This is a genomic window from Stenotrophomonas sp. DDT-1 (genome assembly GCF_001580555.1).
Classification (GTDB): Bacteria; Pseudomonadota; Gammaproteobacteria; order Xanthomonadales; family Xanthomonadaceae; genus Stenotrophomonas; species Stenotrophomonas sepilia.
In genome coordinates, this window is sequence record NZ_LEKR01000012.1 from 1 (window position 1) to 55,888 (window position 55,888).

A 55,888-nucleotide genomic window follows, 5' to 3' on the forward strand; every position below is an offset into this window, starting at 1 on the left:
GCCGGCGGTGCCGAGCAGCTCGATGCCACTGCTGCAGCGGTGTTCGACACGCTGTTCGCCACCAGCGTGCGCAACGACGCGCCGCAGACCACGCCACGCCCGTTCGATGCCGGCCGCGATGGCCTGGTGCTGGGCGAGGGCGCCTGCACACTGATCCTGGAAGACCTGGAACACGCGCAGGCGCGCGGCGCCACCATCCTTGCAGAGGTGGTCGGCTACGGCACCAACAGCGATGGCCAGCACGTCACCCAGCCCAGTGCCGACACCATGGCCCAGGCCATGCGCCTGGCATTGGAGGACGCCGGCCTGGACGCGGCGCAGATCGACTACGTCAACGCCCATGGCACCGCCACCGACCACGGCGACATCGCCGAGACCCAGGCTACCGCACAGGTGTTCGGCAGCCGCGTGCCGATCAGCTCGCTGAAGAGCTACGTCGGCCACATGCTGGGTGCCTGTGGCGCGTTCGAGGCCTGGGTGAGCATCCAGATGATGCGTGCCGGCTGGTTCGCGCCCACCCTGAACCTGGCCGAGGTCGACCCGCGCTGTGGCCAGCTCGACTTCATCACCGGGCAGGGCCGCGAACTGCAGGCCGAGTACGTGATGAGCAACAACTTCGCCTTCGGCGGCATCAACACCTCGCTGGTGTTCCGCCGCTGGAGCGAGTGATCCACTGCGCCAACACACCGTTCCCGTTACCCCCGCACCCTCGACAAGGAGATGTTCCGATGCGCCGCACTCTCATGATCGCCACGGCTACCGCGCTGCTGGCCCTGACTTCCACCGCTTCCGCCCGCGACACGCGTGTCGAACAGTCCCTGCAGGAACTGGTCAATTCGCAGGCCGCCAAGGACGCCGGCATCGACGGCAGCGTGCGCTTCTACCTGGCCGGCCAGCCGGTCAGCGTGCAGCAGCGCCTGGGCGAAGACGTGACCAACAAGAAGACCAACGCCGCCAACAAGAGCGATGCCGAGGCCTGCCGCTGGGTTGCGCTGTCGGCACTGCGCGCGCTGCAGGACGGTGCCAAGTCGCGCGGCGCCAACGCCGTGGTCGACATCGTCAGCTATTACAAGAAGAACGAGTTCAAGAGCAGCACCAACTACGAGTGCTACGCCGGTGCCATCCTCGCGGGTGTCGCGCTGAAGGGCACCTACGCCAAGGTCAAGTAAGCGCCGGTGTGGCGGCGGCGCAGCCTGAACGTCGCCGCCACATTGCTGAACCCCGCAGGCGAAACGCCGCCGATCGCGCCGCCATCGCCGGCTGACGGCTTTCCCCGGTGTCGGCTTTCCGACACAATCATGGCTCTTCCCGGGTTATCGTCCCGCGGACATGCACGCCTACGTCTATAAAAGCCAACTCAAGCCGGACACCTACGTCTACGTTCCCCGACGCGATGATTTCAGCGCGCTGCCCGCGCCGCTGCTCACCTCGCTGGGGACGCTCGCCTTCGTGCTGGAGGTGGCCCTGGATGCCCAGCGCCGCCTGGCGCAGGCTGACCCGGAAAAGGTCCGCAGCGAAATGAGCGAGCGCGGGTTCTACCTGCAGGTGCCGCCGTCGGTGGCCAGCCTGATGCCGCGCCACTATGACTGACGCCTCCCGTCCGCGCATTCTGTCAATTGCCTTCGCCGCGGGCGCGGTGCTGGCGCTGGGCGCCGCCGTGGGCGGCGTTCCGGGTGCGGTCCTTGCCGCATTGGCGCAGCCCGCGTTCGCGTTGGCGATATCGTGGTGGCGCCGCAGCCGCGCGCTGCTGCCGCTGAAGGTGGTCGCACGCCAGGACCTGCCGGCGCTGCTGGCCTTGTGGGCAGCCGCGCCGCTGTTGCTGGCGCTGCTGCTGGCCTGGCCGCTCGCAGCGCTGCGTGACAGCGGCAGCCTGGCGGCAGTGCTTGGCCTGAGCGTACTGGTCAGTGCCGGCCTGCTGGCGGCCTGGCGCACCTGGCCATTGTGGAACGATGTCGAACGCCTGGATGGCAGCCTGGCCCAGCACTGGCAGGCGCTGGCGGGGCGCGACCTGACTGCCTGGCGTGGCCTCGGCGTGGCCGCGCTGGTCATTGCGCTGGCCGCGCTGGTGGTGCTGCCGGCCTGGCCGGGCCTGTTGCCGGAAAGCGCGCGCTGGCCCGCCGCACTGGCGGTCGTACTGCTGTCGCCGGTGCTGCACCTGCTGCTGCAGCGGGTCGCGCCCGCGCCGCTGGTGTCGCTGCGCTCCAGCCCGTTGGCGGCGTCCAGCGCTGCACCCGAACCGATGTTCGCAGCGGCGGCCGAAACCGTGCCGCTGGAGGCGATGGCGCCGCAGGAACTGACACCGGCGCTGTATGAAGCCGCCCGCCAGGGCCGCATCGACCGGGGCCTGCAGCTGCTGCAGGCCGGTGCCGATCCGTATGCGCTGCCGGACCCGAACTGGCGTGACCAGCGCAGCCTGGCGGTGCTGGCCGCGGTGCTGCCGGACCTGCGCCTGCTGCGCGAACTGATTGCCCGCGGCGTCGATGTGAATGCGCCGCACCGGGGCATGACCCCGCTGCTGGCGGCGACCCGCGACAGTTGGCATGGCCGCCCCGAAGCGGTGATGACCCTGCTCGCCAACGGCGCCGACTCGCGTGCCACCGACAGTGATGGCAACACCCCGCTGCACCATGCCGCACGCAGTTCCGACCCGGGGGTGGCCGCGCTGCTGCGCGATGCCGCTGCTGAAGTCGATGCGCTGAACCGTGATGGCTGGTCGCCGCTGGCGGTGGCCTGCCAGGTGGGCAACTGGCGTCTGGCCCGCTTCCTGCTCGAACGCGGTGCACGCTGCGAACCGGCCGATGGCACCCCGGTGCTGCTGGCCGCCGCCGCCACCGAGGATGATGATCCGGCGGGCGTGCAGCTGCTGCTCAAGCACAAGGCACGGGCCGACGCCCGCGATCGCCAGCGCCGCAGTGCGTTGCATGAGGCGGCCCTGGCCGGCCATGTCGAGATCATCGGCGTGCTGCTCGGCGCGGGCGCCAATCTGGAGGCGCGCGATGCACTGGGGCGTACGCCGTGGCTGGAAGCGGCCCGTGCCGGTCGCGCCGCCGTGATCGAGCACCTGCTGCCGCACAAGCCGGACCTGGTCGCGGTGGACGGCGAAGGCCGCAATGCGGTGCAGCTGGCGGCGATGGCCGAGGATGTCTCGCCGCTGCTGATCAAGCGCCTGGTCGAACTGGGCATCGCGGCCGATGCCACCGATCCGCTCGGCCGCCGTGCGGTGGACTACGCCGCCGAAGCCGGCCGCTGGGCGATCGTAGCCCTGCTGGACCCGTCCTATCCGTTGCCGGCCGCGGTCAGTGATGGCCTGGCCGATCGTGGCGAAGCGGCCAGTGCCAGCGGTCTGCTGCCGGACCGTCCGCCGCTGACCCTGCTGCGCGAGGCCCTGGGCTTCGGCAATACCGACGGCATGGCGGCGCTGGCCAGGCTGTGCCAGCCGGAGGAACTGGGCGGGCTGCTGCTCGATCCGGAGTTGGCGCTGGAACCGCGTGCGGTGGACTGGCTGCTGGGCCACGGCGCCGATCCCTATGTGCGTGATGCCTGCTCCGATACGCCGATGTTCGCGCTGTTGTCGCGCGGCATCGATGCGGTGCCGGCGTTGCAGGTGATGCTGCAGCGTGGCCTGTCGCCGGCCGGCCGCGGTGGCCTGGCGCGCTTCCTTGCTGCCTGCGCACAGCACGACCAGGCCGCGCGTGGCCTGGAACAGCTGGCACTGGAACTGCTTGAGCGTGGCGCCGATCCGTTCGCCGCCTCGCCGGCGGGCGATCCGCCGCTGTCGCTGGCGGTGCGGCTGGGGTGGCTGCGGCTGCAGCAGGCCCTGCTCAAGGCCGGCGTTGATCGCGAGGCACGCGACAGCCACGGCATGACCGCACTGCACCTGGCCACCGCATTGGCCCGCGAAGGCGCGCTTAAGCTGCTGGTGCAGCATGGTGCCTCGCCGGAAGCACGTGCCGCCGACGGCCAGACACCGCTGGGCGTGGCGCTGTCGATCGGTCGCCGCGATCTGGCCGACTGGCTCGATTGGCGGGTGTGGCCGTTGCCGCGCCGCACCCTGCGCGAGGCCGATCTACCGGCCGCCGCAATGGCCGGTGACGTCGATGCAGTGCGCCGCCTGATCGATCTGGGCTTCGCCGTCGACGCGGTCGACGCACAGGGCTGCACCGCGCTGCTGCGTGCTGCCGGTGGCGGCCACCTGGCGGTAACCGACCTGCTGCTGGCGCGCGGCGCCGATCCGCAGCACGCGGCGGCCAGTGGCGCGACGCCGCTGTCGGCGGCGGTCAGCATGCGCCAGGTGGACATCGTTTCGGCCCTGCTCGACGCTGGCGCCAAGCTGGAACACCGCCTGCCGGGTGGCGTGACGGTGCTGATGCTGGCCTCCGCGCTGGGCCTTCCGGACATCGTCGCGCGCCTGCTCACGGCGGGTGCCGACGTGCATGCCGGTGACGCGCAGCAGCTGGGTCCGCTGCACTGTGCCGCGCTTTACGGTTTCAGTGCCCGCGACCGCTCGCGCCTGCTGGCGCTGCTCGACACCCTGCTGCTGGCCGGTGCCGAACCGGACCAGGCCGCCGCTGGTTCTGTCACGCCGCTGCTGCTGCTGCTGGGCGCGCGCGCCGAGCCGGGTACCGCCTGCGACGAGCAGGTGGTGATGGCCGCAGTGGAGCGCCTGCTGGACGAGGACGTAAGCCTGGACGTACGCGACCCGCGCGGCTTCGGCCCGCTGCATCTGGCCGCGCTGCATGGCCTGCCGCTGCTGGTGCAGCGCCTGCTGCGCGCCGGCGCCGATCCTGAAGCGCGCGACAGCCTCAACCGCAGTCCGCGCGAGATCGCGGTGATGCGCGGCTTCATCGACGTGGCCGGCGAATTCGAGCCGCGTGTGCCGGGCGTTTCCTCGATGGCGCGGTTCCTGCGCGACAACGGCTGATTCCTGGAAAAGGGTCGTGCCGGCCGCTGGCCGGCAACCGCAATCTGTGGTGGGTGCAGACCGTTGGTCGGCACGCCTACTTGCCGTCGCTTTCCGCGTCGGCCTCGAACAGATGCATCAGGTCGTTGCGTGCATCACGCGAGGTCTGGATCACCGCGGCCTCGTCGTCGTACACCAGGTACTGGTCGCGCAGCAGCTGCTCATCATGCTCACGGAAGCGCTGCACATGGCGCTCGGCCACGTCCGGTGCCACGCCCAATGCGGTCAGCACGCGCCCGCTCATCTCCAGGCTGGTGCCGAACACTTCGCGGAACGGCTCGGCCGACATGTCCATCAGTCGCCAGGCATGCTGGCGGTTGCGTGCACGCGCCAGCACCTTCGCGTCCGGGTACAGCCGGCGCACCATGCGCACCGCGCGCAGGTTGGTCTCCGGGTCGTCCACGGTGATGACGAACACATCGATGTGTTCGCCACCCGCTGCACGCAGCATCTCCGGGCGGGTCGGGTCGCCGTAGTACAGCTGGTTGCCGAAGCGGCGCAGGTCGGCCACCGTGTCCGGGTTCGCCTCCAGCGCCACGAACGGCACCTTCTGTGCGGTCAGCAGGCGCGCGATCACCTGGCCGAAGCGGCCCATGCCGGCGATCAGCACCTTGGGCCGGTTGTCCGGTGCCACCTTGTCGGCCTCGGCGCTCCCGCGCGGTGGAGCCTTCTCCTGGCCGAGCAGCTTGAGCAGCGCGATCATCAGCAGTGGCGTGATCGCCATCGACAGGCCGACGATCGCCACCAGCCGATCGTGATTGGCGTTGCCGAGCAGGTGCGCGCGCTGCGCTTCGTTGAACACCACGAAGGCGAACTCGCCCCCCAGCCACAGCACGCTGCCCAGCAGCAGCGACTGCCGTGAACTGAGCTTTGCAATACGGCCAATCACATACAGCAGGCTGAACTTGACCACCAGCAGGATCGCCACGCCGGCGGCGATCAGCCACGGCTCTGCGGCGATGCGGTCGAGATCGATGCCCATGCCCACCGCGATGAAGAACAGCCCCAGCAGCAGGCCCTTGAACGGCTCGATCTGCGCTTCCAGTTCGTGCCGGAACTCCGAATCGGACAGCAGCACCCCGGCCAGGAACGCGCCCAGGCTGGGGCTGAGGCCCGCTTCCTGCATGAACCAGGCAGTGCCCAGCACCACCAGCAGGGCGGTGGCGGTGAACACTTCCGGGCTGCGGGTGCGGGCGATGATGCTGAACACCTTGCGCAGCACCGGTCGCCCGCACAGGATCACCACGGCCAGCGCGCCGAGGGCCACGGCGGCATCTTCCCAGCGCAGGGTCTCGTTCTTCGCCCCGCCCAGCAGCGGGATGGCCGCCAGCAGCGGGATCGCGATCAGGTCCTGGAACAGCAGGATGGCAAAACCCAGCCGGCCATGGTCGCTGTTGATCGCCTTGTGCTCGGACAGCAGCTGCAGGCCTACCGCGGTGGATGACAGCGCCAGCGCAATACCGACCACCAGCGCGCTCTTCCACTGGAAGTGGTCGAGCAGCAGCAGGCCGCCCAGCACCAGCCCGGACATCGCCACCTGCGCCGCGCCCGCGCCGAACACCGAGCGCCGCATCACCTTCAGGCGTGCCGGCGACAGCTCCAGGCCGATCACGAACAGCAGCATCACCACGCCGATCTCGGCGGCGCCGAGGATGCGGTCGGCGTCCTGCACGAAGCCCAGCCCGTCCGGGCCCAGCACCACGCCGGCCGCCAGGTAGCCCAGCACCGCGCCGAAGCCGAACTTCTTGAACACCGGCACGGCAATGACCGCCGCCAGCAGCAGCACCAGGGCCAGTTCCAGACCGCCGCTATGCATGGGAATACCTGGTCATCGGGGAAGCCCGCAGTGCGTCCGTTCGGGTGGGGAAAGCGTGGCGAGCGCCACCCGGCCATTATGCGCGCCGGTCGGTGTATGCACGAGAACAACCGGCCGGCGCCCGGCGCAGGGATGCCGGGTTGACCTGCATGGCCCACGGGTCCAGACTGCCCGCCGCTGGCGGCGCGTCCGTCGGCATACGCATCCCGGAGTCCCCAACCCATGTCCAGCGACAGTAGAAGTCGACCTCGTTCGACGCCAGCGATGGCCACCGCCTGACATCGGGACGGTTTGCCTGCGTTGGCGTTGCGCGAGGTCGCACCCCCACAAGGCAAAACCGATGAACCAGAAGCAATTGCTGCGCCCGGTGGCCGATGCCGCCGCATTGGCCGCACCGCTGGCGAACTACAACACCGCCGATGCGGTGGAATTCCTCAACACACTGGAACTGGCCCGCGCTGCGGAAACGCTGGCCGCGCTGCCGTTGCCGCGTGCAGTGAAGATGCTGGAAGCGCCGGAACTGCACCGCAGCGGTGAGCTGGTGGCCGCGCTGCCGCCGGCACGCGCCGCTGCCCTGCTCGGGCTGATGGCTGACGATCGCGCCACCGACATCGTCCACGAGCTGGATGAGGAAGAACGCGCGCGGCTGATCCCGCTGCTGGGCACCGACGCCCGCCAGGCCATCCAGAAGCTGCTGAGCTATCCGCCGAACACCGCCGGCGCGCTGATGACCACCGAGTACGTGGCGGTACCCGCCAGCTGGACCGTGGCGCAGACCCTGCAGCACATCCGACAGGTCGAGCGTACCCGCGAGACGGTGTACGCGATCTACGTGCTGGAGCCGGCCAGCCAGCAGTTGCAGCAGGTGGTGACCATGCGCCGGCTGATCACCGGCCTGCCCGAGGAATCGATCCTGGACGTGGCCCAGGTCAATCCGCCGGTGACAGTGGACGCGCTGATGGACCAGGAAGAAGTGGCGCGTCTGATCCGCCGCCACGACCTGTTGGCGATTCCGGTGGTCGACGCGCAGCAGCAGATGCTCGGCATCGTCACCGTGGACGACGTGCTCGATGCGCTGATCGAGGAATCGACCGAGGACGCGCACAAGTTCGGCGGCATGGAAGCGCTGGACAAGCCCTATATGCAGATCGGCTTCTTCGAGATGCTGCGCAAGCGTGCCGGCTGGCTGAGCGTGCTGTTTCTGGGCGAGATGCTGACCGCCAGTGCGATGCAGCACTACGAGGACGAACTGGCGCGCGCGGTGGTGCTGACCCTGTTCATCCCGTTGATCATGAGTTCGGGCGGCAATTCCGGCTCGCAGGCCACCTCGCTGTTGATCCGCAGCCTGGCGCTGCGCGAACTGCGCCTGCGCGACTGGTGGAAGGTGGCCATCCGCGAGATCCCGACCGGCATGGTGCTGGGTGCCATCCTCGGCTGCCTGGCGATCGTGCGCATCGTGATCTGGCAGCTGGGTGGCCTGCATGACTACGGCGAGCACTGGATCCTGCTGGCGATCACCATCGGTGCCGCGCTGGTCGGCATCGTCACCTTCGGTTCGCTGTCCGGCTCGATGCTGCCCTTCATCCTGAAGCGGCTCGGCTTCGACCCGGCCAGCGCCTCGGCCCCGTTCGTGGCCACCCTGGTGGACGTGACCGGCCTGGTGATCTACTTCAGCATCGCCGCGCTGATCCTGCACGGCACGCTGCTGTAAGCCTTCCGGTTGCGGGGTCGGATCCCTTCGCGCCGCGAAGGGCTCTGACCCCATCGCCACGGAATTTGGGTACCGTAGGCGCATGAGTACCTACCACCTGCAGTCCGTCTTCCGTCCGCAGTCGGTCGCGGTGATCGGCGGCAGCCCGCGTGAGCGTTCGGCCGGCCGCGCGGTGATGCGCAACCTGCGCGGCACCGGCTTCCCCGGCAAGGTGGCGTGGATCAACCCGCGGCACGCCGAGATCGATGGCATCCGCACGGTCAAGCGCTTGAAGGATCTGGACTGGGTGCCCGACCTGGTGGTGATCACCGCGCCCGCGGCGATCGTGCCGCAGGTGGTGCGTACCGCTGCAGAGCGGGGCGTGCAGGCGGCGATCATCCTCACCGCGCACCTGGGCGAAGGCCCGGGTTCGTTGTCCGCACAGGTAGAGGCGGTGGCGCGCAAGCATGGCCTGCGCATCCTCGGGCCGCATTGCCTGGGCGTCATCGCGCCGCACGCGCGACTCAATGCCAGCATCGCCGCGCACTTCCCGCAGGCCGGCGACCTCGCCTTGATCTCCGAATCCTCGGCCATTGCCGCCGCGCTGGTGGAGTGGGGCGTGGCGCGCTCGGTGGGCTTCTCCGCCGTGGTCTCGCTGGGCGACACGATGGACGTCGACTTCGGCGACCTGCTCGACTACTTCGCCACCGACTACCGCACCCGCGCCATCCTGCTGTATGTCGAGCAGATCAAGGACGCGCGCAAGTTCATGTCGGCCGCGCGTGCCGCCGCCCGCGCCAAGCCGGTGGTGGTGGTGAAGTCCGGTCGCGCCGAGCGCGTGCAGCCGGGCAGCCGCGATACCCACGTGCAGGCCCTGGCGCGTGCCGATGATGTGTACGGCGCGGCCTTCAACCGCGCCGGCCTGCTGCGCGTCGGCGCGCTGGACGAGCTGTTCACCGCCGCCGAATCGCTGGGCCGGCTGGGCACCTTCCCCGGTCGCCGCCTGGCCATTCTCAGCAATGGCGGCGGTGTCGGCCGCCTGGCCGTGGACCAGCTGATCGCGCTGCGTGGCACGCTGGCCACCCTTTCCGACAGCACGGTGGAGAAGCTCGATGCGGTGCTGCCGCAGGGCTGGTCGCGCAGCAATCCGGTGGACATCGTGGTCGACGCCGATGGTGACCGCTATGCGTCGGCCATCGAAGCACTGCTGGCCGACAACGAGAACGATGCGGTGATGGTGGTCAACGTGCCAACCGCGTTTACCTCGTCCGCCGACGCGGCGCAGGCCCTCACCCGCACGCTCGGCCTGCGCCCGCGCCATCATCGCGACAAGCCGGTGTTCGCGGTGTGGCTGGGCAACGATGACCAGGCCACCGCCACGCTCAACGCGGCGCGGGTGCCGACCTATCCGACCGAGGCCGAAGCCGTACGTGGCTTCCAGCATCTGGTGCGCTATCGCGAGGCACAGAGCGCGTTGATGGAAACGCCGCCCAGCCTGCCGCAGGACTTCAGCGTCGACACGGGCACCGGGCGCGCACTGGTCGATGCCGCGCTGGCCAATGGCCAGCAGTGGCTGGACCCGCTGGCCACGCATGAACTGCTCAAGGCCTACGGCATTCCGTCTGCTCCGGTGATGCATGCGCGTGATGCGCACGAGGCGATGGACCTGGCGCAGCCGCTGCTGGAACGCGGTGCCACGGTTGCGCTGAAGATTCTCTCGCCGGATATTCCGCACAAGTCGGAAGTGGACGGCGTGCGCCTGAACCTGTCCACGCTGCCGGCGGTGCAGAGCGCGGCCAACGCGATCCTGTCGCGTGCGCGCCAGCTGCGGCCGGATGCGCGCATCGATGGCCTGCTGGTGCAGCCGACCATCGTCCGCCCGAAGGCGCGCGAACTGATTGTCGGCATCGCCGATGACGCGACGTTCGGCCCGGTGATCGTGGTCGGCCGTGGCGGCACCGCCGTCGAAGTGATCAACGACAAGGCGCTGGCCCTGCCGCCGCTGGACCTGCGCCTGGCCCACGAGCTGATCGGCCAGACCCGCGCTTCGCGCATCCTCAAGGCCTACGGCGATGTGCCCGCCGCCGACGAGCGCGCACTGGCGCTGGCGCTGGTCAAGCTGGCACAGCTGGCCGCCGATATTCCCGAAGTGCGCACGCTGGACATCAACCCGCTGCTGGTCGACAGCAAGGGCATCCTTGCCCTCGACGCACGCGTGGCGGTGGCACCGTCGCGGATCCTGCACAAGGGCCGTGGCCATCCGCGCTTTTCGGTGTTTCCGTATCCGAAGGAGTGGGAGCGCACCATCGAACTGTCCGATGGCGGCCGGGCCTTCGTGCGTCCGGTGCGGCCGGAAGACGATGCGCTGTTCCGCGCGTTCTTCGCCCGTGTCAGCGACGAGGACCTGCGCCTGCGCTTCTTCCAGTCGGTGAAGCACTTCAGCCACGAGTTCATCGCGCGCCTGACCCAGCTCGACTATGCGCGCTCGATTGCGCTGGTAGCGATCGAACCGCGCAGCGGGGAGATGCTGGGCGCAGTGCGCCTGCACGCCGATGCCGATTATCATCGCGGCGAGTACGGCATCCTGATCCGCTCGGACCTGAAGGGCCATGGCATCGGCTGGCGGCTGATGGCGATCATGATCGAGTACGCGAAGTGGCTGGGCCTGGACGTGGTCGAAGGCCAGGTGCTGCGCGAGAACAGCACCATGCTGGCGATGTGCCAGAGCCTGGGCTTCAAGACCCGACTCGACCCGGACGACCCGACGGTGATGATGGTGACCTTGCCGGTGCAGCAGGTCGAGGTGCCCGACGTGCCGCCGGTGGCGTAATTCCTGTAGAGCCGAGCCTACGCTCGGCTGCTTTTGCGTACGCTTGGCGGCTGCATCACCGCACCGGCTCTACCACCACCGCCGTGCCATAGCACAGCACTTCGGTCAGCCCGGTCATCACATCGGTGGCGTCGTAACGCATGCCGATGATCGCGTTGGCACCCAGCTGCCGCGCGTGCTTGACCATGTCGCGGTAGGTTTCCTCGCGGGCCTGTTCGCACAGTTCGGTGTAGATGGTGATGTTGCCGCCGAACAGGGTCTGGATGCCGCCGAGGAAATTGCCGACGATCGAGCGCGAGCGCACGGTGATGCCGCGTACCACGCCGAGGTTGCGCACCACGCGATGGCCGGGCAGCTCGAAGGCGGTGGTGACCAGCGCATCGTCGAAACGCAGCGCGGGCGGGGACGTGGGGCTGCTGTTGTAGGGGTCTGCCATGGTCGCGTCCGTGTCGCTGCCTTCTGTAGAGTCGGGCCATGCTCGACGGGCTGTACTGCAGTCGAGCATGGCGCGACTCTACAACGCAATCGCCCGTTGCGGCATGGTTCCGTCACCGTGCTGGCGCGACAATATCCCCATGACCGACCGTATCCCCCTGTTGCTGCTGCCCGGCCTGCTCAACGATGCCGAGCTGTGGCGCGCGCAGCTGGCCGACCTGGCCGATATCGCCGACTGCACCGTGGGCGACCAGACCCGTGGCGAGACCCTGCAGGCGGTGGCCGAAGACGTGCTGGCGCAGGCACCGGAGCGCTTTGCGCTGGCCGGGTTCTCGCTGGGCGGCTTCGTGGCCCAGCAGATCCTGCGCATCGCGCCGGAACGGGTGCTGCAGCTGGCGCTGATTGACACCTCGATCCACGCCGACTCGCCGGAGCGCGCCGAGCAGCGGCGCAGCCAGCGCGCCAGCGTGCGCCTGCCGGGGAAGTTCCACGGCTTCGGCGATGTGCTGATGCGCAGCTACATCGATGCCTCGCGGCTGGACGACTACGTGCTGGTACAGCGCGTGCGCGACATGACCACCCGCCTGGGCGCGGAAGTGTTCCTGCGCCAGAGCGCACTGGAACGCCGTGACGGCCATGATGTGCTGGCTGGCTACCGCGATCCGCTGCTGATCGTATGTGGCGCCAACGACCGCATTACGCCACTCGCGGTCAGCGAGGAAATGCACGCCCTGGTGCCGCACTCGCAGCTGGTGGTGGTGCCTGATTGCGGGCACCTGGCGCCGATGGAAAAACCGGACGAGGTCAGTGCGGCAATGCGTGGGTGGTTGTTGCAGGGCAGGGAATGATCCCCGCGTTCTGGTAGGTGCCGACCTTGGTCGGCACGGTGTTCCAACGATCGATCAGGGCTCAGTGCCGACCAAGTTCGGCACCTACCTGTAGAGCCGAGCCATGCTCGGCTCTGGGGAGGCAGCAGCCGAGCGTGCGCTCGGCTCTACAACACCACTGCCTCAATCCCAGGCTGGGGCGATGCCTTCCGGGTTGGCCAGGCGATGGCCGCGGTCGAGCTTGGCGATCTGTGCCATGTCTTCGTTGGTCAGGCGGATCGCTGCCGCTTCCAGGTTGCTGGCCAGGTTCTCGCGCCTGGTCGAGGACGGAATGACCGAGAAGCCCTGCTGCAGCGCCCAGGCCAGCGCGACCTGCGCCGGCGTGGCCTGGTGGCGGCCGGCGATGGCCTGGATCACCGGGTCCTTGATTACCTCACCATAGGCCAGGCTCATGTAGGCGGTGATGTGGATGCCGTTGTCCTGCAGGAATTTCACCAGCAGGCGGTTCTGCAGGTACGGGTGGATCTCGATCTGGTTGGTGGCGATGGCGCCGGCACCCAGGATGCCGATCGCCTTGCGGGTCTGCGCGATGGTGAAGTTGGAGATGCCGATCTCCTTCGTCAGGCCCTGTGCCTTGGCCTCGGCCAGTGCGGTCAGGTACTCCTCCATCGGCACGTCGACCTTGCCGTTCGGCGACGGCCAGTGGATCAGCGTCAGGTCCACATGATTGGTACGCAGCTTTTCCAGACTGGTACGCAGGCTGGCCAGCAGCGCTTCGCGCTTGAACTCGGTGATCCAGATCTTGGTGGTCAGGTAGATCTCATCGCGCGGCACGCCGGAATCGGCGATGGCCTGACCGACTTCGGCTTCGTTGCCGTAGATCTGCGCGGTATCGATGGCGCGGTAGCCGACCTCCAGCGCGTTGCGCACGGAATCGATCACGGTCTGGTCTTTGAGGCGGAAAGTGCCGAGACCGAAGGCGGGGACTGTCATGAGGGGCTCCAGCAGTGGGGGAGGGAGACGGGAATATTCACGAAAGGGTAGGCCAGCGGCCGTGTGCATGCCGGCAACGGTGCATTGCACTGCCGTGTACGACCACAGGCCGTAATGAGTGCGGAACGTTGGTCCGCACTGTTCATGCCGCCACCCATGTAGCGTTGGACGCTGCCGGCCAGCGGCCGGCACTACCCCAGTCCGCGCTCCACGGTGGTGCCGGCCGCTGGCCGGCAACCGGATCCCTCAGGCCGCGCGCGCCAACGCGTCCTTCGCTGTCGCCGTGGCCGACAGATCGAACACATCGACCGCATCGATCAACCGGTTCGCCTGCTGTTCCAGGCTGCGCGCCGCGGCGCTGGCTTCTTCCACCAGCGCGGCGTTCTGCTGGGTGGTGCCGTCCATCTGGATCACCGTCTGGCTGACCTGTTCGATGCCCGCGCTCTGTTCCTGCGAGGCTGCAGAGATCTCGGCCATGATGTCGGTCACGCGCTGCACCGAGGCGACGATCTCGGCCATGGTGTCGCCGGCCTCGCGCACGCGCTGCGCACCCTCACCGACCTGTTCCACCGACGCCTCGATCAGCGACTTGATCTCCTTTGCCGCCGCCGCAGAGCGCTGTGCCAGCGTGCGCACTTCGCTGGCAACCACCGCGAATCCGCGGCCCTGCTCACCGGCGCGTGCCGCTTCCACCGCGGCGTTCAGCGCCAGGATGTTGGTCTGGAACGCGATGCCATCGATCACGCTGATGATCTCGGCGATCTGCCGTGACGAGGTTTCGATCGCGCCCATCGTCGCCACCACCTGGCCGACCACGCTGCCGCCCTGCGAGGCGACCGCGTGCGCGCCGATCGCGAGCTGGTTGGCCTGGCGCGCGTGTTCGGCGTTCTGGCGCACGGTGGAGGTCAGCTCTTCCATGGATGCCGCGGTCTCTTCCAGATTGGCGGCCTGCTGCTCGGTACGGCGCGACAGGTCATTGTTGCCGGCGGCGATCTCCGCGGCGGCGGTGTGGATGTTGCCGGAGGCGTGCTTGATGTCGGTGACGATGGTCGCCAGCTGCGTGGCGGTGGTATTGGCATCGCCGGCGATACGCGCGAACACACCCTGGAAATCACCGTGCATGCGTGCACCGAGGCGGCCATCGGCGATCGCGCGCAGCATCGTTGAGACTTCGCCCAGGTTCAGTTCTGTGGTCTGCATCAGGCGGTTCAGGCCATCGACCATCGCGCGGAAGTCATGCTCGAAGCGCGCGCTGTCGCCGCGCTGGCTGAAGTCACCGGCGGCCGCCGCTTCGGCCAGGCGGCGGATTTCGCCGTTGATCGCACCGAGGTTGTGCTTGACCGCATCCAGCGCTTCGGTGATCACTGCCTTCTCGCCGGGCAGGCGTTCCATGTCCTGGCTGAGGTCGCCGACGGCGTAGCGGCCCATGATCGAGATCGCGCGCATCTTCACCCGGATGTGCGCGTCGACCAGCGTGTTGCAGTCGGCCACCATGGTGCCGAACGCGCCGGGGAAGGCAGCGGCGTCCATGCGATGGCTGATGGTGCCGGCCTCGTGCGCCTGGGCCATCGCGGCCTGTGCATCCAGCACGCCGCGCAGCGTGGACTGCAACGCCTGCATCGCCTGGGCGAGGCGTCCGATCTCGTCGCGGCTGCGCACCTGCACCACGTGCTGCAGGTCGCCGGCAGCCACTGCGCGTGCAGCGGCTTCCACCGCCAGTACCGGCTGCACCACCGCGCGCCGCAGCCACCAGGCCAGGCCGATCAGCAACAGCACGGCGGCCAGCACCGTCAGTGACGCGCACAGCAGCAGGGTCTGCCGCGCCTGCTGCGAACGCGCCGCCAGCGCCGCTTCGGCCACCTGCGTGGCATGCGTGCTCAATGCATCCAGTGCGGTCGCCACCGCGCGATCCTTGCCGCGCACGAGGGTGTCGCCGGCGGCGGGATCGTAGCCGGCCGCGGCAAATGCCTGCAGCGCCGCGTGATAGTCCTGCTGCAGCTGCGCGTGCAGGCCGATGAACGCCTGCGCCAGTTCACGCGTGCGCGCGTCCGGACTGGTCACCAGGCCCTTGGCCAGCCGTTCGACCAGGCGGCCTTCGTTGTCGAAGGCGTCCAGGTGGCGCTGACGCAACGCGTCGTCGTGACCACGCAGCAGCACGTTCTTCCATTCCTGCACCTGGCCGCGGAACTCACGCTGCAGGCGTTCGGCGTCGCGGCTGTGCGCGACTTCGGGTGGAACCTCGGTGGACAACTTGAACCAGGCGGAGGCCAGGCCAGCCAGCGCGCACAGCAGGACCACGGCCAAGCCAACAGAGACCGCGCCGAGCAGCTTGGACTGCAGGCGCGGAGCACGGACAGACGCATTCATCGGGAAGCACTCTCGGGAAGGGGCAATGCGGTATCGACCCGCCCAGCCTCCGCTGAAGTGCGACGAACATCACATTAGCGTTTCGTTTAGTGATGTGAAGAAAGTGTTTCATAGGACAAATGTGTCCATATGGAACGAATACGGACCCTGGACAGGGGATATAAATGTAACTAATGTAGTTACATGAAATCCGCGAACCTGCTCTCTGATGCCCTGCACGTGATGGCGCACCTGGTCGGCCAGGACGGCCCGCGCACCTCCGAGCAGCTGTCGTCCTGCCTGCCGACCCATCCGGTGGTGATCCGCCGCCTGCTGGCGCAGCTGCACAGGGCGGGCCTGGTTCACAGCGCCCGAGGTCATGGCGGTGGCAGCCAGTTGGCGCGCGATGCCGCAGCCATCACCCTGCATGACGTCTACCTGGCGGTGGGCGCACCGTCGCTGGTACAGGTCGGTACCCGTGATTCCGGCGGTGGCTGCCCGATCCAGCAGCTGGTCAACAGCGCTTTGCTGGAGGGTGCACGCGAAGCACAGCGCCTGCTCGAACAGCGCCTGCGGGCGACCACGCTGGACAAGCTCGGCGCCGACTTCGCCCGCCATCTCGCCCATCACCGTTCCCTGGAAGGTCACCATGAATCCTGATGTGCTCATCGTCGGCGGCAGCTATGCCGGCATTGCCGCCGGCCTGATCCTGGCCCGTGCCCGCCGCCCGGTCACCGTCATCGACGCCGGTTCACCACGCAACCGCTTCGCCAGCCATTCGCACGGGGTGCTGGGGCTGGATGGCATCAGCGGCGCCGAGCTGCTGAAGACCGCGCGCCAGCAGCTGCTGGATTACCCCAGCGTGCGCTGGGTGCATGCCGAGGCCGTGCAGGCCACCGCCGGCGCAGTGGGTGTGGAAGTACGAACCGCCGATGGGCAGGTGCTGGCCGCGCGCAAGCTGCTGCTGGCCAGCGGTATCGCCGACCAGCTGCCGGAGCTGCCCGGGCTGGCCGAGCGCTGGGGCAGCACCGTGTTGCACTGTCCCTATTGCCACGGTTACGAAGTGGGCGGTGGCGCCATCGGGCTGCTTGGCGGGCATCCGATGTCCGCCAGCAAGGCGCCGCTGTTTGCCGACTGGGGCAATATCACCTTCTTCAGCCAGGGCCTGCCGATCACCGATGAGGAACGGGCTGCCATGCAGCAGCGTGGCGTGCGGATCGAGACGTCGCCGGTGCTGGGCGTGCAGGGCGACCAGCCGACTTGGCTGGAAGTGGAGCTGGCCGATGGCCGCCGCATCGCCCAGCGGGCGCTGTTCGTGCCGGCCACCCAGGTGATGGCCACGCCGCTGGTGCAGCAGCTGGGTTGCACATTGGCCGAGAGCCCGCTGGGCGAGTTGATCGAGGTCGACATGATGAAGCAGACCTCGGTGCCGAACGTGTATGCCGCAGGCGACGCGACCACGGTCGGCAACATCACCCTGGCCATGGCCGAAGGCGTGCGCGCGGGCATCGGCGTGCACCACGCGCTGGTGGCTGAAGACAGCAGCGCGCGCTGAACGTTGCACAGGTAGAGGCCGACCCTGGTCGGCGCCGTTCCCTCCACGCATGGCGTGGATCTACTGCCATTGGGTGCGGTGGGTGCCGGCCTTGGCCGGCACCGCTCCATTACCCCTTCACGCACAACACCTGGCGCAGGGTGTGCACCACGTCGACCAGGTCCAGCTGCGCGGCCATCACATCGTCGATCGACTTGTACGCGGCCGGTGACTCGTCCAGCACGCCGCTGTCCTTGCGGCATTCCACGTGCGCGGTGGCCTCGCGATGCTGGGCCAGCGTGATCTGCTGGCGCGCGGCGCCACGGCTCATCACCCGGCCGGCACCGTGGCTGCAGCTGTGGAAGCTGTCCGCGTTGCCCTTGCCACGCACGATGTAGCTGCGCGTGCCCATGCTGCCGGGAATGATGCCCAGCTCACCCTCGCGGGCACTGACGGCCCCCTTCCGGGTCACCAGCAGCTCCTGCCCGTGGTGCGTTTCCTTCTGCACGTAGTTGTGGTGGCAGTTCACCGCCATCGCCGCCAGCTGGAACTTCGGCAGCCGGTGACGCATCTCGGCCAGCACGCGCGACATCATCGCCTCGCGGTTCTGCCGGGCGTAGTCCTGTGCCCACGACACGGCTTCGACGTAGTCATCGAACAGCGGCTCGCCTTCCATGAAGAAGGCCAGGTCCTTGTCCGGCAGGTGGAAGCCGAGCACGCGCCGGGCCAGTTCCTCGCGCGCCTTCTCGATGAAGTAGGTACCGATCAGGTTGCCGGTACCGCGCGACCCGCTGTGCAGCATCACCCACACCGTGTCGGTCTCGTCCAGGCACAGTTCGATGAAGTGGTTGCCACCACCCAGTGTCCCGAGCTGGCGGTCGAGCTTGTCGGTGCGGATCCTGCGGTGCCTGTCCTTGATCTTCTCCAGGCCGGCGGCCAGTCCGGACTGCACCAGGCGGGTATGGATGCTGTCGGGCATGCGCTGATGCTCGCCGCCGCGCCCGTTGCCGACCGGGATGCTGCGCTCGATGCTGTTGCGCAGCTGCCGCAGGTCATCGGGCAGGTCGTTGGCGCGCAGCGTGGTGCGCACGGCCGCCATGCCGCAGCCGATGTCGACGCCGACTGCGGCCGGGATGATCGCACCGCGGGTCGGGATCACCGAGCCGACGGTCGCGCCCTTGCCCAGGTGCACGTCCGGCATCACCGCCACCCACGGCCCGACGAACGGGATCGCGGCGATGTTGCGCAGCTGCTCATGCGCCTGCGCTTCCAGTGGCACGCCGTTGACCCAGCCCTTGATCGGCGTGGTGCCCTCGGCGTGCAGCCATTGATAGTTCTGTTGCATGTCCATTGTCTTGTTGAATGTCCTTGATGGGCCGGCGGCGCGTCCCTGCGCCGCCGCGACCCCCTACCTGATCGTCACCAGCTGCTTCAGCACGCCATCCAGGCCGCCGAACACGGTGAGCGTGTCGATCTTCTCGGTGACCTTCTCCAGCGCCTCCAGCTCCTTCAAGCGCATCAGCACCGGGTTGTCCTCGATCAGCTTTGCGGTGTTGAGCTGCGAACGCGTGGCGTTGGCCTCCTCGCGGCGACGGATCACGCTGGCCTGGGCCTGCTTCTCGGCCAGCACCACGCCGTTGAGGATCTCCTTCATCTCGCCCGGCAGGATCACGTCCTTGATGCCCACGCCAAGCAGACGTACACCGTGGCCCTCGATCGCCGCCTGCACATGGGCGGCGATCTCACCGTCCAGTGCTGCCTTGTCGCCCAGCAGCTCGTCCAGGCTGCGCGCGGCAATCGCCTGGCGCAGGCCGAACTGCAGCTGCCGATAGATGAATTCATCGGCATTGCTCAGCGTGCGGTGTGCACGCACCGGGTCGACCACCTGCACGGTCGCGGCCAGGTTCACCCGCAGGGTCACCTTGTCGCGGCTGAGCAGTTCCTGGCCGGACACGTCCAGCGAACGCGCACGCAGCTCCACGCGCTCCACCGACACGTTGCCGTTGAAGTTCCAGAACGCATGCAGGCCGGCGTCCAGCGTCTGGCGCAGCGTGCCATCGATGAACAGCAGGCCGACCGACTCGCTCGGCACGGTGCTGATCACCGCGACACGCGGCAGCACGCCCAGCTGGCCCAGGCGCTGCTGCACGTCCAGCGGGATGCGCGGCTCGTCACCCAGCGCCATCACGCGTACCTGGGTGTCGACCGAACCGCGCCAGTACAGACGGCGGCTGCCCGGCGGCAGCACCTCGTCGATGCGGCCGTTGCGCAGCAACAGGCCGACCTCGCCGGCGCCGACGTTGGCCAGCACGAAGTGCGTGTCCAGCTGTGCGCCCAGCGCTTCGATCAGGCTGTCCTGGTCGCTGCCGGTGTAGGCCGCGCCCTTCGATGCGGTGTGGATGTCCACGTGCGGGCGGCCGCCGAACGGCGACAGGCGGTGCACGCCCGGCAGCAGGATCTGCTGGAAACGACGGTTGCGATACACCAGGCCGCGCTCGCCGTCGCCGATCACGACCTTGATGGTCCAGAACATGGGAGTCTCTCCTTGTATGGCTCTGGTGGTTCGACCCGTTGCGGATGAATCGCCAAGACCCGGGTCGATCAGGTCGTGGCGAGGCCGCCTGCACACCACGTGCAGGCAGCGGAAGAGGGCGGCCATCGGCGGACGGTCCGCGCGCGGAGCCTTCGGTGCACCGGCAGTGCTGCCATCGTCGTTCCCGGCAGGCAGCACCGGGGCGGAACGTGGCTGGCAGTGACGGCGGGCCGAGGCCCGGCGTGCGGTCCGTTGCCTTCCACGCCCCCGCCCGAAGGCAGTGACCGTGGACGGCGACGATGGCCGCTGGGGCTTGCGCCCCGGGTGTTGCTTCAAGTCATGACGTGAAAGGTCATGTGGTTGGAGTGGGAGTCGAACCCACGACAGACGGATTACGGATCCGTTGCTCTACCCGACTGAGCTATCCAGTGGTGAACCGCGCGGAATCGAACCGCGTGCCGGCGAACCGGCGCCTGCCTCCAGCAGGCGATCCAGGCGATGGCATGTCCGCGACCGCCGGCATACGCCACGGCAACGCCGCGCGCACCAGCCCGTGGTTGAAACGGGACCGTTGGAGAATCGAGGGTGCAGGCCACCGACATTATCGGCGAGCGATAATGTTTGAGTGCGATGCAGATAATGTTCAGGCGTTGCCATGCACGCGGAGAAAATCCTCCGGCGCAGCAGAAAAACCTGGGTCAGTGAGCGGCGGGTCGCCGCGCGGGGTGCAGTTCTGGCATCGCGGGTCCTTGTGCCGACGCAAACGAAAACGCCCCCGGGACTTGCGTTCCGAGGGCGTCGTCAGGCCTCGGAGATCGGGGTGGCCGATCTCCGCAGGGCGGGTATCAGGCCGTTGTCAGCTGGTCTTCCTTGCCGAACGCGCGCGCCGGCCGGTCCATGCGCAGGCATGGCAGCAGTTTGGCGATGGCGAAGGAATGCGCGTTCAAGGGAAGTTTCCAGTGGGTGTTGAAACGAGGTGCGCACGATAAACCACGATTTAGTCGCGCGCAACCATTTTGTTGAATTATTTTCTTCGATGTACGTGTCATGCCGGCCAGCGGCCGGCACTACCGGGTCTCATGATTCGGCGCTGGCGGCATCCAGCTGCGCGACATCCTGCACGCTCAGCGATACGTTGGCTGCGGCCAGCAGGTCGTGCAGCTGTTCGACGCTGGTGGCGCTGACGATCGGCGCGGTGATCGACGGCCGCGCGATCTGCCAGGCCAGTGCGATCTGCGCAGCGCTGGCGCTGTGCTTGCTGGCTACGTCATCCAGCGCCTGCAGGATGCGCAGGCCGCGCGGGTTCAGATAGCGCTTCACCACCGTCTCGCCACGCGCCGGGCTCTTGGCTGCATCGGCCGGCGTGCGGTACTTGCCGCTGAGGAAGCCACTGGCCAGCGCGTAGTAGCCGATCACACCGATCTGCTCGCGCTGCACCAGCGGTTCCAGTTCCCTTTCGTAGCCGGCGCGGTCGTACAGGTTGTACTCCGGCTGCAGGGTTTCGTAACGCGGCAACTTGTAGTCGGTGGACACCTTCAGCGCATCGGCCAGGCGCGTGGCGCTGTAGTTGGAAGCACCGATCGCACGCACCTTGCCGGCCTCGATCAGGCGGCCGAACGCAGCCAGTGTGGCTTCCAGCGGCGTCGACTCGTCATCCTCGTGGGCCTGGTACAGATCGATCACGTCGGTCTGCAGCCGGCGCAGCGAATCCTCGACCGCCGCATTGATGTTGTCCGGGGTCAGGCCGGGGCGTTCGGCCCACTTGGCCACCTTGGTTGCCAGCACCACCTTGTCGCGCTTGCCGCTGCGGGCAAGCCACTTGCCGATCAGCGTCTCCGATTCGCCGCCGACATTGCCCGGCACCCAGGCCGAGTACACATCGGCGGTGTCGACCAGGTTGAAGCCGGCATCGACGAAGGCATCGAGCAGGGCGAAGCTGGCCTTCTCATCGGCGCTCCAGCCGAACACGTTGCCACCGAAGGCGAGCGGACGTACATGAAGGCCGGAACGGCCCAGTTCGCGGGTTGCCGTCATGGGCACGGACTCCTTGGGGGAAGTGTTCCAGAATAGAACGCGATGTGTGACCGTGCTGCGGCGACGACCACAAAACAGTGTTCCGCGACGCGCACGCCGCTAACGTTTTGTGAACACCTGGGACGCTGCGACTGCTAGTCTCGCCGCATCTTCCGCTGGAGTCGTCCCGATGATGCCTGCTTCGTCCCTGCGTGGTTGCCGACTGCTGCTTGCTTCGGCCCTGCTTGCTGCTGTTCCCGCGTTCGCCGCACCGGCCACGGTGGCACCGGCGAAGATCGAGGTCTTGCCGGCCATCGACGCGGCGGTAAAGGCGCCCACCCGCGATGCCAACAACGTCAAGCGCGATGGCTTCCGCCATCCGGCGCAGACGCTGTCGTTCTTCAAGGTGGCACCGGAAAAGACCGTCATCGAGATCACCCCCGGCAACGGCTGGTATTCGGAAATCCTGGCGCCGCTGCTGCATGACAAGGGCCATTACGTCGCTGCGGTGGTCGATCCGATGGCGGTGCCCGAAGGCCGTGGCCGTGACTACCAGCAGCGCAGCCGCGACAGCCTGGAAAAGAAGTACGCCGGCGCGCCGGCACAGTTCGGCAAGACCGCCGTGGTGGCCTACGATCCGGCCAAGCCGGTGTTCGGCCCGGCCAATTCAGCCGACGTGGTGCTGACCTTCCGCAACGTGCACAACTGGCGCAAGGCCGGCCAGGCGCAGGGCATGTTCCAGGGCTTCTTCAACGTGCTCAAGCCGGGTGGCGTGCTGGGCGTGGTCGAGCATCGCGCCAAGACCGACGTGGCCGACGACGATGACACCGGCTATGTCGGCCAGCAGCAGGTGATCGCGATGGCCGAGGCCGCCGGTTTCAAGCTGGACGCGCGCAGCGAGGTCAACGCCAACCCGCGCGACACCAAGGACCACCCCAATGGCGTGTGGACGCTGCCTCCGACCAACCAGCACGACAAGGCCGATGATGCGAAGTACCAGGCGATCGGCGAAAGCGACCGCATGACCCTGCGTTTCATCAAGCCGTAAGCCGGCACGCCGTAGCGCCAGCGCGGAGTGCCCCGTAGAGCCGAGCCGATGCTCGGCTCATTGCGCGCAGCGCGACGGAGCACAACAGCAGCCGAGCGTGGGCAATGCCGGCCGTCCTGACCGGCACCCTTCGGACCGTCGCACGCGACGTTGGCAGCGGCTCCTGCCGCTGCCTCCGGTTCTACAGTTGCCTGGGCGCGATGCGTGGGACAATGCCCCACCCGCCGCCCGCCGTGCCTGCAATGCTGATCGCCTTCAACAAGCCCTTCAACGTGCTCTGCCAGTTCACCGACCGCAGCGTGCCGCCGCGGCCGACCCTGGCCGGATTCGGCCTGCCGCCGCGCGTGTATGCCGCCGGCCGCCTGGACCATGACAGCGAGGGCCTGCTGCTGCTGACCGACAACGGCACGCTGGCGCACAAGCTCACCGACCCCAGGCACAAGGCCGACAAGACCTACTGGGTGCAGGTGGAAGGCACGCCCAGTGACGAGCAGCTGCAACAGCTGCGCGATGGCGTTGTGCTCAACGATGGGCCGACCCTGCCGGCGAAGATCGAGCGCCTCGACCCGGCGCCGACGCTGTGGACGCGCGATCCGCCGGTACGCTTCCGCAAGACCGTGCCGGACAGCTGGTTGGCGATCACGATCCGCGAAGGCCGCAACCGCCAGGTGCGGCGGATGACAGCGGCAGTGAACCTGCCGACGTTGCGGCTGGTGCGGGTGTCGATGGGACCGTACCGGCTGGAGGACCTGCAGCCCGGACAGTGGCGGCAGATCGGTTGAAACAGAAAGGGCCGGAGGCCTCGCGGCATCCGGCCCTCATGGAGTGCCTTGGGGTCAGAGCCCTTCCTGTGGAAGGGATCCGACCCCGGCAGGCTCAGGCGTCGCTGCCGATATCGCTGTGCTCGTCCACGACGGTGTCGTTGCGGCGGTCACGCGCGCTGATGCGCTGCGCCTGCCCATTCACCACGTGGCCATTGGCAGCCTTCTTCTTCTGCTGCTTGCGGTACAGCGCATAGCCGAGCAGGCCGACACCCACCGCAGCAGCGGCCACGGCCACTGCGGGATTGCGGCGCACGAACTTGGTGGCGACCTTGCCGCCGGTCTTCACTGCGCCGAGGGCGGCGCCGGTCTTGATCCAATCCGCGTTGCGCAGGCTGCCACCGGCGCTCTTCAGGCCATCGCCGGCGGTGTGGGCCAGCTCCAGGGCGCGCTCCAGAGCGCGGTCGGTGATTACGGTCAGCTTGCTCATGCGGGGGTCCTTTGCCTCGGGTCGAAGTCCAGTGTCGCGCGTTGCCCGTAAACGGTATGTCAGTCGGGGACGCACGTGGTGTGACTCTACCGCAGCCATTCAGGATCAGGCAGGGTCCCAAACCGGTAGCCGGCCGCTGGCCGGCAGTCCCGGAGCACCTTGTGGAATGCATTGCCGGCCAGCGGCCGGCACTACCCGTCAGGTTCCACGCGGCTTGGCGCGGTGCGTGGCTGTCGCGGTCCACGGATCGTCCGGCCACGGATGGCGCGGGTAGCGCCCCTTCATTTCCTTTTTCACTTCGGCGTAGGTGCTTTCCCAGAAGTTGCGCAGGTCCTGGGTGACCTGCAGCGGGCGGCCGCCGGGGGAGAGCAGGTGCAGGGTCAGCGGCACGCGGCCATCGGCGATGCGCGGCGTGTCGGCCAGGCCGAACAGTTCCTGCAGCTTCACCGCCAGTACTGGCGGCAGCGGGTCACCACTCTCGCTGTCCAGCGCATAGGTGATCGGCCGCTCCAGTCCGGACGGCACCGTGATGCGGGTCGGCGCATGACGCTCGACCAGCTGCCGCTGCGACCACTCCAGCGGCGACTTCAGTGCCTCACCGAAGCTGGATTCGTCCAGCGCATCCAGACGGCTCTTGCCGGCAAACGCGGGTTGCAGCCACTGCGCACGGTTGGCCAGCAGCGCCGCGTCGCTGCAGTCGGGCAGGTCCAGCTCCGGCATCCAGCGCCGTAGTGACTCGACGCGCGCCTGCCACTGGCGCAGGCCCTCGGTCCACGGCAGCGCCTGCAGACCGAGTTCAGCCACCGCGTCGGTCAGTGCCTGCGCGGCGTGCTGCGGATCGACCCGGCCGGCCGAGCGGCTGTCCAGCACGATGCGGTCGAAACGGGTCTCGCGCAGCGCCACCAGGGCGCGTCGTTCGCTGTCCCAGCGCACCACGTCTTCAGTGACGAAGCGCTCCGGCCACGCCTTGCGCAGCCGATCCTCGTCCACCGGCGCGGCGCGCAGCAGCAGTGCATCGCGCGCCTCGAAGCGCAGTTCGCTGGCCACCAGCCACGGCTCACCGCGCAGGTCGCTCAGCTCGTGCAGGCGCGCGCTGCGGCCATTGGCCAGCAGGTAGCGCAGAGGATCGCTGGGATGCTGGAAGCCAATCCGGTCAGGGAAGGCGTGCGCGAGCAGGTCGCCCAGCTCATGGGCCTCGATGCTGGCCGGCGGCGTGGCTTCGCAGCGCAGGCGGCGACGCCACTGCTTGGCGGCGGCATCGATCGCGGCCAGCCCGCTGCGGTTGGCATCGCCCGGTGTGCGGCCATTGCGGAACGCGGCCAGTGCGCGCCAGCGGGCCGCCAGCGCGTCGCCGCCCTGGCGCAACGGGTCGCGCGCCTCCAGCAGTGCGGCCAGGTCGGCAGCCAGCGCCTGGGCGCGGGCATCGGGCGCTGCCAGCAGCATCGCCGCCATCCGTGGATGCGTGCCCAGCGCCAGCACACGCCGGCCCAGTTCGGTGATCGCGCCACTGCTGGACAGGGCGCCGAGCCGTTGCAGCAGTTCGCGCGCCGCGCCCATCGGACCCGCCGGGGGCGGATCGAGGAAGCGCAGATCGCTGCTGCCCCAGGCCGCCAGTTCCAGTGCCAGTCCGGCCAGTTCCACCTGGTCGATCTCGGCGCGGCGCTGCGGTTCCAGCCGCTGCGACTGGGGCCACAGCCGCCAGGCCACGCCCTCGGCGACGCGGCCGGCGCGGCCCGCGCGCTGGTCGGCCGATGCCTGCGCGATGGCCACCACATCCAGCCGGGTGAAACCACTGTTGGGGTCGTAGCGCGGTTCGCGTGCCTGGCCGCTGTCGATCACCACGCGCACGCCGGGCAACGTCACCGACGACTCGGCGACGTTGGTGGCCAGCACCACGCGGCGGCGCCCATCGCTGGCCGCCTGCAGTACGCGCGCCTGTTGTTCCACCGGCAGTTCACCGTGCAGCGCCAGGACCTCGACATCGCCATTGAGCGATTCCTGCAGGCCCGCCTGCACCCGTGCGATCTCGCGCTGGCCGGGCAGGAACACCAGCAGGTCACCGGGGTGCTCGACCAGGGCTTGCTGCACAGCGCGCCGCACCTGCAGCTCGAGTGCTTCATCGCGGCGCGCCGGGAAGTGGCTGATCGCCACCGGGTAACTGCGGCCCTCGCTGCTCAGCCGCGGTGCATCGAGGAAGCGTGCCAGCCGCTCGCCGTCCAGCGTGGCCGACATCACCACCAGGCGCAGGTCGTCACGCAGCTGCGCCTGCACGTCCAGCGCCAGCGCCAGCCCGAGGTCGCCACTGAGGTGGCGCTCGTGGAATTCGTCGAACAGGATTGCCCCGACCTCTTCCAGCATCGGGTCGTCCTGCAGCATGCGGGTCAGGATGCCTTCGGTGACGACTTCGATGCGCGTGCGTGACGAGATCCTGTTCTCGAAGCGGATGCGGTAGCCGACCGTGCCGCCGACGTCCTCGCCGAGTTGTCGCGCCATGAACAGCGCCGCGCTGCGTGCGGCCACCCGGCGCGGTTCCAGCAGGATGATCTTGCGGCCCTGCAGCCACGGTGCGTCGAGCAGGGCCAGTGGCACCTGGGTGGTCTTGCCGGCACCGGGCGGGGCCTCCAGCACCAGTCGCGACTGTGCGGCCAGGTGCTGCTGGATCTGCGGCAGCAGCGGGGAAATCGGGAAGAGCGGGGCGGTCATGTGCAAAGGATAAGGGGCCACGGCGGGCGCAGGTACAATGCGCGGGCACTTTTCCCCCACGATGACCATGCACCTGATCGATATCGGCGCCAACCTGACCCACGACTCCTTCGACCGCGACCGCGATGCCGTGCTGGACCGCGCGCGCCAGGCCGGCGTGGTGCAGATGGTCATCACCGGCGCCAGCCGCGAGCACTCGCCGTTGGCGGTGCAGCTGGCCCAGCAGCATCCGGGCTTCCTGTACGCCACCGCCGGCGTGCACCCGCATCACGCGGTGGAGTACACCGAGGAATGCGATGCCGAGATGCGCGCGCTGCACGCCCACCCGGAAGTGGTGGCGGTGGGTGAGTGCGGGTTGGACTACTTCCGTGATTTCTCGCCGCGCCCGGCCCAGCACCGAACGTTCGAGCGCCAGCTGCAGCTGGCGGCAGACAACGGCAAGCCACTGTTCCTGCACCAGCGCGACGCGCACGCCGATTTCATGGCGCAGATGAAGAATTTCGAAGGTCGCATCGGCCCGGCGGTGGTGCATTGCTTCACCGGCGAACGCGATGAGCTGTTCGATTATCTGGACCAGGATTGGTACATCGGCATCACCGGCTGGCTGTGCGACGAGCGCCGTGGCGCGCACCTGCGCGAACTGGTGAAGAACATCCCGGCCAACCGCCTGATGATCGAGACCGACGCGCCGTACCTGCTGCCGCGCACGCTGAAGCCGATGCCGAAGGACCGGCGCAACGAGCCGATGTTCCTGTCGCACATCGTGGAAGAGCTGGCACGTGACCGTGGCGAGGACGTTGCGGTGACCGCGGCCAATGCCACGGCGGCCGCCCGCGCGTTCTTCCGCCTGCCCGACGCGGGTTGATCCGTAGAGCCGAGCCCATGCTCGGCTCGTCGCGCGCAGCGCGACGGACACGGAGAGCAGCCGAGCATGGGCTCGGCTTCTACAAAGCGCTGTCCGGTAGCGCCGGGCCATGCGCGGCGAGCGAAGCGGCAAGGTCCGTCAGGCCTTCACGGTAACTCGGGAAGCGCGGCTGCCACCCCAGCGCTTCACGCGTGCCACGGCTGTCGATGCGCTTGTTGCTCTCGTAGAAGCGCCGCAGCGTCGGGCTCAGTGCCGGGTCATCCCAGGCCACGGCGGGCGGCAGCGCAAACCCACCCAGCTGCGCAGCGAAGGCCAGCACATCCTGTGGCGGTGCCGGTTCGTCGTCGCTGGGCAGGTACAGGCCCTTGTGCGTCGGTCGCTGCATTGCGGCGATGACGACGGTTGCCAGGTCATCCACGTGCAGTCGGTTGAACACCTGGCCCGGGCGAACCACGTGGCGTGCACGGCCCTGCGCCAACTGCACCAGCGCATTGCGACCCGGCCCGTACAGGCCGGGCAGGCGGAACACCGCCGAGGCGATGCCGCGTTGTCCGGCCAGTGCACGCCACTGGGCTTCCGCGAGCAGGCGCTGCACGCCAGCCGCTTCAGTGGCGTCGGCCGCGCTGCGCTCGTCGATCCAACCGCCGGCGCGGTCGGCATACACCGAGGTCGACGACAGATAGCCGACCCAGCGCAATGCCGGGCTGGCCTGCAGCGCGGGCAGCAGCAGGCGCAGTGCCGGGTCCCCTTCAGCATCCGGTGGCACGCTGCACAGCACGGCATCGGCCTGTGCGATCTCATCGAGCAGGGCAGGCGACGGTGGCGTGTCGGCGTGCAGCTGATGCCGCGGCAGGCCATCGTCCGGCGCGAACGAGGGATCGCGCACCGTGCCGGCCACGCCTACGCCGTGCGCCTGCAGCTGCGCGGCCAGCACGCGTCCGCTCCAGCCCAGCCCGAGAATCAGTACCCGCGCGGGCAACGGGCTGGCCTGCAAGGCGGTACTCACGCGACCCGCAGTGCCTGGTAGGCCTGCAGGCTGCTGTAGGCAACCTGCAGCAGCAGGGCTTCCTGATCAGCCCTGCGCGCACGCACCAGCATGTCGCCAACAATCTGTTCGGCCTCCACCTGCTGGCCGGCCTCCAGATCGCGCAGCATCGAGGCCTTCAACGCCGAGCCGGCCTGGGTCAGCGTGCCGCGCGCAGTGTCCTGCGCTGCCTCCGGAACCGGTTCACCGGCGGCTTCGGCGACGGCCAGGCACTCGTCGTAAAGGCCACGTACGATCGCTTCGCCATCATCGGTGGCGACGATGGTGCCGATATCCGCGCGCAGCAGGCAGGTGGCCGCGGCCAGCGCGGTCAGGAATGTGTACTTGATCCACTGTTCCTGGCCGATACGTTCGCTGGCAAGGTGATCAAGGTTGGCCTTCGCGCAGACCGCAGCCAAGGCGCGCACGCGCGCGGAGATCGCGCCGCCGTCGCGCTCGCCGAAGGTGAGCTTGGCCGGCTTGCCCAGATGCAGCACCGCGCCATCGGGCGCCTTGGTGGCGCTGATGAAGCACAGGCCGCCGAGCACCGCGTCGCGGCCAAAGCGCATATCCAGTGCGTTGTAGTGGTGCAGGCCGTTGAGGATCGGCAGCACGGTGGTGTTCGCTCCGACTGCCGGGGCGATGGCATCGATCGAACTGTCCAGGTCGTAGGCCTTGCAGCTGAGGATGACCAGATCGAAGGGCTTCTGCGCGGCCAGTGCGGGCAGTGCATCAGCCGTGACGTGCTGAACCGGGAAACGCGCATCACCCAGTGGGCTGCGGATGACCAGGCCATCATGGTCCAGCTGCGCGGCGCGCGCGGGGCGCACGAGGAAGGTCACGTCCACGCCGGCCTGGGCCAGGCGGCCACCGAAGTAACCGCCGGTGCCGCCGGCGCCGAGGATCAGGATGCGCATTGCACGTTCACCGTTTTCTGGGGGGAATCAGAACTGCGATTGTGCCGGAGATTGCTGGCGAAAAAGAGCCGAGCGTAGGCTCGGCTCTACAGGCTGCTGCATCCACGCATGGCGTGGATCTGGTGTTGCCGGCCAGCGGCCGGCACTACCACGCAGGTCTCAGCTGCGCATGCCCACGCCACGGCGCAGCAGCCACAGGGCCAGCGCCGTCAGCACCACCACGAAACCGATCATCAGGCCGTAGGCCACCGGCAGCGGCACATCGCTGCTGCCCAGCAGGCCATAGCGGAACGCATTGACCATGTAGAAGATCGGGTTCGCGTGCGTGGCCGCTTCGGCCCAGCCTGGCAGCAGCTTCACCGAATAGAACACGCCACCCAGGTAGGTCAGCGGGGTCAGGATGAAGGTCGGCACGATCGCCACGTCGTCGAATTTCTTCGCGTACACCGCATTGATGAAGCCGGCCAGCGAGAAGATCGTTGCGCCCAGCAGCACCGTGGTCAGCGTCACCAGCGGGTGCGGGATGCGCACCGGGGTGAAGAACATGGCGATGATCAGCACGATCACGCCCACCATCAGGCCGCGCAGCACGGCGCCGGCCACGTAGCCCCACAGGATCACCCAGTTCGGCATCGGGCTGACCAGCAGCTCTTCGACGTGGCGGCCGAATTTGGCGCCGAAGAACGAGGAGCTGATGTTGCCGTAGCTGTTCTGGATCACGCTCATCATCACCAGGCCCGGCACGATGAACTGCATGTAGGTGTAGCCGCCCATGTCACCCACGCGCGACCCGATGAGGTTGCCGAAGATCAGGAAGTACAGGGTCATGGTGATCGCCGGCGGCACCAGGGTCTGGCCCCAGATGCGCATGATGCGGGCGACTTCGCGGCGCACGATGGTCATCAGCGCGATGCGGTTGCGCTGGCCGTCGGTCAGCTCGGTGGTGCTCATGCAGGCTTCTCCATGTTGCCGGTGAGGCGCACGAACAGCTCCTCCAGGCGGTTGCTCTTGGTACGCATCGAACGCACGCGGATACCCGCCTCGTTCAGCGTGGCGAACACGCGGTTGAGGTCCATCGCGCGTGGCATGTCGATGTCCAGCGTGTGCGGATCCGGCGCGGTCAGCGTCGCGCCCTCGATCACCGGCAGCTGTGCCGGCAGGTCACCGTCGATGTCCAGCAGGAAGCCTTCCACGTCCAGCTTGGCCAGCAGGGTGCGCATCGGCCCCTGCTCGACGATCTGGCCATGGTTGATGATCGCCAGGTGGCGGCACAGGTACTCGGCCTCTTCCAGGTAGTGGGTGGTGAGGATGATCGTGGTGCCGGCACCGTTGATCTCCTTCAGCACGCGCCACATGTCGCGGCGGATCTCGATGTCCACGCCGGCGGTGGGTTCGTCCAGGATCAGCAGCCGCGGGCGGGTCATCATCGCGCGGGCGATCATCAGCCGGCGCTTCATGCCGCCGGACAGCGTGCGGCTCATCACCTGCGCCTTTTCCCACAGGTGTGCGCGCTTCAGCTCTTCCTCGGCGCGCTTTTCGGCTTCCTCGCGCGGCACGCCGTAGAAACCGGCGTAGTTCACCAGGATGTCGAAGGGCTTCTCGAACAGGTTGAAGTTGATTTCCTGCGGCACCAGGCCGATCAGGCGCATGGTGGCGCTGCGGTTGCGCACCAGGTCGCTGCCGAACACTTCCACCTGGCCCTCGCTGAGGTTGACCAGGGAGCTGATGATGCCGATCAGGGTCGACTTGCCGGCCCCGTTGGGGCCGAGCAGGGCGAAGAAGTCGCCCGGGGCCACTTCCAGGGAAACGCCCTTCAGGGCCTGGGTGCCGTTGTCATAGGTCTTGCGCAGGTCGCGCACGCGCAGGGCGGGCGCCGTATCGTTCTGGGATGCCAAGCTCGAAGCCTTCGCGCCCATGGGCTGGCGCTGGAGAGGGGCGGGGAGGGGCTATTATAGAAGACCCCGAGGGCTTGCCCCGGCTACACACTGTCCCGAAAAGTCGTGCCTGTTCAATTCCCCCTCAAGCTGGTCGGCTGCCGCATGCTGGCCCCGACCGTCGGCCATTACCAGTTCGTGCGTGACGATGGGCAGCCGCTGGATTTCCAGCCCGGCCAGTTCATCCAGGTCCATTTCAGCTACGCCGACGGCACCGAAACCAAGCGCAGCTACTCGCTGGCGACCATCCACGACCATGCGCTGGGCCCGGGCGAGGCGGTGGACATCGCGGTCAGTTTCGTGCCCGGTGGCGCCGCCACGGCCCTGTTCGAGGCACTGGAGCAGGGCAGCCAGATCAGTGCGTCCGGCCCCTATGGCCGGTTCTGCCTGAATCCCGGTGACCACAACGCCCGTTACCTGCTGATCGCCACCGGTACCGGCGTTACCCCGTACCGCTCGATGCTGCCGCTGCTGGAGAAGGCCATGGCCGAACGCGGCGTGCAGATCGTGCTGCTGCAGGGCGCGCGCAGCCCGGGCGAGCTGCTGTACAGCGAAGATTTCTACAGCTTCGCCGAAAAACACGCGAACTTCCGCTATGTTCCGTGCCTGTCGCGTGAACTCCCGGCTGATCCGCACCCGGACGTACAGCACGGCTACGTGCAGCAGGCGCTGGCCGGCTTCACGCCGGACCCGGCCACCGACATCGCCTACCTGTGCGGCAACCCGGACATGGTCGATGCCTGCGCCGAGCTGCTGAAGGCCGCCGGCCTGGGCAACCCGCAGATCCGCCGCGAGAAGTACGTCAGCAGCAAGTAAGTCAGGGTAGTGCCGGCCGCTGGCCGGCAGCCCCACGAACCCTGGTAGTGCCGGCCGCTGGCCGGCAACTCCAAGAACCGGAGGCGGTGCCACACCGCCGCCGGTCGCCTGCCTCAGTACGCGACCCAGGCATCGCGCCAGGCGAAACCGGTGCCCGGGCGATAGGCATCGGCGTTGATGTTGCACCACGCGCCTTCCGGGAACGGGCGGCAGGCATACAGCTTGCCGTCGGTGCCCTTGACCACGGTTTCGCCCGGCGTGTAGCTGCCGATACCGGCCGGATACACGAAGTCGTAGTCGTCACCCGGCGGCGGATCGACCGGATCGACCGGGCCCGGCAGGCGGGTATCGATCTGGAACAGGTTGCCCGGCTTCAGGTAGACGCGGTTCTCGGTGGCCGAGGCGACCGGCGTGATCACGCCGTTCCTCATTACGCCCACACGCGCCTGCTGTGCACTGGCGTTGACCTTGCGGGCCAGCGCCAGCGGCCACTGGTTCGCAGCGGTCTGGCCTGCGGCCAGGGTGATCTCCGGACGCTCCAGATCATTGCCCTGGGCGTTGAACACGCGCAGCGTCAGGGTGGTGCCTTCTTCCAATGCACCGCGGGCGGTGACCGGGCCGGCGTCCTGCCACTGCGGCGGCGGTTCAACGCCACCACCGCCTTCGAAGCGCACATCCGCGCAGGTATAGAACGCTTCACCGGAATCCGAGCGCTGCCAGGTGTTGTAGATGATGTGCTGGCCGCTGCGCTTGGGCAGCGGGCAATCCAGCTTGTAGACGTCGCCGGAGACCGGCACGTTGCCCAGCGTGCAGAATTCCTGCAGGTCGGCCCAGCGCAGCGGGCTGCCCGGCTGCCAGCCGTCGCGGGTGACGTAGAACTTCCACTCGCGGGTAGCATGCGGGGCCGGTGCCTTGAACTCGAAGGTGTAGCGCCCGCGCGAATCGGCGCGGATCGGCGAGGTCGGCCAGTCACTGCGGTTCAGATCCAGGCCGCGGTACTTGCTGTTGCCGCCGCTGCACAACTCGCCATCGGGCACGACGGCCTGGTGGTTGCCATTGGCCTCGGCCTGGTTGATCCCGGCCCAGTCATAGAACGGTTGCGCACCACCGATGGCCTTGGCGGCAGCGCAGGCGGGGTTGGTCGGATTTTCGGGATTGCCCTGGTAACAGGCATAGACACGGCTGGCGGGTTTGGACAGGGTGCCGTGGGCGAACGCGCTGCCAGAGGTGGCAATGCCTGCGATCACAGACAGCGCGAAGACAGTCCGGTGTGACAGATGCATGGAGATCTCCTGTGGGTGGTGAAACCCCGCGAAGTCTCGGCATCCCGCCCGCCCGCATCCATCGGATTACGTTGAAAAAAGCATCGCGTGGTTGCATATGGGAACGGCTTCACACTCACGCGCTGTCGCGTCTCACGCTATGCAGGGAACGGCGCTCTGCCACCGTTCCCTGTACCCGGTCTCAGTATGCAATCCAAGCATCGCGCCATGCACTGCCCACACCGGGGCGATATGCCTCGGCATTGACGTTGCACCACGCACCTTCCGGGAACGGGCGGCAGGCGTACAGCTTGCCGTCGGCACCCTTCACCACGGTCTGGCCGGGGATGTAGCTGCCGATGCCCGCAGGGTACACGTGGTCGAAATCACTGCCCGGTGACGGCGTGCCCGCGTCCGGCACCTGGGTGTCGAGCTGGAAGCGGTTGCCGTCCTTCAGGTACACCCGGTTGTCGGTGGCCGAGGCGGCCGGCGTGATCACGCCGTTGCTGAGCACGCCCACGCGTGCGTGCTGCGCACTGGCGTTGACCTTGCGTGCCAGCACCAGCGGCCACTGTGCGGCGGCAGTCTGGCCGCTGGTCAGCGTGGCTTCCACGCGTTCGACATCATTGCCGTTGGCATTGAACACGCGCAGCGCCAACGTGGTGCCGACCGGCAGCTCGCCGCGCGCGGTGACCGGGCCGGCATCCTGCCACTGCGTTGCCGGTGCCGTTCCGCCGCCGCCCTGGAAGCGCACATCCATGCAGGTATAGAACGCCTCGGTCGAATCCGAGCGCTGCCAGGTGTTGTAGATCACATGCTGGCCGGTGCGCTGCGGCAACGTGCATTGCAGCTTGTAGGTGCCATCGGCCGACAGCGGTGTATTGCCCAGCGTGCAGAACTCCTGCAGGTCGGCCCAGCGCAGCGGGCTGCCCGGCTGCCAGCCTTCGCGGGTGACGAAGAAGCGCCAGTCACGGGTGGCGTGCGGTGCGGTCGCCTTGAACACGAAGGTGAACCTGCCATTGGCATCGGGCTGGATCGGCGTGGTCTGCCAGTCACTGCGGTTCACGTCCAGGCCGCGGAAGGTCGGGTTGTTGCCGCTGCACAGCTTGCCGTCGGGTACCACGGCCTGGTGGTTGCCATTGGCATTGGCCTGGTTGATGCCGTTCCAGTCGTAGAACGCCTGCGAACCGCCGATGGCCTTGGCGGCGGCACAGGCCGGGTTGGTCGGGTTCTCGGGGTTGCCTTGGAAACAGGCGTAGACGCGGCTGACAGGCGTGGTCATGGTGCCGTGGGCGAACGCGTTGCCGGCCAGGCACAGGCCCGCAGCCACGAACGAGGTGGCCAGCAACAGTGGTGTGGATCGGAATGACATGGCGCATCCTTGTGGTCGTCGAAAGGGAACGGTGACCGCAGGCGCTGCGCTGCGCGGCGGACTTCCGGCGGCACCACGGCGAGTATCGAGTCGCGATGCAGGCGACGGAACCATCGAAGTGCCGATCCGTGACTGCGCATGTGAAGCCCTTCCCGCAGGCTTCACGCAGGGCTGAACAGATGCGCTGTATGTCACGTGATCGGCGTGGCATCGATCACGTCATGGAGATCACGCTACGCGGTCCCGGTACCCACCCGATCTGCCTGGCACGAGAAACAGCCATGCGCCGCGTTGTGCAGCTGGACGAACGCCACCGACGGGTCGGCAAACAGTGCATCCAGATGGTCGGCCACCTCGGTGCCCGCACAGACCTGGGCACCGCACATCAGCGCGGCGTGGTCATAGGCACGCATCGAAATCATCCGGCGCTGCACATACGGGGGCACCTCGCCCGGCGTCAGGACGCAACGGGTCACGCCGCGCTGCACGAAGATCGGGCCGGCGGCGCGGTACGGCGAATGCAGCGGCAGGTGGACGTGGGACAGCAGGAGCAGCTCGCTGCCAGGCGCGGGATCGCTCAGGCTGATCCGGCAGGGATGTCCGCCGTTGGCGCCGGCCCAGCGACGCTGGATGCCGAGCGCGGCGAGCGCGCTGTCGCTCATCTCGAACAGGTGCAGGAAGGGGCGATGGTCGATGCCACCGAGGTACCACGTGTGCATGGGCGTCTCCTGGGTCTGCGGCGGATTCTGCGCGTGCGCCGGCGGCCGTGCCCGCCGTTTTCAGACCCCGCATCGCCGTCGGGCCGGGGCACTGGCCCATGGGGCGCTGCGGTCCGCCGCCGATGCCGCCCTGTGCCGGCCGAGGCCGAGGGGCGGGACTGCCTGGTCTGCGCGCCGTTGGCGGCGGATTCGTCATTGCCCATCGCCGTCGGCGCGCTGCCCGTGTAAGTTGGGTCACATCTTCCGCGGCAGCCCGTCGTGGTCGACAGGAACGTCCTCCAGGGGAAACGAGCACGATGCAAAGACACCACCTCGCGCTGGCCGGGATGCTGGCCAGCCTGATGCTTGCCGGGTGCAGCCAGCCGCCGCCGGCCGACGCCGGAAGCGCCAGCGATGCACCCAGCCGCCGCTTCGGCACGATCGACTTCCAGCCCTGCACGCTGTCTACCGAAGGCGCCAGCGCCAACGTGGAGGCGCAGTGCGCCACCCTGCAGGTGCCGGAGGACCGGGCCCAGCCCGGCGGTCGCCGGATCGGCCTGCGTATCGCCTGGCTGGAATCGGGCAGCAGCGGCGCCAGCCAGCCGGACCCGGTGTTCTTCCTGGCCGGCGGCCCCGGCCAGGCGGCCAGCGAGGTGGCGGTCATCGTCGACACTGCACTGCGCCAGGTGCGCAAACAGCGCGACGTGTTCCTGATCGACCAGCGCGGCACCGGCGGCTCCAACCCGCTCAGCTGCCTGGGCGCGGACGGCAAGCCGCTGCAGGTGGAAGAGGATGCCGCGCCTTCCGAGGCAGCGTTGCGCGACTACGCCCAGCGCTGTGCCGCATCGCTGCAGGGGCGTGCCGATGCGCGCTTCTACACCACCACCGAGGCGATCGCCGATCTGGATGCGGTGCGTGCGGCGCTCGGTGTGGACCAGCTCAACCTGGTTGGCGGCTCCTACGGTACCCGCGTGGCCCAGCGCTATGCCGGGGCCTACCCGCAGCACACCCGCAGCATCGTCATCGATGGCGTGGTACCGAACGAGCTGGTGATCGGTGGCGACTTCGCAACCACCTTCGAGGATGCGATCGCCCTGCAGTCGGCGCAGTGCCGCAAGGATGCCGCGTGCAGCAAGCGTTTCCCGACCGATACCCGCGCGCAGCTGCGCAGCGTGGTCGACACCCTGCGCCGTGCACCGGTCTCGGTCGAGTATCGCGACCCGGGTACCAACGCACCCCGGCAGGATGTCCTGACGCCGGACAGCGTGGTCGGCCTTGCCTTCGCCTTCTCCTACGTGCCGCAGTATTCCTCGCTGCTGCCACTGGTGCTGGATGAAGCCGCACAGGGGCGCTATGCCCCGTTGGCATCGCTGGCGCGCGGCGCGAACCGCAGCATGGATTTCCAGATCAACCGCGGCATGCAATGGTCGGTGATCTGCAGCGAGGATGCACCGCGCTACCACGCGCCGGCCGAAGATCCCGAACGCCTGTTCGGCAACGAGGTCGCCAGCGCGTTCTTCGCGGCCTGCCCGGTGTGGCCGCACCGTCCGGCGCCGGCAACCGATGCCGTGCCGCTGCGCAGCGACGTGCCGGCACTGCTGCTGTCCGGTGAGCTGGACCCGGTGACGCCGCCGCGCTACGCCGCACAGGTGCTCAAGGGCCTGCCCAACGGCCGTGCGCTGGTCGCCCGTGGCCAGGGCCACGGCACGTTGACCGCCGGCTGCATGCCGCGGCTGCTCGGACAGTTCATCGACAAGACCGATGCCAAGGCGCTGGATGCCGGCTGCCTGGACACGCTGAGCTACGTGCCGGCGTTCACCTCGTTCAACGGATGGGAACCATGATCGTCGCCGACAACCTGCACAAGGCCTTCGATACCCGCACGGGCCGCATCCAGGCGGTCGCCAACGTCGGCTTCCGCGCCGGGGATGGACAGATCACCGGCCTGCTCGGCCCCAATGGTGCCGGCAAGACCACCACCATGCGCATGCTGTACACACTGATGACGCCCGACCAGGGCAGCATCACTGTCGATGGCATCGATGCGGCGCGCAATCCGGTGGAGGTGCGCCGCCACCTCGGCGTGCTGCCCGATGCGCGTGGCGTCTACAAGCGCCTGACCGCGCGCGAGAACATCGCCTACTTCGGCGAACTGCATGGCCTGTCTGCCGAGCGCATCCGCGAACGCATCGAGGTGCTGTCGCACGCGCTGGACATGGGTGACATCCTCGACCGGCAGACCGATGGCTTCTCGCAGGGCCAGCGCACCAAGACCGCGATTGCCCGCGCGCTGGTGCACGACCCCCGCAACGTCATCCTCGATGAACCGACCAATGGCCTGGACGTGATGACCACGCGCGCGCTGCGCCGCTTCCTGCTGGGCCTGCGCGATGAGGGGCGCTGCGTGATCCTGTCCAGCCACATCATGCAGGAGGTGGGGGCGTTGTGTGACCACATCGTGATCATCGCCAAGGGCACGGTGATGGCTGCCGGCAGCGCCGACGAGCTGCGTGCGCAGGCCGGCGAAGCCAACCTGGAAGATGCGTTCGTGAAACTGATCGGCAGCGAAGAGGGCCTGCACGCATGAGCATGATGTCGACCCTGATGACGGTGATGCGCAAGGAACTGCGCGACCTGTCGCGTGACCGCCGCACGCTGCTGCTGACCCTGCTGTTCGGGCCGCTGTTGTACCCGGTGCTGCTGCTGGGCATGGGCAAGCTGGCCGAGAGCCGGGTGCGTACCCAGATCGAAGAGCCGTTGCAGATCCCGACCATCGGCGCCGAGAACGCGCCGAACCTGGTGCGCTTCCTCGCCGCACAGGGCCTCAATGCGGCACCGGCACCGAAAGACCTGGCCGAGGCCATCCGCACCCAGGACATCGATGTGGCGCTGCGTATCAGCGATGATTTCGGCAAGGACTGGGCCGAGGGCAAGCCGGCGCTGGTGGAGGTGATCAAGGACAGCACGCGTCGCGCGGCCGAAGTACCCAGTGCACGCCTGGAGGCGGCGCTGGCCACTTACAACGGCCAGGTCGGTGCCTTGCGCCTGATGGCACGCGGCATCGACGCGCAAGTGGCACGCCCGCTGGACGTGGCGCGCCAGGACCTGGCCAGTGCCGAGGCCAAGCGCGGCATGATCCTGTCGATGCTGCTGCCGGTATTGCTGACGCTGACCTCGTTCATCGGTGGCGCCTACCTGGTGATGGACGCCACCGCCGGCGAGCGCGAGCGGCAGTCGCTGGAGCCACTGCTGGCCACGCCGGGTTCGCGCAGCGCGATCGTCAGCGGCAAGATCGCCGCCGCCTGCGTAGTCGGTTTCGTGTCGCTGCTGCTGACCCTGGTCGCGTTCAAGGTGAGCGCGCAGATCGCGCCCGGCAACATCGGCCGCCAGTTCAACATGAACGTCGGCTCGATGCTGCAGATGCTGCTGGTGATGTTGCCGATGCTGCTGATCGGCACCTCGCTGCTGACCTTCCTGTCGGCCGCGGCCAAGAGCATGAAGGAAGCGCAGAGCCACATGACCTGGCTGATGCTGCTGCCGATGCTGCCCGGCTACGCACTGGTGGCCTATCCGCTGAAGAGCGAGCTGTGGCAGTACGCCGTGCCGTTCCTGTCGCAGAACCAGATGCTGCTGAAAGTGATCCGCCACGAGATCATCACCCCGGCGGTCTGGGCGATCTACCTCGGCGCCAGCCTCGGCCTGGCCGCCGTGCTGTGGTTCGCGGCGGTGCGCCGCTATCACAACGAACGCCTGGCCATCTCTGGCTGACTGCAACCGGTAGCGCCAGGCCATGCCTGGCGGATGGGGAACGAGGCCCGGTCATTCCGGGCCTCGTTGTTCTCAGGTTCGCGTCGCCTGCCAAGCGGCGAAGCGCTGGGCGATCACCGGTGCCAGTCGGTCAAAGTTTTCCCAGGTATCGGCGACGTGGTACAGCGAAGGAAGATCGTCTGCCAGCAATTCGATGTAGTCATCGGGATACAGGCAGTCATCCGCTTGGTAGTACTCCAGCGTGAATGCGTTCGCCTCATCGTTGATCATTTCGTCAAGGAACTTGCCATCACACACCAGCAGGAACTGACCGGGTGTCATAGCACGCCGGGTCAAGGATTCCAGCTCCTCCTGCATGTCGTCGGCCAGTTCTTCGCCTGCCATACCCCGCAGTAGGAGCCATGCCACGTACATGCCGATATGCGTTGCACCGGCCTCGGGCGGAAGCTCGGCAGGAAAATCACCGTCGGAATGCCAGCTGGCGTCGTCGTACTTCATCTGTTCCCCTCCCGAAATCAGCAAGCAGCTTAGGTCGCAAGAAAGGATAGAGGGAGTGCTGGATACGTCAGCCCACCCTGTACCGCGCAGGCGTCACCCCCATCTCGCGCTTGAACACGGTGATGAACGCGCTCGGGGTGTCGTAGCCCATCGACAGCGCAACGCTGATCACCGGCTCGCCGGCCAGCAGGCGTGGCAGCGACAGCAGCACGCGCAGGCGCTGCCGCCAATGGCCCAGGGTCATGCCTGTTTCGGCCTGCCACCGGCGGGCGAGGCTGCGGCCGGACAGTCCGGTGGCGGCTGCCCACGCTTCGACGCTGCGCAGGTCGTCCGGCGACCGTGCCAGCGCCGCCGCGATCCGCCGCAACCGTCGATCCTGCGGTTGTGGCAAGGCAAGCGGCAAAGGCGTGCTGGCGGCGATCTCATCGGTGATCACGCCGGCCAGGCGTGCCTGCGCGGCGTCCAGCGCCTGATGTGGCCAACTCAGTGCGCGCATCATCGCCGCCTGCAACAGCACGTTCGGCTGGAAGATGCGCGGAACGGCGGGCAGCTCCAGACAGGCTTCGGCGTTGAAGTACAGGCTCCAGCCATCGAATGCCTCTGCCCCTACCAGGGCGTGAGGCAGCAAGGGCGGTATCCAGGCAACGTGCCCCGCCGGCAGCAACCAGTGCAGATCGCCGGCCTCGATCCGCAGCAGGCCGTGGTGGGCACCCAGCACTTGGCCGCGCACGTGCTGGTGGCGTGCGGTGCGGCGCCGTCCCGGCACCCGCAGCTGTGAGGCCAGGACGAGGGGACCGCCTTCGGCGTTCGCCAAAGCGGGGTCAATCAACGCGGGTGATGTCTGATCTGCCATATCCAATGGCAGTTATACGGCAGAAGTGCCGCTGGCTGGGCGGCACACTGGGCTCCCGATCCCACCGGAGCATCACCCATGCAGCCACACGACATCCTTCCCGACCATCAGAACGAGGTGCAGGTGAACGGCCTCACCGTGCGCAAGGGCAGCGTCGGCGCCTTCCTCGCCAGCGTCCGTGACTGGCAGGACCCCGCCAGCGATGACGCCACCCGCGCCACCGCCGAAGCCGACCTGCGTGCGCTACTGCCGGGCCTGCATGCGCTGGGCCTGTTCCAGGTGCTGGCCGCGCGTGATCCGGCACTGCAACGCCTGATCGACAGCCTCTCCTGAAACGAACACGGCCCGGACATGCCGGGCCGTGTGGTCATTGCGGGGCGGAAACGACTTAATCCCCTCCGTCCCCTTTTCGTGGTCAGCTGCCGCCCGGGGCGAACACCAGGGTGCGGCGGGTGGTGACCGGTGCGCTGACCGGCTCGAAGCGCCAGCGCTTGACCGCGTTCATGGCCTCGCGATCGAAGACGCGCGACGGCGTTGCGCGCAGCACACGGGCGTTGGTCACCGAACCGTCGGTGCCGACGGTGATCTCCACCAGCACCTCGCCGGAGGTGCCTGCACGCAGCGCCTCGGACGGATAGCGCGGCGCCGGGGTGCTGACCGGGCGCAGGTTCGGCGCCGCAGCGGCCGCCGGTGCTGCGGCCTGGCGTGCGGCGCTGGCCTGCTGGGCGGCAGCCTGCTGCTGCTTCTGCTCGGCTTCGCGGCGGGCCGCAGCCTGGCGCTCGGCTTCCTGGCGCTCATTGTCGCGGCGGGCGGCGTCCTGCTGGGCAGCGATCTGCTTGGCCGCGTCGGCTTCCTTGGCACGCTGCTCGGCCAGGCGCTGCTGTTCGGTCTGCTGCTTGCTGCGGTCCTCGGCGTCCTTCTTCGCCTTCTCGGCTTCGGCCTCGGTGCGCTTGGCCGCGTTCTGCACGCCCTTGGCCAGGCCGTCCTTCAGGCGTGGCAGGGCCGGCGCGGACGCATCCACCTTCTCGATCAGTGCCACCAGGCGCTGCGCTTCGGTGTAGTCCTCGCGGCCCAGGTGCTGCTCGGCGGCGATCAGGGTGTACGGCAGCAGATCGGTCAGTGCGCTCTTCACCGAGGCGTCGTCCGGCGTCTTGTCGCGCAGGGCAAGGTAGTACTCGATGGCGTTGTCGCCGGCCGGCGCGTACATGCGGTTCTCGCGCAGGGCCTGGCTGGCCGACTCACGCAGCTGCTCGGTGCCCATCGACTGCACCTTGGCGGCAACCACCGGTGCGGCCGGTGCAGCGGCGGTGGGTGCGGCGGCCGGGGCCGGTGCGGCGGTTTCCTCCTTGCCCGAGCAGGCAGCCAGTGCCAGTGCCAGGGCAACCGGCAGCCACCGGCGCGCGGCGGTGATCGTTGAGACGTGCGACATCCTGCTCCCCTCTAGAAGACGACGTGACGTAAATCATTGATATGCATGGCCGGGACCTGCGGTCCGGGCGCGGCAGGGTGACGTTTCCCGACGCCACCGCCGGCAACGGCGAGGGTGCAATCTAGCATCCCGGCCGCCGCCGCGTACAAGAGCAGTGGCCGGGATGGGCAACGGCGGTCGTGCCGTTGCCGGCGCCGACCTCAGTGGTCGTGCGCCTTGTCGTGCGACTTGCTGTGGCCGTTGGACATCAGCTTGTCGGTCCAGGCGATGCCGATCGCCGACAGGATGAACACGCAGTGGATGATGGTCTGCCACAGCACGCCGTCCTGGGTCAGCATCGAGCAGCGGGCGACCCCGATGTTGGCCGCGGCCACGCTCATCTGCTCCGGCGTGCACAGCGGAATACCGCCCAGCGCACCGCTGGCGATGAAGGTCTTCAGCAGGTGGATCGAGGAGATGCCGATGATCGCCATCGCCAGCTTCACCTTCAGCACGCTGGCATTGACGTGGCTCAGCCATTCCGGCTGGTCCGGGTGGCCTTCCAGGCGCAGGCGCGAGACGAAGGTCTCGTAGCCGCCGACGATCACCATCACCAGCAGGTTGGAGATCATCACCACGTCGATCAGGCCCAGCACGATCAGCATGATCTGCTGCTCCCCCATCGACACCGAATGCGAGATCAGGTGCCACAGTTCCTTGCCGAACAGGAACACGTAGACGCACTGCGCCACGATCAGGCCCAGGTACAGCGGCAGCTGCAGCCAGCGCGAGGCGAAGATCAGCGTGGACAACGGGGAGAGCGGCGGGCGGTTTGCACTCATGCGGGGGATGCTGCGTTGCGGGGGAGAGGCGAGGTTACCGGCCCGCCATGACGGTGCCAACCCAACTCACGCACTAGACTTCAGGTTCCTTTCCGCACCCCGAGCCGACGCCATGATCGACCTGTATTACTGGCCCACCCCGAACGGCCATAAAGTGACCCTGCTGTTGGAGGAAACCGGCCTGGAGTACCGCATCCACCCGGTCAACATCGGCTCGGGCGACCAGTTCAAGCCGGAATTCCTCGCCATCTCGCCCAACAACAAGATGCCGGCCATCGTCGACCACGCCCCGGCGGACGGCGGCGCCCCGCAGAGCGTGTTCGAGTCCGGTGCGATCCTGCTGTACCTGGCCGAGAAGACCGGCCGCTTCCTGCCCAGCGATCCGCGCGGCCGCGTCACCACCCTGGAATGGCTGTTCTGGCAGATGGCGGGCCTGGGCCCGATGAGCGGCCAGATGGGGCATTTCAATGTGTATGCTCCGGAAAAGATCCCGTATGCGATCGAGCGCTATGACAACGAAGTGCGCCGCCTGCATGGGGTGATGGACAAGCGCCTGGCCCAGCACGCCTTCCTGGCCGGCGACGCGTACACCATCGCCGACATGGCCAGCTACCCGTGGGTCGGCGCCTACGACACGCTGCCGGTGGACTTCGCCGCGTTCCCGAACCTCAAGCGCTGGCACGAGGCCATCGCCGCGCGCCCGGCCACCCAGCGCGCCTATGCGCTGCGCCAGCAGGTGAACCCGAACGCCGGCAAGCCGCTCAGCGACGAAGAACGCAAGCACCTGTTCGGCCAGCGCTGACCCCGGCATCTGAAGGTGGGTGCCGACCGTTGGTCGGCACTCGTCCGCACTGCTTATGGGCAGAAGGTCATGCTGCCTTCCCGCACGGGCTTGGTTAGGATGAGGGACGACCGTCCCGCGCCCCGCGTGGAGGCGGACCTGCCGTTTGCCGGGATCCTCCATGCGCCATCTGTTCGCTTCGCTCGCCCTCATGCTCGCCACCAGTACCGCCGCCCACGCCGAAAAGCTGACCCTGGAAGCCATCACCGGCCCGCTGCCGCTGTCCGGCCCGACCCTGATGAAGCCCAAGGTGGCGCCGGACGGTTCGCAGGTCAGCTTCCTGCGCGGCAAGGACAGCGACCGCAACCAGCTGGACCTGTGGACCTACGACATCGGCAGCGGCCAGACCCGCCTGCTGGTTGATTCCAAGGTGGTGCTGCCCGGCGCCGAGACCCTCAGCGATGAGGAAAAGGCCCGACGCGAGCGCCAGCGCATCGCTGCGATGACCGGCATCGTCGATTACCAGTGGTCGCCGGACGCGCAGCGCCTGCTGTTCCCGTTGGGCGGCGAACTCTACCTGTACGACCTCAAGCAGCAGGGCCAGGCGGCCGTGCGCCAGCTGACTCACGGTGAAGGCTTCGCCACCGACGCCAAGCTGTCGCCCAAGGGCGGTTTCGTCAGCTTCATCCGCGGCCGCAACCTGTGGGTGATCGATCTGGCCAGTGGCAAGCAGCTGCAGCTGACCCGCGACGGCAGCACCACCATCGGCAACGGCGTGGCCGAGTTCGTCGCCGACGAGGAAATGGATCGCCATACCGGTTACTGGTGGGCGCCGGATGACTCGGCCATTGCCTTTGCCCGCATCGACGAGGCGCCGGTGCCGGTGCAGAAGCGCTACGAGGTCTACGCCGACCGCACCGATGTGATCGAACAGCGTTACCCGGCCGCCGGCGACGCCAACGTGCGCGTGCAGCTGGGCGTGATCGCACCGGCCGCCGATGCGCAGCCGCGCTGGATCGACCTGGGCAAGGAACAGGACATCTACCTGGCCCGCGTCGATTGGCGCGATGCGCAGCACCTGAGTTTCCAGCGCCAGTCGCGTGACCAGAAGCAGCTGGACCTGGTCGAAGTGGCGCTCGACTCCAACCGCCAGCGCGTGCTCGCCCACGAGACCAGCCCGACCTGGGTGCCGCTGCACAACAGCCTGCGGTTCCTTGAAGATGGCAGCGTGCTGTGGTCGTCCGAGCGCACCGGCTTCCAGCACCTGTACCGCATCGACAGCAAGGGCAAGGCCACTGCGCTGACCCATGGCAACTGGCCGGTGGACGAACTGCTGGCGGTCGATGAGAAGGCCGGCAAGGCCTACTTCCGTGCTGGCATCGAGACCTCGCGCGAAAGCCAGATCTACGCGGTGTCGCTGCAGGGCGGTGAGCCGCAGCGCCTGTCGAAGGCGCCGGGCATGCACAGCGCCAGCTTCGCCCGCAATGCCAGCGTCTACGTGGACAGCTGGTCCAACAGCACCACGCCGCCGCAGATCGAACTGTTCCGCGCCAACGGCGAGAAGATCGCCACGCTGGTCGAGAACGACCTGGCCGATCCCAGGCACCCGTATGCGCGCTACCGCGATGCGCAGCGCCCGGTCGAGTTCGGCACGTTGATGGCTGCCGACGGCAAGACCCCGTTGAACTACAGCCTGATCAAGCCGGCCGGCTTCGATCCGTCCAAGCGCTACCCGGTGGCGGTGTACGTCTACGGTGGCCCGGCCAGCCAGACCGTCACTGACAGTTGGCCCGGCCGTGGCGACCATCTGTTCAACCAGTACCTGGCCCAGCAGGGCTACGTCGTGTTCTCGCTGGACAACCGCGGCACCCCGCGCCGCGGCCGCGACTTCGGTGGTGCGCTGTACGGGAAGCAGGGCACGGTGGAAGTGACCGACCAGCTGCGCGGCGTGGCCTGGCTGAAGCAGCAGCCGTGGGTGGACCCGGCGCGCATCGGCGTGCAGGGCTGGTCCAACGGCGGTTACATGACCCTGATGCTGCTGGCCAAGGCATCGAACCAGTACGCCTGTGGCGTGGCCGGCGCACCGGTCACCGACTGGGGCCTGTATGACAGCCACTACACCGAACGCTACATGGACCTGCCGGCGCGCAACGAAGCGGGGTACCGCGAAGCGCGCGTGCTGACCCATATCGACGGCCTGCGTTCGCCGTTGCTGCTGATCCACGGCATGGCCGATGACAACGTGCTGTTCACCAACTCGACCAGCCTGATGAGCGCGCTGCAGAAGCGCGGGCAGCCGTTCGAGCTGATGACCTATCCGGGTGCCAAGCATGGCCTGTCCGGCGCCGATGCCCTGCATCGCTACCGTGTGGCCGAAGCCTTCCTGGGACGCTGCCTGAAGCCCTGATGCACAAACGGGAAGGAGCCCGCCGATGACACTGCCGCCGCCGATTCCCACCCATGGCCCGAAGCCTGCCGGCTGGTGGTCCCGTCACTGGCGCTGGGCGATGCCGCTGGCCGTGCTGCTGGTGTTGGCCGGTGCCGGTTGCGTGGTGGCCTGGAGCGTGCTGCGCTGGAGTGAGGCGGCACGCGAGAGCCCGCCGATGCGCGAGGCGATGCGCCGCGCCGGATGCAGCATCGAACTGGTGGAAGCCTTCGGCGAGCCGCTGCGTGCCGAATCGATGCCGCTGGGCAGCATGCAGACCGCGATCAATGGCCAGCGCGACGTCGGCCTGACCGTGGCCCTGGAAGGCCCGCGCGCGCACGGCCGGCTGTTCGTGAAGGGCACCCGCAGCGACGACGTCTGGGACTATCCGGTGATGTATGTGCTGGGCGAGAACAAGCAGACCTTCGACCTGACCGCGCTGGATGATGACGAAGCCGCGCAGGAATGCGAGCTGCAGGCCTGCCGCGAACGCGGCGAATGCCCGCTGGCCGCGGCGTTGTGACCTCCGGCCGATTGTCGCCACCGCGCTGAGCGCGTAGGGTGCGGGCAACCCTGTCCTGGAGTGCACCATGAAGCCGATCGCGTTGGCCGTTGCCCTGGCCCTGACTGCCGCCCCGCTGATGTTCGCACCGCCGGCGCTGGCGGCACCCGCCACCAAGGCCGCTACTCCGGCCAGCCCGGCCTGGGTGGCCCGCAGCAACGCATTGGCGCAGATCCTGCTCGATGCGCAGGGCCCGTTCCAGCCGGAAGAAACCGGCTTCTTCGGCGTGCCCGGCTATGACGACAAGGTGGCCGACCTCGGTGCGGACAACGGCAAGCGCTACCGCGCGGCGATGGCCAAGGCGCGCGACGAACTGAAGGCGAAGCTGGCCACCGAGCAGGATCCCAACGTCCGCCAGGACCTGGAGATCATGATCCACGCCGCCAACCAGAACATCGAGGGCAGCGAGCTCAACGAGAAGTACCTGCTGCCGTGGACCGATGCACCGCAGACCGTGTTCAGCGGCCTCAACCTGCTGCTGTCCGACCAGGTGCCGGCCGAGCGCCGGGCCAAGGCGATCGACCGCCTCAAGGCCTACGCCGGGCTGCAGCCGGGTGGCACCGCGTTCACCACGCTGGCCCGCCAGCGTTACGAAGAGCGCTTGAAGGACGGCAGCCTGCTGCAGCCGACGAAGATCGAAGTGCAGCAATCGCTGGACAACGTCGAGACGTACATCACCGGCATCGAGTCGCTGCTGAAGAAGTACCAGATCGCCGGCGCCGATGAGGCAATGAAGGCCCTGGCCGGGCAGATGAAGGACTACGCCGCCTGGACCCGCAAGGACGTGCTGCCGAAGGCACGCACCGATGCGCGCCTGCCGGCGCCGCTGTACGCCTACCAGCTCAAGCAGGTCGGCATCGATATCGACCCGAAGCTGCTGATGCAGCGCGCGCAGCTGGAGTTCATGGAAACCCGCTCGGCGATGCAGCAGCTGGCGCCGCTGGTGGTGAAGGACAAGGGCCTGAAGGTGGCCGATCCGAGCGACCCGGTGGCGGTGATCCGCGCGCTGAAGGCCGACAAGATCGCCGACGACCAGCTGGAAGGCCACTACCGCAAGGTGATCGATGCGATCGATCCGCTGATCCGCGAGCATGCCATCGTCGATGTACCCAAGCGCGCCATGCAGATGCGCCTGGGTTCGGCCGCCGAGAGCGCGGCCAGCCCGGCCCCGCATTTCCTGCCGGCGCCGCTGGTCAACAACACCGGGCAGCAGGGCACCTTCGTGCTGCCGCTGGGCAACCCGGCGGCGGGCCCGGGCGCACAATACGACGATTTCAACTTCGGTGCGGCGGCATGGACGCTGAGCGCGCATGAAGGCCGCCCCGGCCACGAGCTGCAGTTCACCGCCATGGTCGAGCGTGGTGTCTCGCTGGCGCGCACCATGTTTGCGTTCAATTCGGTGAACGTTGAAGGCTGGGCGCTGTATGCCGAGGCCGAGATGGTGCCGTACGAGCCCCTGGACGGGCAGATGATCGCCCTGCAGTTCCGCCTGCTGCGGGCCGCACGCGCAATGCTTGACCCGATGCTCAACCTCGGCCTGACCGACCGCGCCAACGGCGAACGCGTGCTGATGGAGCAGGTCGGCCTGTCCAAGGCGATGGCCACCCAGGAACTGGACCGCTACATGGTGCGCATGCCGGGCCAGGCGGGCAGCTACTTCTACGGTTACACCCGCATCCTGGAACTGCGCATGCAGACCGAGCTGGCACTGGGTGCGAAGTTCGACCGCCTGGCCTTCAACAACTTCCTGCTCGACCAGGGCCTGCTGCCGCCGGACCAGCTGGCCGATGCGGTAAACAAGGTGTTCGTGCCGAAGTACCGGCAGAAATAATCGGTAGCGCCGGGCCATGCCCGGCGAGCGCAGCGGGAGAGACGCCGGGCATGGCCCGGCGCTACCCGCGGTGACGCTGCCGCCTCACCGCTGCGGCGTGATCACCTGGGTCGGCAACCGTGCCGGCGGTTCCGGATTGGGTACCCAGATCGCCACGCCGGCGGCGCGCTTCTGCGTGGTCGGAATACCGATGCCGACGCCACCCCCCACATGCGAGCCAAAGGTGCCGGCACCCACCGACATGCCGACCGGCGAGCCGCTGCTGCCCACGCCCATCAGCACCACGCCATTGGCGCCCAGTGCCGCCGCTTCACGCTTCAGGCGTGCCACCGCGGCATCGGTCTGGCCCTGCGTGCCGAAGCCCACGGCAGATGCCGATTCCAGCTGCGCGATTTCCTGCGAGCCGGCCGGTGGCGTGGAATAGATCTGCACCAGTGCCGGATCGATCGGCGCGCGGGCGCGCCCCAGCATGACCTTGGAGGTGCTGGCACAACCGGCGGCGACCAGCAGGATGGCCGCCAGCGCGGCCCAACGGATGTTCATGGCACGACCCCTGTAGGACTGGTTGCGATCATCGGCGGGCCACTCTGAATCGGCGCCAACACCCGGGTCAGGGCACCCACGGCAGCACGCTAGCACGCGTCGGGTGACAGCCCCGCCAACGGCAGTAGGCGGCGACTGCGGGAACGACTATGGTGGACAGACAGAACCAACTGCGGGAGAGCGGAATGGGCGTGATCAGTCTGTTGTGGGGCGTACTGGCGCTGTTGTGGATGATCCTGGCGCTGATTCCGCTGCTTGGCTGGGGCAACTGGTTCCTGATCCCGTTCGCCGCCGTCGGCGCGGTGATCGCCGCGCTGGGCATCCTGTTTACCCACCCGACCAAGCGCGGTCGGGCCTGGGCCGGGCTGGTGCTGAACGGCATCGTGGTGGTGGTCGGCATCCTGCGCCTGGGCCTGGGCGGCGGCGTGATCTGAATCCCGGCGCCGGGTGCGACAGGGCGTCGCAGGCGCACGGCCGGTGGCCGGGCAGGGGCGTACAATGAGCGGCTGCGCGAGCCCCCCGCGTGCCTGTGATTCCGCGCCTGGCGCGGCTGCCCGATGATCATCCGACCCCGTCCCCACGGCTGGCAACTGCTGTACATCCTGCGCGGCTCGATCGTCAAAGCGATCGCGCCGAAGGTGCTGGCCATCCTGATCCTGTCCATTGCCGTGGCGGCCGTGGTGGAACTGGCCCCGCCGACCGGCATCGAACGCGTGTCGGTCACGCCGTTCACCCTGCTCGGCCTGGTCCTGTCGATCTTCCTCAGCTTCCGCAACAGCGCCTGCTATGACCGCTGGTGGGAAGGCCGCAAGCTGTGGGGCCAGCTGGTCTACGAATCGCGTTCGCTGGCGCGCCAGGTGCACCTGCTGCTGGCCGATGACGGCGGCCGCCGTCGCCGCATCGCGTACCTCACCACCGCGTTCGCCCATGCGCTGGCCGCGCGCCTGCGTGGGCGCGTCGTGGCCCTGGTCGCCTTGCCATGGCTGGACAAGCCGCAGCGCGAGCAGCTGGGCCAGCGCGAGAACGTGCCGGATGCATTGCTGTCGATGATCGCCGCCGAGCTGGCCCAGGCGCTGCGCGCCGGCGAGCTCGATCCGATCCTCTACGCACAGCTGGAGGAGCGCCTGCACGCGATGTCGTCGATCCAGGCCGGCTGCGAGCGCATCCTCACCACGCCGCTGCCGTTCGCCTACACCCTGCTGCTGCATCGCTGCGCGTGGATGTTCTGCGTGCTGCTGCCGTTCGGCCTGGCCAGTTCGCTGGGCTGGGGCACGCCGGTGCTGTCGGCGGTGCTGGCCTATGCCTTCTTCGGCCTGGACCAGCTGGGCGAAGAAATGGAAGACCCGTTCGGCCTGGAGCCGAACGACCTGCCGCTGGACGCGCTGGTGCGCACGATCGAGATCGACCAGCTCGACGCGCTCGGCGAACGCCCCTTGCCCGAACCCCTGCTGCCGCAGGGTTACCTGTTGCAATAGCCACTCCTCGGAGCCTGCCATGTCCCATCCGCTTTACCGCCCGCGCCGCATGCGCCACGACGAGTTCTCGCGCCGCCTGATGCGCGAGAACACGCTGACCACCGACGACCTGATCTACCCGGTGTTCGTGCACGAACTGGCGGGCCGCACCGCAGTGCCGTCGATGCCGGGCGTGGAGCGGCTGTCGATCGAAGAGCTGCTGAAGGTGGCCGAAGAGGCGCTGGAGCTGGGCATTCCGGTAATCGACCTGTTCCCGGTGATCGACCCGTCGCTGAAGTCGCTGGACGCGTCGGCGGCGTGGGCCGAGGACGGCCTGGCGCAGCGTGCGATCCGCGCATTGAAGTCGCGCTTCCCGGAACTGGGCGTGATGACCGACGTGGCGCTGGACCCGTACACCACCCACGGCCAGGACGGCATCATCGACGACAAGGGCTATGTGCTGAACGACATCACCGTGGAAGCACTGGTCAAGCAGTCGGTGTCGCACGCCGAGGCCGGTGTGGACATCGTCTCGCCGTCGGACATGATGGACGGCCGCATCGGCGCGATCCGCCGTGCGCTGGATGCCGACAACCACATCAACGTGCGCATCATGGCCTACTCGGCCAAGTACGCTTCGGCGTTCTACGGCCCGTTCCGTGATGCGGTGGGCAGCGCGGCCAGCCTCGGCAAGGCCGACAAGAAGACCTACCAGATGGACCCGGCCAACGGCGACGAGGCTCTGCGCGAGATCGCGCTGGACCTGGAAGAGGGCGCCGACATGGTGATGGTCAAGCCGGGCATGCCATACCTGGACCTGGTGCGCCGGGTGAAGGAGACATTCGGCGTGCCGACCTTTGCCTACCAGGTCAGTGGCGAGTACGCGATGATGAAGGCCGCCTTCGCCAACGGCTGGCTGGACGAGCGCGCCTGCGTGCTGGAGTCGCTGCTGGGCTTCAAGCGGGCCGGTGCCGACGGCGTGCTGACCTATTTCGCGCCGCAGGTGGCGCGATGGCTGCGCGAGCGCTGACAATAGCGCCACGATAGACGGAGGACTGCGCGATGGGACCCGAACTGGGATGGATGCAATGGCTGATCTGGGGCATCGGTACGCTGGTGTTCGGCGCCATCATCGTCGCTGTCTTCATCGCCGCATGGCGCGCGGGCAAGCGCCCACCGGAGCAGCTCTCCGCCGCCCGCCACGTGGCCCGTGAGCAGGCCCTGCCGGACAGCGTGCAGGCCGAGCTGGCCGCGTTGAACCAGCGCAAGGACAACGGCCAGCTGAGCGAGATGGAGTACGAGCAGTTGCGCGCCAAGGTGCTGTCGCGCTGACGGGCGATCCCCGGGGTCGGATCCCTTTCCGCAGGAAAGGGCTCTGACCCCTTCGCGGGCGCCATCCACGCATGGCGTGGATCTACCGCACGCACCCGGCCACCGCCGCCACCTTCGGCACCGCCAACCGGTACACGTCCACGCCACCGGCGCGCGGCGCCTTTGCCGCGCTGCTGGCCACCAGCATCTCCGCCGGCTTGGCGTTGTCGATCACCGGCGCGCCGGTCCAGCCGCCGGCCTGGTTGAACGACAGCCCCAGCGGCTGCAGCGCCACACCGCTCCACGCACAGCCGCTGCTCCAGACCTGCGCGGTACTGCCGTGGCTGCGGCTGAACACCACGGCGCCATCCTGGCCCAGCCAGTCGCCGTCGGTCTCGTCGTCGGCGCTGTTCAACGCGCTCAGTGCGGTGGCCGGGCCACGCAGGCCCTGCGCATCCAGCGTCGCTACGAACAGATCCCAGCCGGCGCCATGGCCCTGCTGGCGGGCAAACAACAGCTGCTTGCCATCCGCGCTCAGGGCTGGCCCGCGCTCTTCCCGGCGCCCGCCGTCACCGGCCAGCGGCTGCGCCGGGCCCAGCCGGCCATCGGTGGCCAGCGCAGCGCGGTACAGCGCCAGCGCGCCCTCGCGACCGGCCGCGAACAGCAGCCAGCGGCCGTCACGGCTGAAGTAGGGATCGCGGGCTTCACCGGCCACGCCGACCGGCAGTGCCTGTGCCTGCTGCCAACGACCGCCGACCACGCGTGCCTCCCACAGGCCCCAGCCGGCCTCGCCGCGGCGGGCGAAGACGATGCGCTGGCCATCGGCGCTGATCGTGGCGCGGCCTTCATCGGCGCGGATCGAGACCACGCCCATGCCTTCGATGCCGTACTCGTTCAACGCCATCGCCACGGGGGCAGAGAGTAGACTGGCGGCGAGCACCAGCAGGGGCGGGGTGATGCGCATCATCCGGTTCCGTGCACGAAAGAGCATCAGTCTAGCCAGCTTGAGGATTCCATGACCGACCGTTACGCCGTCTTCGGACACCCCGTTGCCCACTCGAAGTCGCCGCAGATCCACGCGACGTTCGGTCGCCAGGAAGGCATCGCCATCGACTATCGCGCGATCGACCTGGCCCCTGAGGCGTTCCTGGCCGGCCTGGAGGCCTTCGCTGCCGAGGGCGGCGTCGGTGCCAACGTCACCCTGCCGCACAAGGAAACCGCGTTCTCGGCATGCACCACGCTGACCGCACGGGCGCGCCGCGCCGGATCGGTCAACACGCTGCTGCGCAAGGGCGACCGCTGGCACGGCGACACCACCGATGGCATCGGCCTGGTGCGCGACCTGACCGACCGCCACGGCCTGGACCTGCGCGGCCGCCGCGTGCTGATGATCGGTGCCGGTGGCTCGGCGCGCAGCGTCGCACCGGCGCTGCTCGATGCCGGCATCACCGAACTGGTCGTGGTCAACCGCACGCCGGAGCGCGCCGACGAACTGATCGATGCCATGGGCGAACCGGGCCGCGCGATCAGCCGCTACTGGGAGGACCTGCGCGAGCTGGGCGACTTCGAACTGATCGTCAACGCCACCTCGGCGGGCCGCGACCGCGACGTCGAGTTCAAGCTGCCGCTGTCGCTGGTCAATTCGATGACCACCGCCGTCGACCTGAACTACGGCGAGGCGGCCATCGCCTTCCTGGCCTGGGCCCGTGCGGCGCAGTGCCGTAACACCGTCGATGGCCTGGGCATGCTGGTCGAGCAGGCTGCCGAGAGCTTCCTGCAGTGGCACGGCGTACGCCCGCAGACCGACGAGGTCTACCAGGCGCTGCGCCAGGGCCCGGCTGTGTTGGCCGGCGAGGACTGATCGATGGACGGCACGACCCTGATGGTGACCGTGCTGAGCATGGTCGGTGTGCGCCTGCCGGTGCTGATCGCGCTGTGCGTCGGCCTGGTCTGGGTGGTCGGTGCGCCGCGCGATGCGACCCGCACCGGTGCGCTGGTCGGCCTGCTGCTGTTGCTGTTGTCCAGCCTGGGCGGCCTGGCCGCGGGTGTCCTGCCGATGTGGCTGGTCAGCAGTGGCAACTTCAGCGCCATCTCGGGCATGAGCGCCATCTTCGGCGTGCTGCACTTCGCGCTGGCGATGGTCGAGGCCATCGGCGTGGTGCTGCTGGTGTGGGCGCTGGTGCGCGTGCTGCGGCTGCGCGGCAACGCGGTGCAGTGACACCCCGGTGACGGCCCAGGGCCGTCGCCAGCAGCGTACGGTGTGTTCATCCAGCCGCCGGGCGTCGCCGCTGCCCCGTTCAGGCAGCCAGCGGCGGCGGACATGGCCGGCCATGCGACAATGACCGGCCCGATCCAGCCACGGTAATTTCCGGCGTGACCGAAACCGTCGCCGCTCCGCGCACGCTCGATGACCCCTTGAAGGACGCGATCCGCAAGGCGTACACGACGCTGCAGGCCAATACTCCCGGCTTCTCCACCCGCCGTTCGCAGAGCCAGATGATCGGCGTGGTGTCGCGCGCGCTGTCGAAGAGCGGCGGCGTTGGCGTGGTCGAGGCGCCGACCGGCGTCGGCAAGAGCCTGGGTTACCTCACCGCAGGCGTGCCGATCGCATTGGCCAGCAAGAAGAAGCTGGTGATCAGCACCGGCACCGTGGCGCTGCAGTCGCAGCTGGTCGAGCGGGATATCCCGAATTTCCTCAAGGCCACCGGCCTGGAAGCAACCGTGGCGCTGGCCAAGGGCCGTACCCGCTACCTGTGCACGCGCAACGCCGCCGAAGCACAGGGCGAGGGCTCGCAGGGCGGCATGTTCGAGGAGGATGCACCACTGTTCGACCGGCCGCTGGCGCCGATCGAGATGGACATCGCCAAGCGCCTGACCGATGCCTTCACCGGCGGCAGCTGGGACGGCGATATCGACAATGCGCCGGAGACCATCAGCCCCGGCCTGCGCAGCCGCATCACCACGCCGGCTTCGGGCTGCGCCGGGCGCCGTTGTGCGTATTCGGCGCAGTGCGCGGTGCTGCGTTCACGCAACACCGTGCGCGATGCGCAGATCGTGGTCACCAACCACGCGCTGCTGCTGTCGGCGCTGTCGATCGGCGACAGCGACAACGGCCAGCCGTTGATCGCGCCGCCGTCGGACATGCTGCTGGTGCTGGACGAAGGCCATCACATCGGCAACGTGGCGATCGACCAGGGCGCGGCCAGCCTCGCGCTGGATGAAATGGCCAAGCGTACCGGCCGCCTGCAGATCCTGATTGCCGGTGCCTACCGCGCGGTCGACAAGGACCGCCTCGGCAACCTGCTGCCGAACGAAGCGATCGAGGTGGCCAGCAACGTCGCCAAGCAGTTGCGCGCGTTCCGCGATCACATCGAGCGGGTGTGGATGCCGGCGCCGGCGGACGAGGAGCCGATGTGGCGTGCGGCCAATGGACGCCTGCCCGAGGCCTGGCGCGAGCCGATCGAGGCACTGGCCGACGAGACCCGCAGCCTCTACAACTGGGCGCATGCCGCCACCGCGCAGGTGGCCAAGGGCAAGCCGGACGATGCCGCGCGCGAGCGCCTGCAGCGCAACCTGGGCATGGCGCTGGAAATGATCGAGCAACAGTACAACCTGTGGCAGGCGTGGCGCCGCGAGGACAAGGACGGCGCGCCGCCGATGGCGCGCTGGGTCACCGCCACCCGCGACGGCGACCTGGTGCTGCATGGCTCGCCGGTGTCGGCCGCGCACGTGCTGCGCAAGCTGC

Annotated in this window: 49 protein-coding genes, 1 tRNA gene and 1 pseudogene (1 of these 51 cut by a window edge); 28 read left to right on the plus strand and 23 right to left on the minus strand. The window is 68.2% G+C overall.

The features are described from left to right. The 4 genes and pseudogenes from AB839_RS08285 to AB839_RS08300 form a co-directional block, all read left to right on the plus strand. Positions 1–669 (plus strand): annotated as a pseudogene (locus tag AB839_RS08285) (beta-ketoacyl-ACP synthase); the annotation flags it as partial. Between the two features lie 59 nt (positions 670–728). Continuing rightward, entirely contained in the window at positions 729–1,169 is a 441-nt protein-coding gene (locus AB839_RS08290; protein ID WP_005420284.1) for a hypothetical protein, read from the plus strand. A gap of 160 nt (positions 1,170–1,329) precedes the next feature. Further along, complete coding sequence (locus AB839_RS08295; protein ID WP_014648833.1) at positions 1,330–1,590, plus strand: YcgL domain-containing protein; 261 nt, start codon at positions 1,330–1,332, stop codon at positions 1,588–1,590. Beyond that, positions 1,583–4,921: an ankyrin repeat domain-containing protein gene (locus tag AB839_RS08300; protein ID WP_061478971.1), complete on the plus strand. Its 3,339-nt coding sequence runs from the start codon at positions 1,583–1,585 to the stop codon at positions 4,919–4,921. Before AB839_RS08295 ends, AB839_RS08300 begins: the two co-directional genes overlap by 8 nt. Before the next feature lie 76 nt (positions 4,922–4,997). Here the strand turns inward: AB839_RS08300 and AB839_RS08305 are convergent, their stop codons facing one another. Then, on the minus strand, positions 4,998–6,776 hold the full coding sequence (locus AB839_RS08305; protein ID WP_061478972.1) for a monovalent cation:proton antiporter-2 (CPA2) family protein: 1,779 nt from the start codon (positions 6,774–6,776) through the stop codon (positions 4,998–5,000). A gap of 340 nt (positions 6,777–7,116) precedes the next feature. Here AB839_RS08305 and mgtE point away from each other — a divergent pair, with 340 nt between their 5' ends. Further along, positions 7,117–8,487 (plus strand): magnesium transporter, encoded by a 1,371-nt coding sequence (mgtE, locus tag AB839_RS08310; protein WP_061478973.1) that lies wholly within the window; start codon positions 7,117–7,119, stop codon positions 8,485–8,487. Between the two features lie 82 nt (positions 8,488–8,569). After that, a complete protein-coding gene (locus AB839_RS08315; protein WP_061478974.1) occupies positions 8,570–11,296 on the plus strand; it encodes a bifunctional acetate--CoA ligase family protein/GNAT family N-acetyltransferase in 2,727 nt (908 codons plus the stop codon). 55 nt (positions 11,297–11,351) lie between these two features. On the opposite strand, the gene AB839_RS08320 is transcribed toward AB839_RS08315, so the two are convergent. Next, a complete protein-coding gene (locus AB839_RS08320; RefSeq protein WP_010482286.1) occupies positions 11,352–11,732 on the minus strand; it encodes a YbjQ family protein in 381 nt (126 codons plus the stop codon). A gap of 139 nt (positions 11,733–11,871) precedes the next feature. On the opposite strand from AB839_RS08320, the gene AB839_RS08325 reads away from it, so the two are divergent. Further along, a complete protein-coding gene (locus AB839_RS08325; protein ID WP_061478975.1) occupies positions 11,872–12,579 on the plus strand; it encodes an alpha/beta hydrolase in 708 nt (235 codons plus the stop codon). A 162-nt stretch (positions 12,580–12,741) separates the two neighbouring features. Here AB839_RS08325 and dkgB read toward each other — a convergent pair whose 3' ends face one another. Together dkgB and AB839_RS08335 are read right to left on the minus strand one after the other, a co-directional pair. Then, entirely contained in the window at positions 12,742–13,551 is an 810-nt protein-coding gene (gene dkgB, locus AB839_RS08330; RefSeq protein WP_061478976.1) for a 2,5-didehydrogluconate reductase DkgB, read from the minus strand. 246 nt (positions 13,552–13,797) lie between these two features. Then, positions 13,798–15,918 carry a methyl-accepting chemotaxis protein gene (locus tag AB839_RS08335; RefSeq protein WP_061478977.1) on the minus strand — a complete coding sequence of 707 codons (2,121 nt, stop codon included), beginning with the start codon at positions 15,916–15,918 and terminating at the stop codon, positions 13,798–13,800. A 183-nt stretch (positions 15,919–16,101) separates the two neighbouring features. Here AB839_RS08335 and AB839_RS08340 point away from each other — a divergent pair, with 183 nt between their 5' ends. Next, the gene (locus tag AB839_RS08340; RefSeq protein WP_061478978.1) at positions 16,102–16,557 is read left to right on the plus strand and encodes an Rrf2 family transcriptional regulator; all 456 of its coding nucleotides are present in this window, start codon (positions 16,102–16,104) and stop codon (positions 16,555–16,557) included. Next, a complete protein-coding gene (locus AB839_RS08345) occupies positions 16,547–17,452 on the plus strand; it encodes an NAD(P)/FAD-dependent oxidoreductase (protein WP_061478979.1) in 906 nt (301 codons plus the stop codon). The genes AB839_RS08340 and AB839_RS08345 overlap by 11 nt, the downstream gene beginning before the upstream one ends. Before the next feature lie 109 nt (positions 17,453–17,561). Here the strand turns inward: AB839_RS08345 and AB839_RS08350 are convergent, their stop codons facing one another. The 4 genes from AB839_RS08350 to AB839_RS08365 all read right to left on the minus strand — a co-directional run bounded on the left by AB839_RS08350 (position 17,562) and on the right by AB839_RS08365 (position 21,998). After that, positions 17,562–18,782 (minus strand): RtcB family protein, encoded by a 1,221-nt coding sequence (locus AB839_RS08350; protein WP_061478980.1) that lies wholly within the window; start codon positions 18,780–18,782, stop codon positions 17,562–17,564. A 57-nt stretch (positions 18,783–18,839) separates the two neighbouring features. Next, on the minus strand, positions 18,840–19,964 hold the full coding sequence (locus AB839_RS08355; RefSeq protein WP_061478981.1) for a slipin family protein: 1,125 nt from the start codon (positions 19,962–19,964) through the stop codon (positions 18,840–18,842). A gap of 357 nt (positions 19,965–20,321) precedes the next feature. Next, positions 20,322–20,392: transfer RNA gene (locus AB839_RS08360), tRNA-Thr, on the minus strand. A 649-nt stretch (positions 20,393–21,041) separates the two neighbouring features. Beyond that, positions 21,042–21,998, minus strand: coding sequence for an aldo/keto reductase (locus AB839_RS08365; RefSeq protein WP_061478982.1), 957 nt, complete (start codon positions 21,996–21,998; stop codon positions 21,042–21,044). 169 nt (positions 21,999–22,167) lie between these two features. On the opposite strand from AB839_RS08365, the gene AB839_RS08370 reads away from it, so the two are divergent. Together AB839_RS08370 and AB839_RS08375 are read left to right on the plus strand one after the other, a co-directional pair. Next, on the plus strand, positions 22,168–23,025 hold the full coding sequence (locus AB839_RS08370; RefSeq protein ID WP_061478983.1) for a class I SAM-dependent methyltransferase: 858 nt from the start codon (positions 22,168–22,170) through the stop codon (positions 23,023–23,025). Between the two features lie 242 nt (positions 23,026–23,267). After that, a complete protein-coding gene (locus AB839_RS08375) occupies positions 23,268–23,807 on the plus strand; it encodes a pseudouridine synthase (protein WP_061478984.1) in 540 nt (179 codons plus the stop codon). A 94-nt stretch (positions 23,808–23,901) separates the two neighbouring features. Here AB839_RS08375 and AB839_RS08380 read toward each other — a convergent pair whose 3' ends face one another. Further along, positions 23,902–24,276, minus strand: coding sequence for a hypothetical protein (locus tag AB839_RS08380; RefSeq protein WP_061478985.1), 375 nt, complete (start codon positions 24,274–24,276; stop codon positions 23,902–23,904). A 198-nt stretch (positions 24,277–24,474) separates the two neighbouring features. Continuing rightward, positions 24,475–26,979, minus strand: coding sequence for an ATP-dependent helicase HrpB (gene hrpB / locus AB839_RS08385; protein WP_061478986.1), 2,505 nt, complete (start codon positions 26,977–26,979; stop codon positions 24,475–24,477). Positions 26,980–27,046: 67 nt separating this feature from the next. Between hrpB and AB839_RS08390 the strand changes: the two genes are divergently transcribed. Beyond that, on the plus strand, positions 27,047–27,844 hold the full coding sequence (locus tag AB839_RS08390) for a TatD family hydrolase (RefSeq protein WP_061479042.1): 798 nt from the start codon (positions 27,047–27,049) through the stop codon (positions 27,842–27,844). A 79-nt stretch (positions 27,845–27,923) separates the two neighbouring features. On the opposite strand, the gene AB839_RS08395 is transcribed toward AB839_RS08390, so the two are convergent. From AB839_RS08395 to AB839_RS08410, 4 genes are all read right to left on the minus strand, one after another. Further along, entirely contained in the window at positions 27,924–28,850 is a 927-nt protein-coding gene (locus tag AB839_RS08395) for an NAD-dependent epimerase/dehydratase family protein (RefSeq protein WP_061478987.1), read from the minus strand. Continuing rightward, on the minus strand, positions 28,847–29,785 hold the full coding sequence (panE, locus tag AB839_RS08400) for a 2-dehydropantoate 2-reductase (protein WP_061478988.1): 939 nt from the start codon (positions 29,783–29,785) through the stop codon (positions 28,847–28,849). The genes AB839_RS08395 and panE overlap by 4 nt, the downstream gene beginning before the upstream one ends. 159 nt (positions 29,786–29,944) lie before the next feature. After that, positions 29,945–30,736 (minus strand): ABC transporter permease, encoded by a 792-nt coding sequence (locus AB839_RS08405; protein ID WP_061478989.1) that lies wholly within the window; start codon positions 30,734–30,736, stop codon positions 29,945–29,947. Further along, a complete protein-coding gene (locus tag AB839_RS08410; RefSeq protein WP_061478990.1) occupies positions 30,733–31,701 on the minus strand; it encodes an ABC transporter ATP-binding protein in 969 nt (322 codons plus the stop codon). The genes AB839_RS08405 and AB839_RS08410 overlap by 4 nt, the downstream gene beginning before the upstream one ends. A gap of 84 nt (positions 31,702–31,785) precedes the next feature. On the opposite strand from AB839_RS08410, the gene AB839_RS08415 reads away from it, so the two are divergent. Further along, positions 31,786–32,535 carry a ferredoxin--NADP reductase gene (locus AB839_RS08415; RefSeq protein ID WP_072168039.1) on the plus strand — a complete coding sequence of 250 codons (750 nt, stop codon included), beginning with the start codon at positions 31,786–31,788 and terminating at the stop codon, positions 32,533–32,535. A gap of 113 nt (positions 32,536–32,648) precedes the next feature. On the opposite strand, the gene AB839_RS08420 is transcribed toward AB839_RS08415, so the two are convergent. The 3 genes from AB839_RS08420 to AB839_RS08430 all read right to left on the minus strand — a co-directional run bounded on the left by AB839_RS08420 (position 32,649) and on the right by AB839_RS08430 (position 35,888). Further along, on the minus strand, positions 32,649–33,818 hold the full coding sequence (locus AB839_RS08420; protein ID WP_061478991.1) for a lytic polysaccharide monooxygenase: 1,170 nt from the start codon (positions 33,816–33,818) through the stop codon (positions 32,649–32,651). 181 nt (positions 33,819–33,999) lie between these two features. After that, a complete protein-coding gene (locus AB839_RS08425; protein WP_061478992.1) occupies positions 34,000–35,169 on the minus strand; it encodes a lytic polysaccharide monooxygenase in 1,170 nt (389 codons plus the stop codon). 233 nt (positions 35,170–35,402) lie between these two features. Continuing rightward, positions 35,403–35,888, minus strand: a complete 486-nt coding sequence (locus AB839_RS08430; RefSeq protein WP_061478993.1) for a DUF1203 domain-containing protein — start codon at positions 35,886–35,888, stop codon at positions 35,403–35,405. Between the two features lie 296 nt (positions 35,889–36,184). Here AB839_RS08430 and AB839_RS08435 point away from each other — a divergent pair, with 296 nt between their 5' ends. Genes AB839_RS08435 through AB839_RS08445 form a run of 3 tightly spaced genes read left to right on the plus strand, consistent with a single transcriptional unit; the run spans position 36,185 to position 39,635 of the window. Beyond that, a complete protein-coding gene (locus AB839_RS08435; protein WP_061478994.1) occupies positions 36,185–37,711 on the plus strand; it encodes an alpha/beta hydrolase in 1,527 nt (508 codons plus the stop codon). Continuing rightward, on the plus strand, positions 37,708–38,454 hold the full coding sequence (locus AB839_RS08440) for an ATP-binding cassette domain-containing protein (RefSeq protein ID WP_061478995.1): 747 nt from the start codon (positions 37,708–37,710) through the stop codon (positions 38,452–38,454). Before AB839_RS08435 ends, AB839_RS08440 begins: the two co-directional genes overlap by 4 nt. After that, positions 38,451–39,635, plus strand: coding sequence for an ABC transporter permease (locus tag AB839_RS08445; RefSeq protein WP_053496786.1), 1,185 nt, complete (start codon positions 38,451–38,453; stop codon positions 39,633–39,635). The genes AB839_RS08440 and AB839_RS08445 overlap by 4 nt, the downstream gene beginning before the upstream one ends. A gap of 72 nt (positions 39,636–39,707) precedes the next feature. On the opposite strand, the gene AB839_RS08450 is transcribed toward AB839_RS08445, so the two are convergent. Both AB839_RS08450 and AB839_RS08455 read right to left on the minus strand, forming a co-directional pair. Beyond that, on the minus strand, positions 39,708–40,133 hold the full coding sequence (locus tag AB839_RS08450; protein ID WP_061478996.1) for a hypothetical protein: 426 nt from the start codon (positions 40,131–40,133) through the stop codon (positions 39,708–39,710). 67 nt (positions 40,134–40,200) lie between these two features. Continuing rightward, on the minus strand, positions 40,201–40,986 hold the full coding sequence (locus AB839_RS08455; protein ID WP_061478997.1) for a helix-turn-helix transcriptional regulator: 786 nt from the start codon (positions 40,984–40,986) through the stop codon (positions 40,201–40,203). Between the two features lie 78 nt (positions 40,987–41,064). On the opposite strand from AB839_RS08455, the gene AB839_RS08460 reads away from it, so the two are divergent. After that, positions 41,065–41,319 carry a hypothetical protein gene (locus AB839_RS08460; protein ID WP_061478998.1) on the plus strand — a complete coding sequence of 85 codons (255 nt, stop codon included), beginning with the start codon at positions 41,065–41,067 and terminating at the stop codon, positions 41,317–41,319. An 82-nt stretch (positions 41,320–41,401) separates the two neighbouring features. Here AB839_RS08460 and AB839_RS08465 read toward each other — a convergent pair whose 3' ends face one another. Both AB839_RS08465 and AB839_RS08470 read right to left on the minus strand, forming a co-directional pair. Then, on the minus strand, positions 41,402–42,415 hold the full coding sequence (locus AB839_RS08465; RefSeq protein ID WP_061478999.1) for an energy transducer TonB: 1,014 nt from the start codon (positions 42,413–42,415) through the stop codon (positions 41,402–41,404). A 200-nt stretch (positions 42,416–42,615) separates the two neighbouring features. Next, on the minus strand, positions 42,616–43,236 hold the full coding sequence (locus AB839_RS08470) for a TIGR00645 family protein (RefSeq protein WP_049414405.1): 621 nt from the start codon (positions 43,234–43,236) through the stop codon (positions 42,616–42,618). A gap of 112 nt (positions 43,237–43,348) precedes the next feature. Here AB839_RS08470 and AB839_RS08475 point away from each other — a divergent pair, with 112 nt between their 5' ends. The 4 genes from AB839_RS08475 (at position 43,349) to AB839_RS08490 (ending at position 48,835) form a co-directional block, all read left to right on the plus strand. Next, positions 43,349–44,038 (plus strand): glutathione binding-like protein, encoded by a 690-nt coding sequence (locus AB839_RS08475; RefSeq protein WP_061479000.1) that lies wholly within the window; start codon positions 43,349–43,351, stop codon positions 44,036–44,038. Between the two features lie 160 nt (positions 44,039–44,198). Continuing rightward, positions 44,199–46,424: a S9 family peptidase gene (locus tag AB839_RS08480; RefSeq protein ID WP_061479001.1), complete on the plus strand. Its 2,226-nt coding sequence runs from the start codon at positions 44,199–44,201 to the stop codon at positions 46,422–46,424. 25 nt (positions 46,425–46,449) lie between these two features. After that, positions 46,450–46,965: a cytochrome c oxidase assembly factor Coa1 family protein gene (locus tag AB839_RS08485; protein WP_061479002.1), complete on the plus strand. Its 516-nt coding sequence runs from the start codon at positions 46,450–46,452 to the stop codon at positions 46,963–46,965. A 67-nt stretch (positions 46,966–47,032) separates the two neighbouring features. Beyond that, positions 47,033–48,835, plus strand: coding sequence for a DUF885 domain-containing protein (locus AB839_RS08490; protein ID WP_061479003.1), 1,803 nt, complete (start codon positions 47,033–47,035; stop codon positions 48,833–48,835). An 84-nt stretch (positions 48,836–48,919) separates the two neighbouring features. Here the strand turns inward: AB839_RS08490 and AB839_RS08495 are convergent, their stop codons facing one another. Then, complete coding sequence (locus tag AB839_RS08495; protein WP_005420187.1) at positions 48,920–49,378, minus strand: hypothetical protein; 459 nt, start codon at positions 49,376–49,378, stop codon at positions 48,920–48,922. Between the two features lie 185 nt (positions 49,379–49,563). Between AB839_RS08495 and AB839_RS08500 the strand changes: the two genes are divergently transcribed. From AB839_RS08500 to AB839_RS08515, 4 genes are all read left to right on the plus strand, one after another. Beyond that, positions 49,564–49,812 carry a hypothetical protein gene (locus AB839_RS08500; protein WP_005420185.1) on the plus strand — a complete coding sequence of 83 codons (249 nt, stop codon included), beginning with the start codon at positions 49,564–49,566 and terminating at the stop codon, positions 49,810–49,812. Positions 49,813–49,935: 123 nt separating this feature from the next. Continuing rightward, positions 49,936–50,853: a bestrophin family ion channel gene (locus AB839_RS08505; RefSeq protein ID WP_061479004.1), complete on the plus strand. Its 918-nt coding sequence runs from the start codon at positions 49,936–49,938 to the stop codon at positions 50,851–50,853. 19 nt (positions 50,854–50,872) lie between these two features. Then, the gene (hemB, locus tag AB839_RS08510) at positions 50,873–51,862 is read left to right on the plus strand and encodes a porphobilinogen synthase (protein WP_006400669.1); all 990 of its coding nucleotides are present in this window, start codon (positions 50,873–50,875) and stop codon (positions 51,860–51,862) included. A gap of 32 nt (positions 51,863–51,894) precedes the next feature. Next, positions 51,895–52,164 carry a hypothetical protein gene (locus AB839_RS08515; protein WP_061479005.1) on the plus strand — a complete coding sequence of 90 codons (270 nt, stop codon included), beginning with the start codon at positions 51,895–51,897 and terminating at the stop codon, positions 52,162–52,164. A gap of 82 nt (positions 52,165–52,246) precedes the next feature. Here AB839_RS08515 and AB839_RS08520 read toward each other — a convergent pair whose 3' ends face one another. Then, the gene (locus AB839_RS08520) at positions 52,247–53,110 is read right to left on the minus strand and encodes a PD40 domain-containing protein (RefSeq protein ID WP_061479006.1); all 864 of its coding nucleotides are present in this window, start codon (positions 53,108–53,110) and stop codon (positions 52,247–52,249) included. 48 nt (positions 53,111–53,158) lie between these two features. Here AB839_RS08520 and aroE point away from each other — a divergent pair, with 48 nt between their 5' ends. The 3 genes from aroE to dinG all read left to right on the plus strand — a co-directional run. Next, positions 53,159–54,004, plus strand: a complete 846-nt coding sequence (aroE, locus tag AB839_RS08525; protein ID WP_049414396.1) for a shikimate dehydrogenase — start codon at positions 53,159–53,161, stop codon at positions 54,002–54,004. Positions 54,005–54,007: 3 nt separating this feature from the next. After that, a complete protein-coding gene (locus AB839_RS08530) occupies positions 54,008–54,361 on the plus strand; it encodes a hypothetical protein (protein ID WP_061479007.1) in 354 nt (117 codons plus the stop codon). 155 nt (positions 54,362–54,516) lie between these two features. Further along, positions 54,517–55,888: the 5' portion of an ATP-dependent DNA helicase DinG gene (dinG, locus tag AB839_RS08535; protein WP_061479008.1), read on the plus strand. It continues 731 nt past the right edge of the window; only the first 1,372 of its 2,103 coding nucleotides appear in the window; it begins with the start codon at positions 54,517–54,519; its stop codon lies off the right edge, out of view.

What these genes read in the sequence shown, in the direction of transcription:
- AB839_RS08365 (WP_061478982.1), bottom strand. Translation starts at nt 21,998, where the DNA reads ATGACGGCAACCCGCGAACTGGGCCGTTCCGGCCTTCATGTACGTCCG.
- AB839_RS08500 (WP_005420185.1), top strand. Translation starts at nt 49,564, where the DNA reads ATGGGCGTGATCAGTCTGTTGTGGGGCGTACTGGCGCTGTTGTGGATG.
- AB839_RS08325 (WP_061478975.1), top strand. Translation starts at nt 11,872, where the DNA reads ATGACCGACCGTATCCCCCTGTTGCTGCTGCCCGGCCTGCTCAACGAT.
- AB839_RS08315 (WP_061478974.1), top strand. Translation starts at nt 8,570, where the DNA reads ATGAGTACCTACCACCTGCAGTCCGTCTTCCGTCCGCAGTCGGTCGCG.
- AB839_RS08440 (WP_061478995.1), top strand. Translation starts at nt 37,708, where the DNA reads ATGATCGTCGCCGACAACCTGCACAAGGCCTTCGATACCCGCACGGGC.
- AB839_RS08390 (WP_061479042.1), top strand. Translation starts at nt 27,047, where the DNA reads ATGCACCTGATCGATATCGGCGCCAACCTGACCCACGACTCCTTCGAC.
- panE (WP_061478988.1), bottom strand. Translation starts at nt 29,785, where the DNA reads ATGCGCATCCTGATCCTCGGCGCCGGCGGCACCGGCGGTTACTTCGGT.
- AB839_RS08350 (WP_061478980.1), bottom strand. Translation starts at nt 18,782, where the DNA reads ATGGACATGCAACAGAACTATCAATGGCTGCACGCCGAGGGCACCACG.
- AB839_RS08435 (WP_061478994.1), top strand. Translation starts at nt 36,185, where the DNA reads ATGCAAAGACACCACCTCGCGCTGGCCGGGATGCTGGCCAGCCTGATG.
- AB839_RS08515 (WP_061479005.1), top strand. Translation starts at nt 51,895, where the DNA reads ATGGGACCCGAACTGGGATGGATGCAATGGCTGATCTGGGGCATCGGT.
- AB839_RS08485 (WP_061479002.1), top strand. Translation starts at nt 46,450, where the DNA reads ATGACACTGCCGCCGCCGATTCCCACCCATGGCCCGAAGCCTGCCGGC.
- AB839_RS08355 (WP_061478981.1), bottom strand. Translation starts at nt 19,964, where the DNA reads ATGTTCTGGACCATCAAGGTCGTGATCGGCGACGGCGAGCGCGGCCTG.
- AB839_RS08465 (WP_061478999.1), bottom strand. Translation starts at nt 42,415, where the DNA reads ATGTCGCACGTCTCAACGATCACCGCCGCGCGCCGGTGGCTGCCGGTT.
- AB839_RS08340 (WP_061478978.1), top strand. Translation starts at nt 16,102, where the DNA reads ATGAAATCCGCGAACCTGCTCTCTGATGCCCTGCACGTGATGGCGCAC.
- AB839_RS08480 (WP_061479001.1), top strand. Translation starts at nt 44,199, where the DNA reads ATGCGCCATCTGTTCGCTTCGCTCGCCCTCATGCTCGCCACCAGTACC.
- mgtE (WP_061478973.1), top strand. Translation starts at nt 7,117, where the DNA reads ATGAACCAGAAGCAATTGCTGCGCCCGGTGGCCGATGCCGCCGCATTG.
- AB839_RS08320 (WP_010482286.1), bottom strand. Translation starts at nt 11,732, where the DNA reads ATGGCAGACCCCTACAACAGCAGCCCCACGTCCCCGCCCGCGCTGCGT.
- AB839_RS08295 (WP_014648833.1), top strand. Translation starts at nt 1,330, where the DNA reads ATGCACGCCTACGTCTATAAAAGCCAACTCAAGCCGGACACCTACGTC.
- AB839_RS08410 (WP_061478990.1), bottom strand. Translation starts at nt 31,701, where the DNA reads ATGGGCGCGAAGGCTTCGAGCTTGGCATCCCAGAACGATACGGCGCCC.
- AB839_RS08430 (WP_061478993.1), bottom strand. Translation starts at nt 35,888, where the DNA reads ATGCACACGTGGTACCTCGGTGGCATCGACCATCGCCCCTTCCTGCAC.
- AB839_RS08370 (WP_061478983.1), top strand. Translation starts at nt 22,168, where the DNA reads ATGATGCCTGCTTCGTCCCTGCGTGGTTGCCGACTGCTGCTTGCTTCG.
- AB839_RS08290 (WP_005420284.1), top strand. Translation starts at nt 729, where the DNA reads ATGCGCCGCACTCTCATGATCGCCACGGCTACCGCGCTGCTGGCCCTG.
- AB839_RS08380 (WP_061478985.1), bottom strand. Translation starts at nt 24,276, where the DNA reads ATGAGCAAGCTGACCGTAATCACCGACCGCGCTCTGGAGCGCGCCCTG.
- hrpB (WP_061478986.1), bottom strand. Translation starts at nt 26,979, where the DNA reads ATGACCGCCCCGCTCTTCCCGATTTCCCCGCTGCTGCCGCAGATCCAG.
- AB839_RS08520 (WP_061479006.1), bottom strand. Translation starts at nt 53,110, where the DNA reads ATGATGCGCATCACCCCGCCCCTGCTGGTGCTCGCCGCCAGTCTACTC.
- AB839_RS08445 (WP_053496786.1), top strand. Translation starts at nt 38,451, where the DNA reads ATGAGCATGATGTCGACCCTGATGACGGTGATGCGCAAGGAACTGCGC.
- AB839_RS08505 (WP_061479004.1), top strand. Translation starts at nt 49,936, where the DNA reads ATGATCATCCGACCCCGTCCCCACGGCTGGCAACTGCTGTACATCCTG.
- AB839_RS08450 (WP_061478996.1), bottom strand. Translation starts at nt 40,133, where the DNA reads ATGAAGTACGACGACGCCAGCTGGCATTCCGACGGTGATTTTCCTGCC.
- AB839_RS08425 (WP_061478992.1), bottom strand. Translation starts at nt 35,169, where the DNA reads ATGTCATTCCGATCCACACCACTGTTGCTGGCCACCTCGTTCGTGGCT.
- AB839_RS08460 (WP_061478998.1), top strand. Translation starts at nt 41,065, where the DNA reads ATGCAGCCACACGACATCCTTCCCGACCATCAGAACGAGGTGCAGGTG.
- AB839_RS08335 (WP_061478977.1), bottom strand. Translation starts at nt 15,918, where the DNA reads ATGAATGCGTCTGTCCGTGCTCCGCGCCTGCAGTCCAAGCTGCTCGGC.
- hemB (WP_006400669.1), top strand. Translation starts at nt 50,873, where the DNA reads ATGTCCCATCCGCTTTACCGCCCGCGCCGCATGCGCCACGACGAGTTC.
- aroE (WP_049414396.1), top strand. Translation starts at nt 53,159, where the DNA reads ATGACCGACCGTTACGCCGTCTTCGGACACCCCGTTGCCCACTCGAAG.
- AB839_RS08470 (WP_049414405.1), bottom strand. Translation starts at nt 43,236, where the DNA reads ATGAGTGCAAACCGCCCGCCGCTCTCCCCGTTGTCCACGCTGATCTTC.
- AB839_RS08300 (WP_061478971.1), top strand. Translation starts at nt 1,583, where the DNA reads ATGACTGACGCCTCCCGTCCGCGCATTCTGTCAATTGCCTTCGCCGCG.
- AB839_RS08420 (WP_061478991.1), bottom strand. Translation starts at nt 33,818, where the DNA reads ATGCATCTGTCACACCGGACTGTCTTCGCGCTGTCTGTGATCGCAGGC.
- dkgB (WP_061478976.1), bottom strand. Translation starts at nt 13,551, where the DNA reads ATGACAGTCCCCGCCTTCGGTCTCGGCACTTTCCGCCTCAAAGACCAG.
- AB839_RS08375 (WP_061478984.1), top strand. Translation starts at nt 23,268, where the DNA reads ATGCTGATCGCCTTCAACAAGCCCTTCAACGTGCTCTGCCAGTTCACC.
- AB839_RS08490 (WP_061479003.1), top strand. Translation starts at nt 47,033, where the DNA reads ATGAAGCCGATCGCGTTGGCCGTTGCCCTGGCCCTGACTGCCGCCCCG.
- AB839_RS08495 (WP_005420187.1), bottom strand. Translation starts at nt 49,378, where the DNA reads ATGAACATCCGTTGGGCCGCGCTGGCGGCCATCCTGCTGGTCGCCGCC.
- AB839_RS08475 (WP_061479000.1), top strand. Translation starts at nt 43,349, where the DNA reads ATGATCGACCTGTATTACTGGCCCACCCCGAACGGCCATAAAGTGACC.
- AB839_RS08455 (WP_061478997.1), bottom strand. Translation starts at nt 40,986, where the DNA reads ATGGCAGATCAGACATCACCCGCGTTGATTGACCCCGCTTTGGCGAAC.
- AB839_RS08305 (WP_061478972.1), bottom strand. Translation starts at nt 6,776, where the DNA reads ATGCATAGCGGCGGTCTGGAACTGGCCCTGGTGCTGCTGCTGGCGGCG.
- AB839_RS08530 (WP_061479007.1), top strand. Translation starts at nt 54,008, where the DNA reads ATGGACGGCACGACCCTGATGGTGACCGTGCTGAGCATGGTCGGTGTG.
- AB839_RS08405 (WP_061478989.1), bottom strand. Translation starts at nt 30,736, where the DNA reads ATGAGCACCACCGAGCTGACCGACGGCCAGCGCAACCGCATCGCGCTG.
- AB839_RS08345 (WP_061478979.1), top strand. Translation starts at nt 16,547, where the DNA reads ATGAATCCTGATGTGCTCATCGTCGGCGGCAGCTATGCCGGCATTGCC.